The sequence below is a fragment of the Streptomyces sp. NPDC059247 genome (assembly GCF_042754005.1).
In the GTDB taxonomy this organism is placed as follows: domain Bacteria; phylum Actinomycetota; class Actinomycetes; order Streptomycetales; family Streptomycetaceae; genus Streptomyces.
Map to the genome: position 1 here is coordinate 137,478 of NZ_JBHYZW010000012.1, position 57,671 is coordinate 195,148.

At 73.4% G+C, this 57,671-nt stretch carries 45 protein-coding genes and 1 pseudogene (1 of these 46 only partly in view); 29 read left to right on the top strand and 17 right to left on the bottom strand.

Features of this window, described 5'->3' with window-relative positions; all coding sequences use genetic code 11:
- Positions 1–181 precede the first annotated feature (181 nt).
- A complete protein-coding gene (locus ACFXGN_RS22055) occupies positions 182–1,906 on the top strand; it encodes an FG-GAP repeat domain-containing protein (protein ID WP_384861725.1) in 1,725 nt (574 codons plus the stop codon).
- A 100-nt stretch (positions 1,907–2,006) separates the two neighbouring features.
- A complete protein-coding gene (locus tag ACFXGN_RS22060; protein ID WP_384861728.1) occupies positions 2,007–2,780 on the top strand; it encodes a phosphatase in 774 nt (257 codons plus the stop codon).
- 60 nt (positions 2,781–2,840) lie between these two features.
- On the opposite strand, the gene ACFXGN_RS22065 is transcribed toward ACFXGN_RS22060, so the two are convergent.
- From ACFXGN_RS22065 to ACFXGN_RS22080, 4 genes are all read right to left on the bottom strand, one after another.
- Positions 2,841–3,788 (bottom strand): cation diffusion facilitator family transporter, encoded by a 948-nt coding sequence (locus ACFXGN_RS22065; protein ID WP_384861731.1) that lies wholly within the window; start codon positions 3,786–3,788, stop codon positions 2,841–2,843.
- 20 nt (positions 3,789–3,808) lie between these two features.
- Positions 3,809–4,681, bottom strand: coding sequence for an acyl-CoA thioesterase (locus tag ACFXGN_RS22070; RefSeq protein ID WP_384861733.1), 873 nt, complete (start codon positions 4,679–4,681; stop codon positions 3,809–3,811).
- The gene (locus ACFXGN_RS22075) at positions 4,682–5,839 is read right to left on the bottom strand and encodes an acyl-CoA dehydrogenase family protein (protein WP_351782470.1); all 1,158 of its coding nucleotides are present in this window, start codon (positions 5,837–5,839) and stop codon (positions 4,682–4,684) included.
- 89 nt (positions 5,840–5,928) lie between these two features.
- The gene (locus tag ACFXGN_RS22080; RefSeq protein WP_384861737.1) at positions 5,929–7,674 is read right to left on the bottom strand and encodes a helix-turn-helix domain-containing protein; all 1,746 of its coding nucleotides are present in this window, start codon (positions 7,672–7,674) and stop codon (positions 5,929–5,931) included.
- Positions 7,675–7,854: 180 nt separating this feature from the next.
- On the opposite strand from ACFXGN_RS22080, the gene ACFXGN_RS22085 reads away from it, so the two are divergent.
- Positions 7,855–8,535 (top strand): hypothetical protein, encoded by a 681-nt coding sequence (locus tag ACFXGN_RS22085; RefSeq protein WP_384861739.1) that lies wholly within the window; start codon positions 7,855–7,857, stop codon positions 8,533–8,535.
- Between the two features lie 15 nt (positions 8,536–8,550).
- Here the strand turns inward: ACFXGN_RS22085 and ACFXGN_RS22090 are convergent, their stop codons facing one another.
- Complete coding sequence (locus tag ACFXGN_RS22090) at positions 8,551–10,248, bottom strand: PucR family transcriptional regulator (protein ID WP_384861742.1); 1,698 nt, start codon at positions 10,246–10,248, stop codon at positions 8,551–8,553.
- 211 nt (positions 10,249–10,459) lie between these two features.
- On the opposite strand from ACFXGN_RS22090, the gene ACFXGN_RS22095 reads away from it, so the two are divergent.
- The 3 genes from ACFXGN_RS22095 (at position 10,460) to ACFXGN_RS22105 (ending at position 14,880) form a co-directional block, all read left to right on the top strand.
- Complete coding sequence (locus ACFXGN_RS22095) at positions 10,460–11,938, top strand: sodium:solute symporter (protein WP_384861744.1); 1,479 nt, start codon at positions 10,460–10,462, stop codon at positions 11,936–11,938.
- A 68-nt stretch (positions 11,939–12,006) separates the two neighbouring features.
- Complete coding sequence (speB, locus tag ACFXGN_RS22100; RefSeq protein ID WP_384861747.1) at positions 12,007–12,978, top strand: agmatinase; 972 nt, start codon at positions 12,007–12,009, stop codon at positions 12,976–12,978.
- A gap of 219 nt (positions 12,979–13,197) precedes the next feature.
- Positions 13,198–14,880 carry a thiamine pyrophosphate-binding protein gene (locus tag ACFXGN_RS22105; RefSeq protein ID WP_384861750.1) on the top strand — a complete coding sequence of 561 codons (1,683 nt, stop codon included), beginning with the start codon at positions 13,198–13,200 and terminating at the stop codon, positions 14,878–14,880.
- A 207-nt stretch (positions 14,881–15,087) separates the two neighbouring features.
- Here the strand turns inward: ACFXGN_RS22105 and ACFXGN_RS22110 are convergent, their stop codons facing one another.
- Entirely contained in the window at positions 15,088–15,462 is a 375-nt protein-coding gene (locus ACFXGN_RS22110; RefSeq protein WP_384861753.1) for a hypothetical protein, read from the bottom strand.
- Positions 15,463–15,777: 315 nt separating this feature from the next.
- On the opposite strand from ACFXGN_RS22110, the gene ACFXGN_RS22115 reads away from it, so the two are divergent.
- Positions 15,778–19,548 carry an ABC transporter ATP-binding protein gene (locus tag ACFXGN_RS22115; protein ID WP_384861756.1) on the top strand — a complete coding sequence of 1,257 codons (3,771 nt, stop codon included), beginning with the start codon at positions 15,778–15,780 and terminating at the stop codon, positions 19,546–19,548.
- A 139-nt stretch (positions 19,549–19,687) separates the two neighbouring features.
- Here ACFXGN_RS22115 and ACFXGN_RS22120 read toward each other — a convergent pair whose 3' ends face one another.
- The gene (locus tag ACFXGN_RS22120) at positions 19,688–20,239 is read right to left on the bottom strand and encodes an RICIN domain-containing protein (protein ID WP_384861759.1); all 552 of its coding nucleotides are present in this window, start codon (positions 20,237–20,239) and stop codon (positions 19,688–19,690) included.
- Between the two features lie 146 nt (positions 20,240–20,385).
- Here ACFXGN_RS22120 and ACFXGN_RS22125 point away from each other — a divergent pair, with 146 nt between their 5' ends.
- Both ACFXGN_RS22125 and ACFXGN_RS22130 read left to right on the top strand, forming a co-directional pair.
- Positions 20,386–20,805, top strand: coding sequence for a hypothetical protein (locus tag ACFXGN_RS22125; protein WP_384861762.1), 420 nt, complete (start codon positions 20,386–20,388; stop codon positions 20,803–20,805).
- Positions 20,806–20,904: 99 nt separating this feature from the next.
- Entirely contained in the window at positions 20,905–22,350 is a 1,446-nt protein-coding gene (locus ACFXGN_RS22130; protein ID WP_384861765.1) for a S28 family serine protease, read from the top strand.
- 217 nt (positions 22,351–22,567) lie between these two features.
- On the opposite strand, the gene ACFXGN_RS22135 is transcribed toward ACFXGN_RS22130, so the two are convergent.
- Positions 22,568–24,409: a glycoside hydrolase family 3 protein gene (locus ACFXGN_RS22135; RefSeq protein ID WP_384861768.1), complete on the bottom strand. Its 1,842-nt coding sequence runs from the start codon at positions 24,407–24,409 to the stop codon at positions 22,568–22,570.
- 99 nt (positions 24,410–24,508) lie between these two features.
- On the bottom strand, positions 24,509–25,438 hold the full coding sequence (locus tag ACFXGN_RS22140; protein WP_384861771.1) for a LysR family transcriptional regulator: 930 nt from the start codon (positions 25,436–25,438) through the stop codon (positions 24,509–24,511).
- A 109-nt stretch (positions 25,439–25,547) separates the two neighbouring features.
- Here ACFXGN_RS22140 and ACFXGN_RS22145 point away from each other — a divergent pair, with 109 nt between their 5' ends.
- The gene (locus tag ACFXGN_RS22145) at positions 25,548–26,504 is read left to right on the top strand and encodes an EamA family transporter (protein ID WP_384861774.1); all 957 of its coding nucleotides are present in this window, start codon (positions 25,548–25,550) and stop codon (positions 26,502–26,504) included.
- Entirely contained in the window at positions 26,501–27,058 is a 558-nt protein-coding gene (locus tag ACFXGN_RS22150; protein ID WP_384861777.1) for an AAA family ATPase, read from the top strand. The genes ACFXGN_RS22145 and ACFXGN_RS22150 overlap by 4 nt, the downstream gene beginning before the upstream one ends.
- A gap of 357 nt (positions 27,059–27,415) precedes the next feature.
- Here the strand turns inward: ACFXGN_RS22150 and ACFXGN_RS22155 are convergent, their stop codons facing one another.
- A complete protein-coding gene (locus tag ACFXGN_RS22155) occupies positions 27,416–28,462 on the bottom strand; it encodes a LacI family DNA-binding transcriptional regulator (RefSeq protein WP_384861779.1) in 1,047 nt (348 codons plus the stop codon).
- A gap of 110 nt (positions 28,463–28,572) precedes the next feature.
- Between ACFXGN_RS22155 and ACFXGN_RS22160 the strand changes: the two genes are divergently transcribed.
- From ACFXGN_RS22160 to ACFXGN_RS22170, 3 genes are read left to right on the top strand one after another with little or no spacing between them, the layout of a single operon-like run.
- A complete protein-coding gene (locus ACFXGN_RS22160; protein WP_384861782.1) occupies positions 28,573–29,724 on the top strand; it encodes a Gfo/Idh/MocA family protein in 1,152 nt (383 codons plus the stop codon).
- Positions 29,721–30,872, top strand: a complete 1,152-nt coding sequence (locus tag ACFXGN_RS22165; protein ID WP_384861785.1) for a dihydrodipicolinate synthase family protein — start codon at positions 29,721–29,723, stop codon at positions 30,870–30,872. Before ACFXGN_RS22160 ends, ACFXGN_RS22165 begins: the two co-directional genes overlap by 4 nt.
- Before the next feature lie 26 nt (positions 30,873–30,898).
- Complete coding sequence (locus ACFXGN_RS22170; protein ID WP_384861885.1) at positions 30,899–31,672, top strand: sugar phosphate isomerase/epimerase family protein; 774 nt, start codon at positions 30,899–30,901, stop codon at positions 31,670–31,672.
- Between the two features lie 57 nt (positions 31,673–31,729).
- On the opposite strand, the gene ACFXGN_RS22175 is transcribed toward ACFXGN_RS22170, so the two are convergent.
- A complete protein-coding gene (locus ACFXGN_RS22175; protein ID WP_384861788.1) occupies positions 31,730–32,185 on the bottom strand; it encodes a DUF937 domain-containing protein in 456 nt (151 codons plus the stop codon).
- A 192-nt stretch (positions 32,186–32,377) separates the two neighbouring features.
- Between ACFXGN_RS22175 and ACFXGN_RS22180 the strand changes: the two are divergent.
- The 5 genes and pseudogenes from ACFXGN_RS22180 to ACFXGN_RS22200 all read left to right on the top strand — a co-directional run.
- Positions 32,378–32,497 (top strand): annotated as a pseudogene (locus ACFXGN_RS22180) (AAA family ATPase); the annotation flags it as partial.
- Between the two features lie 913 nt (positions 32,498–33,410).
- Positions 33,411–33,875, top strand: a complete 465-nt coding sequence (locus tag ACFXGN_RS22185; RefSeq protein WP_384861791.1) for an AAA family ATPase — start codon at positions 33,411–33,413, stop codon at positions 33,873–33,875.
- A complete protein-coding gene (locus ACFXGN_RS22190) occupies positions 33,872–34,654 on the top strand; it encodes an HNH endonuclease signature motif containing protein (protein WP_384861794.1) in 783 nt (260 codons plus the stop codon). The genes ACFXGN_RS22185 and ACFXGN_RS22190 overlap by 4 nt, the downstream gene beginning before the upstream one ends.
- A gap of 54 nt (positions 34,655–34,708) precedes the next feature.
- Positions 34,709–36,940 carry an ATP-dependent RecD-like DNA helicase gene (locus ACFXGN_RS22195; protein ID WP_384861797.1) on the top strand — a complete coding sequence of 744 codons (2,232 nt, stop codon included), beginning with the start codon at positions 34,709–34,711 and terminating at the stop codon, positions 36,938–36,940.
- A 178-nt stretch (positions 36,941–37,118) separates the two neighbouring features.
- Entirely contained in the window at positions 37,119–38,408 is a 1,290-nt protein-coding gene (locus tag ACFXGN_RS22200) for a citrate synthase (RefSeq protein ID WP_384861888.1), read from the top strand.
- A 560-nt stretch (positions 38,409–38,968) separates the two neighbouring features.
- Here the strand turns inward: ACFXGN_RS22200 and ACFXGN_RS22205 are convergent.
- From ACFXGN_RS22205 to ACFXGN_RS22215, 3 genes are all read right to left on the bottom strand, one after another.
- Positions 38,969–41,176, bottom strand: coding sequence for a heavy metal translocating P-type ATPase (locus ACFXGN_RS22205; protein WP_384861799.1), 2,208 nt, complete (start codon positions 41,174–41,176; stop codon positions 38,969–38,971).
- 73 nt (positions 41,177–41,249) lie between these two features.
- Entirely contained in the window at positions 41,250–41,474 is a 225-nt protein-coding gene (locus ACFXGN_RS22210) for a heavy metal-associated domain-containing protein (RefSeq protein ID WP_366441165.1), read from the bottom strand.
- Between the two features lie 47 nt (positions 41,475–41,521).
- Complete coding sequence (locus ACFXGN_RS22215) at positions 41,522–42,475, bottom strand: PrsW family intramembrane metalloprotease (protein WP_384861802.1); 954 nt, start codon at positions 42,473–42,475, stop codon at positions 41,522–41,524.
- Positions 42,476–42,539: 64 nt separating this feature from the next.
- Between ACFXGN_RS22215 and ACFXGN_RS22220 the strand changes: the two genes are divergently transcribed.
- On the top strand, positions 42,540–43,754 hold the full coding sequence (locus ACFXGN_RS22220) for a cation:proton antiporter (protein WP_384861805.1): 1,215 nt from the start codon (positions 42,540–42,542) through the stop codon (positions 43,752–43,754).
- A gap of 207 nt (positions 43,755–43,961) precedes the next feature.
- Here ACFXGN_RS22220 and ACFXGN_RS22225 read toward each other — a convergent pair whose 3' ends face one another.
- Positions 43,962–44,627, bottom strand: coding sequence for a TetR/AcrR family transcriptional regulator (locus ACFXGN_RS22225; protein ID WP_384861808.1), 666 nt, complete (start codon positions 44,625–44,627; stop codon positions 43,962–43,964).
- A 163-nt stretch (positions 44,628–44,790) separates the two neighbouring features.
- Here ACFXGN_RS22225 and ACFXGN_RS22230 point away from each other — a divergent pair, with 163 nt between their 5' ends.
- A complete protein-coding gene (locus ACFXGN_RS22230) occupies positions 44,791–47,052 on the top strand; it encodes an MMPL family transporter (protein ID WP_384861811.1) in 2,262 nt (753 codons plus the stop codon).
- Positions 47,053–47,073: 21 nt separating this feature from the next.
- Positions 47,074–48,414 (top strand): hypothetical protein, encoded by a 1,341-nt coding sequence (locus ACFXGN_RS22235; RefSeq protein ID WP_384861814.1) that lies wholly within the window; start codon positions 47,074–47,076, stop codon positions 48,412–48,414.
- 87 nt (positions 48,415–48,501) lie between these two features.
- Here the strand turns inward: ACFXGN_RS22235 and ACFXGN_RS22240 are convergent, their stop codons facing one another.
- Together ACFXGN_RS22240 and ACFXGN_RS22245 are read right to left on the bottom strand one after the other, a co-directional pair.
- Complete coding sequence (locus ACFXGN_RS22240; protein ID WP_351782377.1) at positions 48,502–48,699, bottom strand: MarR family transcriptional regulator; 198 nt, start codon at positions 48,697–48,699, stop codon at positions 48,502–48,504.
- 413 nt (positions 48,700–49,112) lie between these two features.
- Positions 49,113–50,036, bottom strand: a complete 924-nt coding sequence (locus ACFXGN_RS22245) for a sugar phosphate isomerase/epimerase family protein (RefSeq protein ID WP_384861817.1) — start codon at positions 50,034–50,036, stop codon at positions 49,113–49,115.
- Between the two features lie 208 nt (positions 50,037–50,244).
- On the opposite strand from ACFXGN_RS22245, the gene iolC reads away from it, so the two are divergent.
- From iolC to ACFXGN_RS22280, 7 genes are all read left to right on the top strand, one after another.
- Complete coding sequence (iolC, locus tag ACFXGN_RS22250; protein ID WP_384861891.1) at positions 50,245–51,486, top strand: 5-dehydro-2-deoxygluconokinase; 1,242 nt, start codon at positions 50,245–50,247, stop codon at positions 51,484–51,486.
- Between the two features lie 327 nt (positions 51,487–51,813).
- Positions 51,814–52,608: a 5-deoxy-glucuronate isomerase gene (gene iolB, locus ACFXGN_RS22255; RefSeq protein ID WP_384861893.1), complete on the top strand. Its 795-nt coding sequence runs from the start codon at positions 51,814–51,816 to the stop codon at positions 52,606–52,608.
- Complete coding sequence (gene iolD, locus ACFXGN_RS22260) at positions 52,605–54,464, top strand: 3D-(3,5/4)-trihydroxycyclohexane-1,2-dione acylhydrolase (decyclizing) (RefSeq protein ID WP_384861819.1); 1,860 nt, start codon at positions 52,605–52,607, stop codon at positions 54,462–54,464. The genes iolB and iolD overlap by 4 nt, the downstream gene beginning before the upstream one ends.
- Positions 54,465–54,478: 14 nt before the next feature.
- On the top strand, positions 54,479–55,990 hold the full coding sequence (locus ACFXGN_RS22265; RefSeq protein WP_384861822.1) for a CoA-acylating methylmalonate-semialdehyde dehydrogenase: 1,512 nt from the start codon (positions 54,479–54,481) through the stop codon (positions 55,988–55,990).
- A 185-nt stretch (positions 55,991–56,175) separates the two neighbouring features.
- The gene (locus ACFXGN_RS22270) at positions 56,176–56,382 is read left to right on the top strand and encodes a hypothetical protein (protein WP_384861825.1); all 207 of its coding nucleotides are present in this window, start codon (positions 56,176–56,178) and stop codon (positions 56,380–56,382) included.
- Complete coding sequence (locus ACFXGN_RS22275) at positions 56,366–56,890, top strand: DUF6879 family protein (RefSeq protein WP_384861828.1); 525 nt, start codon at positions 56,366–56,368, stop codon at positions 56,888–56,890. Before ACFXGN_RS22270 ends, ACFXGN_RS22275 begins: the two co-directional genes overlap by 17 nt.
- Positions 56,880–57,671, top strand: partial view of a helix-turn-helix domain-containing protein gene (locus ACFXGN_RS22280; RefSeq protein WP_384861831.1) — the 5' portion only. Its footprint extends 51 nt past the window's final position; the window shows 792 of its 843 coding nt (coding positions 1–792); the start codon lies at positions 56,880–56,882; its stop codon lies off the right edge, out of view. The genes ACFXGN_RS22275 and ACFXGN_RS22280 overlap by 11 nt, the downstream gene beginning before the upstream one ends.

Consider the following 57,671-nt stretch of genomic DNA (forward strand, 5'->3'; position numbering starts at 1 on the left):
CGGTTGGGCCCCCCGCAATCCCGGCATTTTTCTCGGCGCCCGCCCGCCCGTTGACGGGCGGGCCGGGGGGGGGGGCGCCGGGGGGGGGGGGGCCCACGCCCGGTCGTAGGCCCACCACACCACCGACACCCGGCCCGGACCTCCCGGCCGGGTGTCGCCCGCACGATCCAGCGAAGGACCCATGAGACACCTCAACCGCCGTACCGCCACGCTCAGCGCGGTCGCGGGACTCCTGACCACGGCCGCCCTCCTTCCCGCGCACCCCGCGGCCGCCGCCGACCCGGTGCGGCTTTCGGGGTACGACGTGGTCGCGGCACCCGGGGCGATGCCGCGCTTCTACCCGCTCGTCGAATCCGGGACCCTCGCCTGGGACAGGCTGGTCATCACGGTCGGCACGCAGCCGATGACGGACCCGGAGGGCGCGGGCGCGGGATTCCCGAAGGGGTACGTCCCCAACCCGTACTACTGCGCGCAGCCCGCCGGGTACACCGGTGTCTTCGTCTGCGACGGCCCCGTCAATCAGCAGCCGGACGTCAAGATTCCCCATGACGCGACCGACACCACCCTCCACTGGGGCTTCGCCCGGCTCCCGCGCGGCGGAGACCTGGCCGAGGCCGTGAAGGAGGCCCGCAGCGCGGGCTCCCTCCCCGCCGACGCCGGTCGTGGCACGGGCAAGGTCACGGTGAAGTCCCGCGCCCACGCGCTCCTCAACACGGTCGGCTTCGACCTGCCCGCCGTCCCCGAGGGCGGCAAGGTCCGTCAGCAGCTGCGCGTCCACGCGAACGACGCGGGCCGTCTGACGCTGCGCATATCCGACATCGAGGGGCAGCTCTCGGCCAATACGCCGCCCCTGCGCATCGGTGGCGTCACCACGACCTCCGGCGCCGTCTGCGAGGTCCGCCTGGCGACGCTGCCCGACTACCTGCCCAACATCGCCTGCGAGCTGAAGGAGGGCGACCACGTCATCGGCTACGAGCTGACCAGCTCGCCCGGCCGGTACGCGCAGAAGCTCCAGGCGTTCACCCGCTACGACATCTACGACCTGGGTTTCTGGGACGAGTCCGACGTCAAGCACGTCAGCGCGCCCTTCGCGGCGCAGGGCCGTACCGTCCGCCCGTTCCACGGGCTGCACGCCCGCGACGCGGCCGGGAAGCTGTGGGAGTACACCAGCAGCCGCAGGGCTGCCGCTCCGTTCGGCCCGCGCGTCGCCATGGGCACCGGCTGGGGGACGTACTCGACGGTGACCTCCCTCTCGCCGTACACCCAGGGTCCGTTCACCTGGGACGGGGTCGGTCCCACGGCCGCGACCCGGGGGCTCGGCGACGTCGTGGGCCGGGACAAGAGCGGTGTGCTCTGGTACTACGACCGGCGCACGGGCGTGCGGGGCGGCACCTACGCGACCCGGGTGCGCGTCGGCGCCGGGTGGAACGCCTACGACCGGATCGTCGGCGCCGGTGACCTGAACGGCGACAAGCTGATGGACCTGGTGGCCCGGGACAAGGCGGGCGTCCTCTGGTTCTACGCGGGCACCGGCAGCCAGACCACCGCGAACCGCTTCAAGGCCCGGGTGCGCGTCGGCGGCGGCTGGGGGGCGTTCGACCGGCTCGCGGGCGGCACCGACCTGACCGGCGATGGCCGCGCGGACCTGCTGGCCCGTGACAAGGCCGGGGTCCTGTGGACGTACCCCGGTACGGGACGGGCGACCGCGCCCTTCGGGAAGCCGGTCCGGGTCGGCGGCGGCTGGGGCGCGTACGACCAGTTGGTGGTCACCGGAGACGTGACCGACGACGGCAAGGCCGACTTCGTCGCCCGCGACCGGTCCGGAGTCCTCTGGCTCTACCAGGGCACGTCCTCCTCCCGGCAGCGGATCGGCAGCGGCTGGAACACCTACGACCTGCTGTTCTGACCCGTCCCGCCACGGGACCCGCCCATCCGGCGGGCCCCGTGGCCGACCGCACTTCGAACACCCGCGACGGCCCGTGGGTCCTTCGCGCAGAATGAGGGTCATGCCGATACTCAGCCGTGACGCCCTCGTCGAGCACCTCGTCCGTACCCGGATCGCGGGAGACGTCGCCACTCCGCGCGACAACAACCTCTCCCACTACCGCAAGCTCGCCAACGGCGACCGGCACTACTGGCTCGGGCTCGAGCTCGGTGACCGGTGGGCCGACGAGCAGGACGTGCTCGCGGTGATGGCCGAGCGGTGCGGGGTCGTCGACGACCCGGCCCACCGGGCCGGTCAGGACACCATCGACCCGCAGCTGACCGTGGACGGTCTCGACCGGCTGGCCGCCCGGCTCCGCAAGGCCGCCGCCGGACGGGAACGCGTCCTCTTCGCGACCGGTCACCCCGGCGCCCTCATCGACGTGCACAGCCGGGTCGCCGCCGCCCTGCGCGCCCGGGGCTGCGACATCGTCCGCATCCCCGGCGGGCTCGTCGCCGACGAGGGGTACGTCGTGCAGTTCGCGGACGTCGCCGTGTTCGAGCGCGGCGCCACCCTCTGGCACACCCACTCCCCGGAGCCGATGAACGCGATCCTCGACGCGCTCGGCGACGAGGGCCGCCCCGATCTGGTGGTCGCCGACCACGGCTGGGCCGGGCGCGCGGGCCAGCGCGGCGTCGACTCCGTCGGCTACGCGGACTGCAACGACCCCGCCCTCTTCATCGGCGAGGCCGAAGGCACCCTCCAGGTCACGATCCCGCTCGACGACCACGTCCTCGACCCGCGCTTCTACGAGCCGATGACCGCGTACACGCTGGACGCGGCCGGTCTCCTCTGACCGGCCCGGCCGTCCCCCCTCCGACAGGTCCGGCCTGTCCCTCTCCGACAGGTCCGGCCGTCACGTCGGGCCGGTGGTGTCCCGTCGCTGTCCCAGTCCCGGCGTCGGGTCCAGGTACACCCGGCGGATCTCCGGGAAGCGTTCCCTGAGCTGCTGTTCCGCGTCCTCGCAGGCCCATTCGACCTGGGCCGCCGAGGAGACGTCCCGGAAGTCGATCTTCGCCGCGACCAGGGCTTCCCCGGGTCCCTGGACGAGGGTGGTCAGTTCGAGCACGTCCACCACGTGCGGGACGGAGAGCAGCTCCTCGCGGATCTGTCCGCGCACCGCGCGGGGCAGCGGGCGGCCGACGAGCAGTTCGGCGTTGGAGCGGCCCAGCACCCAGGCCACGTACACGAGCAGCAGGCCGATGAGGACCGAGGCGACGCCGTCCCAGACGCCGGAGCCGGTGAGCTGTCCGCCGAGCAGGCCGCCCGCCGCCAGCATCAGTCCGGCGAGGGCGGCGGAGTCCTCCATCACCACCGCCTTGACGGTGGTGTCGGGCATGAACCGCAGATAGCGGCCGAACGGGGTCCGGGTCCGCGCCGCCTCCGCCCTCACCTGGCGGACGCCGGTCCGCAGCGAGTAGCCCTCCAGGAGGAAGGCGAAGCCGAGGACCACGTACGAGACGAGCGGGTCGCCCGGTTCCTCGCCGTGGGTGAGGGTGTGGACGCCGTCGTAGACGGAGAAGACCGCGCCGCCGACGAAGGTGGCGACGGCCGCGAGCATCGCCCACACGTACCGCTCGCCCGCGTACCCGAGGGGATGGTCCTCGTCGGCGGGCTTCTCGCTCCGCTTCAGCGCGGTGAGCAGCATGACCTCGGTGACGGTGTCGGCGACCGAGTGCGCGGCCTCCGACAGCATCGCGCTCGATCCGCTGATCACACCCGCGAAGGCCTTGGCCACGGCGATGCCGAGGTTGGCCGCCGCCGCCACGACCACGGTGAAGGTGCTCTCGCCGTTGTCCGCCATGGACCGGACGTTATGTCCGGTCAGTCGCGCGGGACGCGCACGACACCCTCCTGGACGACCGAGATCGCCAGCTTCCCGTCCCGGGTCCAGATCCTGGCCTGGCCGAGGCCCCGCCCGCCCGACGCGGACGGCGACTCCTGGTCGTAGAGGAGCCATTCGTCGGCGCGGAACGGCCGGTGGAACCACATCGCGTGGTCGAGGGAGGCGCCGACCACGTCCCCGACGGCCCAGCCGCCGCGCCCGTGGGCGAGCAGGACGGAGTCGAGGAGCGTCATGTCGGAGACGTACGTCGCCAGACAGACGTGCAGCAGCGGGTCGTCGGCCAGTTTGCCGTTGGTGCGGAACCACACCTGGGAGCGCGGTGCGCGCGGTTCGCCGACCGACCCCCACGGCGGGGTGTCGGCATACCGCAGGTCGACCGCCGCGCGGGCCTCCACGAGCCGGTCCGCGATCTCGGCGGGCAGGTGCAGGGGGAGCGTCTCGGCGGCCGTCGGCAGCGACTCCGGGTCCGGCGCGGCGGGCATGTCCGCCTGGTGCTCCAGACCTTCCTCGTACGTCTGGAAGGAGGCCGACAGATGGAAGACCGGCTGCCCGTGCTGGACGGCGACGACCCGTCGGGTGGTGAAGGAGCGGCCGTCGCGGATGCGGTCGACGGTGTAGACGATCGGCACGCAGGGGTCGCCGGGGCGCAGGAAGTACGCGTGCAGCGAGTGGGCGTGCCGGTCCCCGGGCACGGTCCGGCCCGCCGCCACCAGCGCCTGGGCGGCCACCTGGCCGCCGAAGACGCGGGGGACGAGCGCGGACCGGGACTCCCCGCGGAAGATGTCCCGCTCGATCCGCTCCAGGTCGAGCAGATCGAGCAGGGCGTCCAGGGGTCCGTGCTCGTCGGGCACTTACAGGCCCATCGACTTGGCGATGATCGACTTCATGATCTCGCTGGTGCCGCCGTAGATGCGGTTGACGCGGTTGTCGGCGTACAGGCGGGCAATCGGGTACTCGTTCATGTAGCCGTAGCCGCCGTGCAGCTGGAGGCAGCGGTCGATGACGCGGTGGGCGACCTCGGTGCAGAAGAGCTTGGCGCTGGCGGCCTCGGCCGGGGTCAGCTCGCCCGCGTCCAGGGCCTCCAGGGCGCGGTCGGCGACGGCCTCGGCGGCGTCGGTCTCGGCCTGGCAGGCGGCCAGCTCGAACTTGGTGTTCTGGAAGGAGGCGACGGTCTTGCCGAAGACGGTGCGCTCCTGCACGTACTGCTGCGCGAAGCGGATGGCGGCCTTGGCCTGGGCGTAGGCGCCGAAGGCGATGCCCCAGCGCTCGGAGGCCAGGTTGTGGCCGAGGTAGGAGAAGCCCTTGCCCTCCTCGCCGAGGAGGTCCTCGACGGGCACCTTCACGTCGACGAAGGCCAGTTCGGCCGTGTCGGAGGTGCGCAGGCCCAGCTTGTCGAGCTTGCGGCCGATCGAGTAGCCCTCGGACGTGGTGTCCACGGCGAAGAGGGAGATGCCGAAGCGGCGGTCCTCGGCGCTGGGGGCGGAGGTGCGGGCGCAGACGATGACGCGGTCGGCGTGGACACCGCCGGTGATGAAGGTCTTGGAGCCGTTGAGGACGTAGTGCGTGCCGTCCTCGGAGAGCTTGGCGGTGGTCTTCATGCCCGCGACGTCGGAGCCGGTGCCCGGCTCGGTCATGGCGAGGGCCCACATCTCCTCGCCGGAGACGAACTTCGGCAGGTAGCGCTTCTTCTGGTCGCCGGTGGCGAGCATCTTGATGTAGGGCAGGGCGAGCAGCACATGGACGCCGGAGCCGCCGAACTGGACGCCCGCGCGGGAGGTCTCCTCGTACAGGACGGCCTCGAACTTGTGGGTGTCGAGACCCGCGCCGCCGAACTCCTCGGGCACGTTGATGCCGAAGATGCCCAGCTCGCCGAGCTTGTAGTAGAAGTCGCGCGGAGCCTGGCCCGCGGCGAACCACTCGTCGTAGACGGGGACGACCTCGGCCTCGATGAAGGCCCGGATGGTCTCCCGGAACGCCTCGTGGTCCTCGTTGAATACGGTACGGCGCACGAGCCGTCCTCCTTCGTCTCCGGTCCTGTCCGGCCCCAGCACTTGTCTAAGCGCTTGCTCAGCCTGTCGTCTCCGAAGTTACCCAGCGGTCACCCGCTCTGTCCAGACTCCCCGTCTGTGATCCAGCGCCCTCCGGGGGAGTCGTACCCGAACACCGGCCGTCCCACCGTCCCGCTGGTGCGGAACGGGCGTCCGTCCTCGTCCGTGATCCTCAGCGTGCCCGTCCGCCCGCCGGAGCTCCACTCCAGTTCGAGGTACCAGCGGCAGTCGCACCCCTCCGTCCGGGCGGAGACGAGCAGCTCCTCCGGCTCGGCGGCGGTCACGGCGTAGGGGAACGCGACGGCGGGGATGTCCCGCCCCTCCCCGGTGGCGTCGTACCCCGCGACCGGCTTCGCGAGCGGGCGCGGCCGGTCGAGGTCCACGGCGAAGGAGCGGGGGGTGAGGGCGCCCCCGCAGCCGTCGTCCATCCGGTACGCCGTCCAGGGGAGGGGCGCGGCCCGGCCGACGATCCGCACGTGCAGCGCCTGGACGACGACGGCGGTCGAGGACCGCCCCTGGAGCGAGATCCGGACCAGGGTCTCGCCGCCGTGCACGGCCCGGTGCGCCCCCGCCCAGCCGCGCGCCCGGCCCGGCGGCGGCGGGGCGTCGACGGCGGCGGGGGCGCGGTCGACGAGGTAGGTGTGCCCGCAGCCGTTCCGCCAGACGTGCGAGGCGACGGCCCAGGTGAACGGCACGGGGGCCTCGGCGGGGCCTCTGGCGTGCTCTCCGGAGTGCTCTCCGGCGGAAGCGGAAGCGGAAGCGGAAGCGGTGACGGGGGTGGGGGCTGCGGGGGCGGCGTCCGCGCCGCCCCGGCCGCCGGGCCCGGGATCCCCCAGCAGGAGTACGGCTCCGAGTGCGGCCGTCACGGCTCCGAGGGCGGCTCCGGGGACCAGGCCCGCACGGGCCCGCGTGCGCCGGGCCCCGCCACGGACGCGTCCGCCGGGCGCGGGTCCGGTCCCGCCGTCGTGGTGGTCCGCCGGGGCCGGTCGCGCGGTGGGCGGGTCTTCCGGACCGGCGGCCGGGTGGAGCGGGTGCGCGGGGGCCGACCGCGCGGGGCGGCCCGGTGGGGGAACGTTTCCGCCGGCCGACGGGAGCCGGGTTCCGTTCGTGGACGGGGAGATGGACGGGGGAGCGGAGGGGGAGGTGGGCGAGGCGGGCGAGGGGGCGGCGGGGGCCGGGGCCGTGCGGTCGGGCCGGGCGGGAGCCGCCGGTGCGGGGGAGGCCGTCGCAGGGTGGTTCGCACCGGCCGGTGCCGGAACGGCCGTCGTCGGGGCCGGGGGGAGCGGGGCCGGGAGGGCCGGACACGCCGGGCCGGGCGGGGCCGCGAGGGCCGGGGGCGCCGGTGCGGGCGGTGCGGGCGGTGCGGGCGGGGCGGGTGAGGGCGGGAGGTCCGGAGCGGTCACCGCCGGAGGGGCCACCGCCGGAAGGGCCATCGCAGGGGCGGCCATCGGAGGAGCGGCCGGGGGCCGGGTGTCCGTCGTCGGGGTCCGGGCGGGGCGGGTGGTCCGGGCGGGCGCGCGCGGGGCCGTCGTCTGGCGGCGGCGGGACGCGTCCGCCCGGCGCCAGGACTCCTCCAGGGCGCGGCGTTCCTCCTCGTCGGCCCCGCACAGCCGGGCCAGCCGGTCCACGACCGCGAAGTCCTCCGGCACGGTCGTACCGGTGCAGTAGCGGTGCAGGGTGGACGCGGCGACGTTCAGCCGCCGTCCCAGCGCCTCGTAACTGCGCCCGCCGCGCTCCTTCACCGCCCGCACCCGCGCCGCGAACTCCTCGGCCGCCGCGTCTCCCGCCTTCGCCATGAGCGCGGTCCCCCTCCCCGTGATGTCCCGTCCCACCCACGTCTTCCCACGTCAACGGGGGTGGAATGGTTCCGGGACGGGAAGGGCGCCCGGGGCCGTTGTCCCGGCCCCGGAGCGGCCCGGAGGCTGAGGGAGTCCGAACGCACGCTCGACCACCGAACCACCGGGGGATAACCAGCCATGACTCCGTCCCGCACCGCCGCACAGCCCCGCACCGCCGCCCGGCTCCGTGCCGCGCTCGCCGTCACCACCGCGGCCCTCGGCCTCACGGCCCTGGCCACCGCCCCGTCCGCCGCAGTCCCGTCCGCCGCCGCCCCGGCGGTGCCCGCCCGTACCGCCGTGGCCGCGCAGCCCGCCTTCCTGTCGGCCGCCCAGCTGCCGCCGTCGCTGACGTCCTGGACGGCGGGCCGGATCGTCCAGGGGCTGCCGGAGTACGGCGTCCTCTGCGCGCCCGGCGTCCTCCCGGCGGCGGGCACCCGCCACCGGGAGTTCCGCACGGAACTCGACACCGGCGGCCTCCAGGTCACCACGGTCGCCCCGACCGAGGCGGAGGCCGTCCGGCTCGTCGGCGCCGTGCGCACCGCGCTCGCGGGCTGCGGGAAGCGCCTCGAACAGCAGGAGCCGGGCGTGGAGGCGGTCAGCCGCGCCCACGGCACGGTCGCGGTCGAGGAGGGCGCGTACGTCTACAGCCTGGACACCGTCGACCGGCAGGTCGGCAGCACCGACATCCACCTCTTCTCGGTGGGCCGCGACGGCCGGACCGTCACCTACGTCCGGTGGGGCCAGCTCGGCGACCTGCCGGACGCCCCGCTGACCGCCTTCCGGGACACCACCCGCACGGCCGTGGCCAAGCTCTGGTGACGGGCCCGCCGGGGGTCACCGGACGCCGAGCGCGAACCACAGCTCCATCCGCACGTCCGGATCGTCCGGGTCCAGGCCGAGGAGCGCCGCGCAGCGGGTGATCCGCTGGCGGACGGTGTTGCGGTGGACGCCGAGGGCCACCGCCGTCCGGTCCCAGCTCCCGTGCAGCGAGAGCCAGACGCGCAGGGTCTCCCGGAGCGGTTCGCCCAGCGGGGCGAGGAGGGCGTGGGCGTGGGCGGCGGCTTCGCCGGGGTCCACGAGCGCGGCCAGGCCACCCGGACGGTGCCGGACGAGCGCCGCCCGGGTCGCCTTCGCCCGGCGGAGCGCCCGGGACGCCTGCGCGTCGGCGGCGGCCAGCTCGTCCGCCCCGGCCGGTGCGGACACCCCGAGGGTCCAGCCCGGCTGGGCCGTCGCCGGGGAGGAAGCGGGCAGCAGGAGGCGTACGGGGGCGGGACCGGTGGGGACGGGACCGGATGCCGGACCGGCGACGGGGGCCGGTCCGCCACCCGGTCCCGGTCCCGGTCCGGGTCCTGGTCCGCCACCGGGTCCGGGGCCCGGTCCCGTGCGAGGGTCGGCTTCCGTGGCCGGATCCGTACGAGGACCCGGCTCCGGACCGGTGCGCGGACCCGGCTCCGTGCCCGTGCGCGGGCCCGCGCTTCGGTGCGCGCCCGTCTCCGCAGGGGTCCCCGCGTCCACCAGGGGTGTTCCCAGCGCCGCCGCCAGTTCCGCCGTCGCGAAGGGGGTGCCGTCGCCGCCCGAGGCGTGGACCACCGTCCACGGGCCGGGGCCCAGCGCGTCGGCCACCTCCGCCGGGGGCGCGCCGAGGAGCAGCCGGACCAGGGCCCCGTCCCGTACCGTCACGTCCGCGCCCCGGTGCGGGGCCGTCAGCAGGGACAGCAGGACGACCGCCACGCCCGCCACCGTGCGGTCCCCGGGGACGCGCCGCTCGGTCGCCACACCGAGGGTCAGCCCCTCGCCGCCGCCCAGCGCGTACGCGGCGAGCCGCAGTCCGCCGCCCTCGCCGCTGGCCGAGGCGGGGCCGCCGGGCCGGGGGCCCAGTACCCCGGCCAGTTCGCGCAGTGCCCGCGCCGCTTCCTCCGGCACGTCCCGGCCCGCCGCCGCCGACTCGGTGCCGTCCGCCGTGAAGAGCACCGCCCGCCCGGCGAGGCGCGAGGCCAGCGCGAAGAGGACGGCGGGCACCGGCGCCGGGCGGGCGGCAGCCGCCGCCAGGGACTGCTGGGCCTCTGTCACCCGGCGCAGTTCGTGCAGCCGGGCCTCGGCCATCAGCCGCCACACCGCCCGCGCCACCGCCGTGAACGGGGTCCTCGGCGGCACCTCGACCAGCGGCAGCCCGTGCCGGGCGCAGGCCTCGGCGAGCCCGTCGGGGACGGTGTCGTACACGGGGGTGACGCCGAAGGCGAGCGCCGCCGCCCCGGCCGCCGCCACCCGCTCCACGTACCGGGCCGGATCGGTGAGCTGCACGCCCGCCGTCATCAGCAGCTCGCCGCCGAGGAGGTACGGGTACGGGTCGGCCATCTCCGAGGTGTGCACCCAGTGCAGGGGGACGTCCCCGGGCCCCGCGAGCAGCCGCAGCCCCAGGTCCCGGCGGGCGAGCAGCGCGGCGAGGGAGACGGGCGGGGCGGGCGGTACGGAACCGGGAGGTACGGAACCGGGAGGTGCGGAACCGGGAGGTGCGGGTTCCGGAGAGGTCATCGGCATGGATCCTTCGTACATTCCCCGCGCGGACAGTGGAGGAAACGTACACTTCTGCGTTGCTTTCCGGCCACCTACTGTCATGGCATCCAGAGGCCGCGGGTACGGGCGGATGTCCCCGCGATCCGTCTCCGGAGTTCTTCCCGCCGGGCCCGGCCCTTCGGGATTTCCCCCGCACGACACGCCACCGAGGTGCGCGAAGGAGGGCCCCATGGCCGTCGACTACACAGTGATCGTCCTGTATCTGGCCGGAATGCTCGCGATGGGCTGGTGGGGTATGCGCCGCGCCAAGTCCAAGAGCGAGTTCCTGGTCGCGGGGCGCCGCCTCGGGCCCTGGATGTACTCCGGGACGATGGCCGCCATCGTCCTCGGCGGCGCGTCCACCATCGGCGGCGTGGGCCTCGGCTACAAGTACGGCCTCTCCGGCGCCTGGATGGTCTTCGCCATCGGCCTCGGGCTGCTCGCCCTCAGCGTCTTCTTCTCCGCCCGCATCGCCCGGCTGAAGGTCTACACCGTCTCCGAGATGCTGGACCTGCGCTACGGCGGCCGGGCGGGCATGATCTCCGGCATCGTCATGTGGGCCTACACCCTGATGCTCGCGGTCACCTCGACCATCGCGTACGCCACGATCTTCGACGTCCTCTTCGACCTGCCCCGGACGGTCGCGATCGTCCTCGGCGGCGCCATCGTCGTCGCCTACTCGACCCTCGGCGGCATGTGGTCGATCACCATCACCGACATGGTGCAGTTCGTGGTGAAGACCATCGGCGTGCTGCTCCTGCTGCTGCCGATCGCCGTGGTCAAGGCCGGCGGCTTCGCCGAGATGAAGGCGGCGCTGCCCACCGCGTACTTCGAGCCCTTCGGCATCGGCGGCGAGACGATCTTCACCTATGTGCTGATCTACACCTTCGGGATGCTCATCGGCCAGGACATCTGGCAGCGGGTCTTCACCGCCCGCACCGACAAGGTCGCCAAGTGGGGCGGCACCGTCGCGGGCACCTACTGCCTGGCCTACGCCCTCGCCGGAGCCGTCATCGGCACCGCGGCCAAGGTGATGTACCCGAACCTGCCCAGCGCCGACGACGCCTTCGCCACCATCGTCAAGGACGAACTGCCGATGGGCGTCCGGGGCCTGGTCCTGGCCGCAGCCCTCGCCGCCGTCATGTCCACCTCCTCGGGCGCGCTGATCGCCTGCGCCACCGTCGCCAACAACGACATCTGGTCGCGGCTGCGGGGCGCCACCGGCACGGGCGGCGGTGACGACCACGACGAGGTCAGGGGCAACCGCCTCTTCATCCTGATCATGGGCGTCGCCGTCATCGGCATCGCCATCGCGCTCAACGACGTCGTCCAGGCCCTCACCGTCGCCTACAACCTGCTGGTCGGCGGGCTGCTCGTGCCGATCCTCGGCGGGCTGCTCTGGCGCCGCGGCACCGTGCAGGGCGCGCTCGCCGCCGTCACCGTCGGCGGCCTGTCCGTCATCGGCCTGATGTGGACTTTCGGAATCCTGGCAAATGAGCCTGTTTACTGTGGTTTGTTGGCATCGCTCCTCGCCTATGTGATCGTTTCCTTGGCGACCCCTCGGACGGACGCCGCCGTGCTCGCCCACTGGCGCGCCCGCCTCGCGGGACGGGAGACGCCCGACGACTCCCCGGCCGAGGTCCCGGCCACCCCGGTGACCACCGGCTGAACCACCCGAAGCACCGGACGGGACCCGTCCGGACACCCCGCACCCACCCCACCAGGAGGACCCCGGCCATGAGCGACCAGAACACCCCGCGCGGCCCGATCGACTCGTCCCGCGTCCCGCGGTACGCCGGTCCCGCGACGTTCGCCCGGCTGCCGCGGCTCGACGAGGTCGGCACCACCGACATCGCCGTGGTCGGCGTCCCCTTCGACAGCGGCGTCTCCTACCGCCCCGGCGCCCGCTTCGGCGGCAACGCCATCCGCGAGGCCTCCCGTCTGCTCCGCCCGTACAACCCGGCGCAGGACGCCTCCCCGTTCGCCCTCGCCCAGGTCGCGGACGCCGGGGACATCGCCGCCAACCCGTTCCACATCAACGAGGCCGTCGAGACGATCGAGGCCGCCGCCGACGAGCTGCTCGGCACCGGCGCCCGCCTGATGACCCTCGGCGGCGACCACACCATCGCCCTGCCGCTGCTCCGCTCCGTCGCCAAGAAGCACGGCCCGGTCGCCCTGCTCCACTTCGACGCCCACCTCGACACCTGGGACACCTACTTCGGCGCCGAGTACACCCACGGCACCCCGTTCCGCCGGGCCGTCGAGGAGGGCATCCTCGACACCGAGGCCCTCTCCCACGTCGGCACCCGCGGCCCCCTCTACGGCAAGCGGGACCTCACCGACGACGAGAAGATGGGCTTCGGCATCGTCACCTCCGCCGACATCTACCGCCGGGGCGCCGACGAGGTCGCCGACCAGCTCCGCCAGCGCATCGGCGACCGCCCGCTGTACATCTCCATCGACATCGACTGCCTGGACCCGGCCCACGCGCCCGGCACCGGCACCCCCGAGGCGGGCGGCATGACCTCCCGCGAACTCCTGGAGATCCTCCGCGGCCTCTCCTCCTGCAACCTGGTCTCCGCCGACGTCGTCGAGGTCGCCCCCGCCTACGACCACGCCGAGATCACCGCCGTCGCCGCCTCGCACACCGCGTACGAACTGACGACGATCATGTCCCGGCAGATCGCCGCGGCACGCGACGCCCAGTAGGCGGCGGCGGGGCCGGGCCCACCACGCCCGGCCCCGCGCCCGCCGCCCCCGGGCCGTGCCCCCCGGCCCCGCGCCGCCCCCGGGCCGTGCTCACCCGCCCCCCGGGCCGTGCCCACCCGTCCCCCGGGTCGTGCCCGCCCGTCCCCGGGCGGGACAGTGGAGGGCACGACCCGGCCGCCGGGCCGCAACCGACAGACCACCCCACGCCCCGAGGGACCCATGACCCACGATCACGACCTCGTCCTGCGCCCCACCGCCGCGCAGACCGCCGCGGCCCTGAACCCGCCCGCCGGGCGCACCGGCGGCGACCTGGTCGTCGAGACCCTCACCGGCCTCGGCGCCACCACCGTCTTCGGCCTCCCCGGCCAGCACGCGCTCGGCATGTTCGACGCGCTCCGCCGCTCCGCCCTCCGGTACGTCGGCCTCCGCGTCGAGAACAACGCGGGCTTCGCCGCCGACGCCTACGGCCGGATCACCGGTGAGGCCGCCCCGCTGCTGCTCTCCACCGGCCCCGGCGCCCTGATGTCGCTCGCCGCGCTCCAGGAGGCCGCCGCCGCCTCCGCGCCCGTCCTCGCCATCGGCAGCCAGATCCCCGCCGCCGGGCTCGGCGGCGGACGCCACGGCTATCTGCACGAGCTGCGCGACCAGCGGGCCTCCTTCCGGGACGTCGTCAAGTCCGTCCACACCGTCCGTACGCAGTCCCAGATCCCCTCCGCCCTCGCGGCGGCCTGGGAATCGGCGCTCACCGCCCCGCACGGGCCGGTCTGGGTCGAGATCCCGCAGGACGTGCTCCTCGCGGAGACCACCCTGCCGGTCGTCACGGCCATGGACGCCACCCCCGAGGACGTCGTCCCGCGCCCCGAGCTGACGGCGCTCGCCGCACACCTCCTCGCGGGGGCCGAGCGCCCCGCGATCATCGCGGGCGGCGGCGTGGTCCGCTCGGACGCCTCCGGCAAGCTCCTCGCGCTCGCCGAACGCCTGGACATCCCCGTCGTCACCACCTTCGGCGGCAAGGGCGCCTTCCCCTGGGAGCACCCCCTCTCGCTCCGGTCCTGGCTGGAGGACCGGCACACCACCGACTTCCTGGAGGACGCCGACGTCCTCCTCGTCATCGGCTCCGGTCTCGGCGAGCTGTCCTCGAACTACCACACCTTCGCCCCGCGCGGCCGGGTGATCCAGATCGAGGCCGACGCCGGGAAGCTGGAGTCCAACCACCCGGCGCTCGGCATCCACGCCGACGCCCGCCTCGCCCTCCAGGCCCTCCTGGAGACCGTCCCCGAGCGGCGGGACCCCACCGCCCCCGAGCGGGTCGCGGCCGTCCTCGGCAAGGTCCGGGAGCGGATCGAGGCCCAGGACCTCGGCCTGGAGCAGCGGCTCGTCGCGGCCGTCCGGGAGGCGCTCCCGGACCGCTCCCCGAGCTTCTGGGACATGACGATCCTGGCCTACTGGGCCTGGTCGGCCTTCGACGCCCGGCACCCGAACACGATGCACTCCGCCCAGGGCGCGGGCGGCCTCGGCTACGGCTTCCCCGCCGCCCTCGGCGCCGCCGCCGCGGACCCCGGCACCCCGGTCCTCGCGGTCTCCGGCGACGGCGGCGCGATGTACTCGATCGCGGAGCTGGCGACGGCACGGCAGTACGGCCTGGACGTGACCTGGCTGATCGTCGACGACGGCGGCTATGGCATCCTGCGCGAGTACATGACCGACGCCTTCGGCGAGGCCACCGGCACCGAGCTGGCCCGCCCGGACTTCGTCGCCCTGGCGGAGTCCTTCGGGGTCCCCGCCACCCTGACGAGCCCGGAGACCCTGACGGAGGACCTCACCAAGTCCCTCGCCACCCCGGGCCCCTCGGTCGTCGTCCTCCCGGCCCTCCTCAGGATGTTCGCCCCGACCCACCTCTGACCCGGGAATCCGCCCACCGGAGGTGCGGGAGGAACTGGTCCGTCTGCGCCCGCCGGAGGGCGGGAGGGTCCGGGCCGTCCCCGCCCGCCGGAGGTGCGGGAAGGGTCCGGGTCGTCCCCGCCCACCGGAGGGCGGGAAGGATCCGGCCCATCTCCGCCCGCCGGAGGTGCGGGAGGAGACGACCCGCCGGGCCCGGGACCGGGGCCCTCACCCCACCAGCGCCTCCCACTCCTTCCGGTAGGCGGTGATCCGCTCCTCGTACCCCAGCCGGAACCCGGCGGCCTCGGCGGGCCCCAGCCCGCCCCAGGCCATCCGCTCCGGCGGTATGAACCGGGCCACGTCGGCGGCGGCCGTCGCCGTGGCCCCGGCGACCGCCCCGCCCTTCTGCCGGGCGGCCAGGATCTGGAGCCCGAAGTGCGGGAGCAGCGCCTCGAACTCGCCCAGCGGCCTGCCCGCCGCGGCCTTCAGCCGCGCCTCCGGCACCGGCTCGATCCGGCCGCCCTCCGCCAGCCCCTTCACGGCGAGCAGCGCCGCGTACACCTGCCCCCACCGGTACGGCTTCCCGTCCTCGACCCGCCCCACGGCGCTCCTTCCACAGCGTCACCAGCGTCACTGTCCGTCACCCCTCCTCCTACCCACGAGAACGCCGGACCCGCACGTCTGGCGGACACTCGCCACACCGTTCCCCGTCCGTCCCACGGACCCCGCGAACGCGCGGCGCAAGCGCCGGGGGAGGCGCGGGGAGAGGCGCCGGGAACGTCCCCGCGGCGCGCCCGCGGCGCCCCCGGCGCGCCCCGCGTGCGCCCGAAACGTTCCGCCGAATTGTTACAGCGGGATGAAATCGCACGTCGGGGGTGTTGGCGCAGGCGATACAGCGGGACGGACGGGAGGACCTTCGTGGCGGCGGTCGGGGAAGAACAAGGCGGAGAACAGGGGGCGGAGACGCGGGGCTGGGCGCGCAGGCTCGCCGGATACGCGTGGCGGTACCGGACCAACACCCTGCTCGCGCTCGGTTCCTCGCTGCTCGGCATGGCCGTGCTCGCGATGGTGCCGCTCGTCACCAAGGTGATCATCGACGACGTCATCGGGACGAAGACCCGGAGCCTCGGCGTCTGGACCGGCCTCCTCATCGCCGCCGCCGTCCTCGTCTACGCCCTCACCTACGTCCGCCGCTACTACGGCGGACGCCTCGCGCTCGACGTCCAGCACGATCTGCGCACCGACATGTACGCGACGATCTCGCGGCTCGACGGGCGACGGCAGGACGAACTGTCCACCGGGCAGGTCATCGGCCGGGCCACCAGCGACCTCCAGCTGATCCAGGGCCTGCTCTTCATGCTCCCGATGACCCTCGGGAACGTCCTGCTCTTCCTCATATCCCTGGCCGTCATGGCCTGGCTGTCCCTGCCGCTCACCCTCGTCGCCCTCGCCGTGGCGCCCGCCCTCTGGTACATCGCCCGGCGGAGCCGTACCCGGCTCCATCCCGCCACCTGGTACGCGCAGCAGCAGGCGGCCACCGTCGCCGGGGTCGTCGACGGCGCCGTGACCGGCGTCCGGGTCGTCAAGGGCTTCGGCCAGGAGGACCAGGAGACCGGCAAGATCCGCGAGGCCGGGCGGAAGCTCTACGCGGGCCGCCTCCGCACGATCCGGCTGAACTCCCGGTACACCCCGGCGCTCCAGGCCGTCCCCTCCCTCGGCCAGGTCGCCGTCCTCGCGCTCGGCGGCTGGCTCGCCTACCGGGGCCAGATCACCCTCGGCACCTTCGTCGCCTTCTCCGCGTACCTGGCGTCCCTCGTCGGCCCGGTCCGGATGCTCGCCATGGTCCTCACCGTCGGCCAGCAGGCCCGCGCGGGCGTCGACCGCGTCCTCGACCTCATCGACACCGAGCCGCTCGTCGAGGACGGCACGAAGGAACTCCCGGCCGACGCCCCCGCCAGCGTCGAGTTCGACGACGTGAGCTTCTCCTACCGGGACGGCCACCCGGTCCTCGACGGCTTCTCCCTGGAGATCCGGCCCGGCGAGACCGTCGCCGTCGTCGGCGCCTCCGGCTCCGGCAAGTCCACCGTCTCCCTGCTCCTGTCCCGCTTCTACGACGTCTCGCGCGGCGCCGTCCTCGTCGGCGGCCACGACGTCCGCGAGCTCACCCTGGACTCGCTGCGCGCCGCCGTCGGACTCGTCCCCGAGGACTCGTTCCTCTTCTCCGACACCGTCGGCGCGAACATCGCCTACGGCCGCCCCGACGCCACCCGGGAGGAGATCGAGGGCGCCGCCCGCGCCGCCCGCGCGGACCGGTTCATCGCCGAACTGCCCGAGGGCTACGACACCAAGGTCGGCGAGCACGGCCTCACCCTCTCCGGCGGCCAGCGCCAGCGGGTCGCGCTCGCCCGCGCGATCCTCACCGACCCCCGGCTGCTGCTCCTCGACGACGCCACCTCCGCCGTCGACGCCAAGGTCGAGCACGAGATCCACGAGGCCCTGCGGTCGGTCATGGCGGGCCGGACCACCCTCCTCATCGCCCACCGCCGCTCCACCCTCGGCCTCGCCGACCGCATCGCCGTCCTGGAGGACGGGCGCCTCGCCGACATCGGCACCCACGCCGAGCTGGAGGCCCGCTCCCCGCTCTTCCGCCGCCTCCTCACCGACCCCGAGGAGCTGGGCGCGGTCTCGCCCGGCCACCCCGCCGCCGCCGTACCGCCCGAGGACCACACCCTGCGGGCCGAGCTGGACGCGGAGTTCGACGCCGAGCGGGGCATCACCCCGGCCCTGTGGATACGGGAGGAGGAGCACGGCCGGGAGAGCGCGGCGCCCGGCGCCACCCCCGAGCTGCTCGCCGCCGTCGCGGCCCTGCCGCCCGCCGACGACACCCCGGACGTCGACGAGACCCGGGCCGTCGAGCCCGAGGAGTCCTACGGGCTCCGCAGGCTGCTGCGCGGCTTCGGGGTGCCGCTCCTCATCAGCCTGGGCCTGGTCGCCATGGACGCGGGCGCGGGCCTGCTCCTTCCGGTCCTGATCCGGCACGGCATCGACGAGGGGGTGAACCGGCTCGCGATCGGCGCCGTCTGGGCGGCCTCCGCGCTGGCCCTGGTGACGGTCCTCGTGCAGTGGGTGGCGCAGACCGCCGAGACCCGGATGACCGGCCGCACCGGCGAGCGGGTCCTCTACGCGCTGCGGCTGAAGATCTTCGCCCAGCTCCAGCGGCTCGGCCTCGACTACTACGAGCGCGAGCTGACCGGCCGGATCATGACCCGGATGACCACCGACGTGGACGCCATGTCCTCGTTCCTGCAGACGGGCCTGGTCACCGCCTTCGTCTCGGTGGTCACCTTCTTCGGGATCATGGTGGCGCTGCTCGTCCTCGACCCGCAGCTCGCCCTGGTGGTCTTCGCCACCCTGCCGGTCCTCGCCGTCGCCACGTACTACTTCCGCCGGTCCAGCGTGCGGGCGTACGAGCTGGCGCGCGACCGGATCAGCGTGGTCAACGCCGACCTCCAGGAGTCGGTCTCGGGGCTCCGGATCGTGCAGGCGTTCCGCCGCGAGCGGTCCGGCGCGGCCCGGTTCGCCGAGCGCAGCGACGCGTACCGCGAGGCCCGCGTCCGGGGCCAGTGGCTGATATCGGTCTACTTCCCGTTCGTGACCCTGCTGTCCTCGGCCGCCGCCGCGGCCGTCATGATCGTCGGCGCGAACCGGATCGAGGGGGGCACGCTCACCACCGGCGCGCTCGTCGCCTACCTCCTCTACATCGACCTGTTCTTCGCCCCCGTGCAGCAGCTCTCCCAGGTCTTCGACGGCTACCAGCAGGCCGCCGTCTCGCTGAAGCGGATGCAGGAGCTCCTCAGGGAGCCGACGTCCACCGGCGCCCCCGGCGCCCCGCTCGACGTGCCGTCGCTGCGCGGCGAGATCGCCTTCGAGGACGTCTCCTTCGCGTACGGGGGCGAGGACGGCGCCCCGAAGGACGAGACCGCGCTGTCCGGCATAGACCTGCGGATACCGGCGGGCCAGACCGTCGCGTTCGTCGGCGAGACCGGCGCGGGCAAGTCCACCCTGGTCAAGCTGGTCGCCCGGTTCTACGACCCGACGGGCGGCCGGGTCACCGCCGACGGCACCGACTTGCGGGACCTGGACCTCACGGCGTACCGGCACCGGCTCGGCGTCGTCCCGCAGGAGGCGTACCTCTTCGCGGGGACGATCCGTGACGCCATCGCGTACGGGCGTCCCGGGGCGAGCGACGCGGAGGTGGAGGCGGCGGCCCGCGCGGTCGGCGCCCACGACATGATCGCCACCCTCGACGGCGGCTATCTGCACGAGGTCGCCGAGCGGGGCCGTGACCTGTCCGCCGGGCAGCGCCAGCTCGTCGCCCTGGCCCGCGCCGAGCTGGTCGACCCGGACGTGCTGCTCCTCGACGAGGCCACGGCCGCCCTGGACCTGGCCACCGAGGCGCAGGTCAACCAGGCCACCGAGCGTCTCGCGGGCCGCCGGACGACGCTGGTCGTGGCCCACCGGCTGACCACGGCGGCCCGCGCCGACCGGGTCGTCGTCATGGACCGCGGCCGGATCGTGGAGGACGGCACCCACCGGGAACTCCTGGCGCTCGGCGGCCGGTACGCGTCGCTGTGGAGCGCGTTCGTCGGCGAGGAGACCGTGGCGGAGGAGGAGCCGGAGCGGGTCTGACCGGGGGCGGCGGGACCGGCCCGGCCCCCCGCGACCCGGGAGGCGGTCGGGGGCGGCCGGGCGGGCGCGCACAGGTGCGCTCGGATGCGACCCGGTGCGGCCGGGGCCCGGTCCTCGGCGCCCCCGCCGCGCGGGACCGTCAGAAGTAGCCGAAGAACCGCCAGCGCTGGTTGGCGTTCCCCGACTCCCACACCTTGTTGTTCCACTGGACGACCGGCGCCCCGTAGGCGGTGCTGTCGCCCGAGACGTCGGCGACGAGACCGCTGTGGTCGTTCCGGAGCGCGGTGCTGTCCGTGTACGGGATGTCGGTCCACCACTGGCTCGCGCCCGCGTGGCAGTCCCAGACCCGCAGCGGTGCGCCCGGGTCGGTGCGCCAGTCGGCGACCTCCAGGCACTTGCCGCGCGCCTGGGCGTTCTCGTACCGCACCGAGACCGAGCCGTCCGCGTTCCTGCGTTCGTGGTGGATCCAGCGCTGGTTGAGGCCCCCGTTGCAGCCCCACTGCTGGGCCGGGGCGCCGTTGTGGGTCTGGCCGCCCGGTATCTCCAGGCACTGCCCGCTGTTGACGTTCCGGATGTCGTACCACCAGGCGGGCTCGTCGGCGCTCGCCCGTCCGGGCAGCAGGGCGAGCGCCGCTCCCAGGGCGACCGCGCCGGTCACCGTCGTCCTCGCCGGGTTCTTCATGATCCCCATGTCCGGGCTCCTCGGCCTTCGGAAGGTCCTGAAACGATCTTGTCGCCGAGCTTAGGGGCGCCGTGCCCCCGGGCGCCCCGGAAGCAACCGTTCCGCCTCGGGGCGCGTCGTACGCCCGTACGCGGATCTTCTCGGGGAGGGGTCACATGGGCAGGGACACGGCGGCCGTCCGGCCGGGGCGGTGGGCGGTCCGGGTCCTCGTGACCGGGCTCGCCGCCGTCATGCTGCTCGTCCTGCCCGGTGCCGGACCGTTCTCCGGGGCCGACGCCGCCGACGCCGCGAGCGTCTGCCGGGGGCGGCCCGCCAAGACCGTCTCCTTCGCCACCGGCGAGCTGCGGCTCTACCGGACCCGCCACTACGCCTGCGCCGTCACCGTCGCCAAACGGCCCGGCGTCCACCGCGCGATGTCCGTCTCCCTCCAGCCGCGTGGCGCAAGGCCCGCCGTCCAATCCGGACGGTTCGACCGGCAGGCCGGGCCCGTCACCGTCCACTCCCTCAACCGCTGTGTCCGCGCGGCCGGTTCGGTCGCCGGACGGGGCACCGCCACGGGCTGGATCCTGTGCTGATGCGAAGGAAAGTCCAAGGGTAAGGACCAACTGGGTCTGGCGGTCCACACGTCACCCCCGCTAGGTTCACGGCACCGTTGTGAATCAAGGGGAGGACGAATGCGCAAGTCGCTGAGATGGGCCGCGGCTCTTTCGCTGCTCATAGGCACCGTCGGCTCGACCGGTGTGGCCACCGCCGCGGACACGGACACCACCCGCAAGGCCGTCGCGGACTCGCGGAGCACGGACATCAAGGACCGCATCCTGGCGATCCCCGGGATGAGCCTGATCGAGGAGAAGCCGGTCGCCGGCTACCGCTTCTTCGTCCTCAACTACAAGCAGCCGATCGACCACCGCCGCCCCTGGGCCGGTACGTTCGACCAGCGGATCTCCGTCCTCCACAAGGACACGGCCCGCCCCACGGTCTTCCGCACCAGCGGCTACTCGCTCAGCACCGCCCCGAGCCGGGCCGAACCGACCCGGATCATCGACGGCAACCAGGTCTCCATGGAGTACCGCTTCTTCACGCCGTCGCGTCCGCAGCCCGCCGACTGGTCGAAGCTCGACATCTGGCAGGCGGCCAGCGACCAGCACCGGATCTTCACCGCCCTGAAGAAGATCTACGACCAGAAGTGGCTCTCCACCGGCGCCTCCAAGGGAGGCATGACCGCCACCTACTTCGAGCGCTTCTACCCGCGTGACATGGACGGCGTCGTCGCCTACGTCGCCCCGAACGACGTGGTCGACAAGGAGGACTCGGCCTACGACCGCTTCTTCGCGACCGTCGGCACCAAGGAGTGCCGCGACCGCCTCAACGACATGCAGCGCGAGGCCCTCGTCCGCCGCGCCCCGCTCCAGGCCAAGTACAAGGCGTGGGCCGAGGCGGAGGGCGCCACCTTCCGGACGATCGGCACCGTCGACAAGGCGTACGAGGCCGTCGTCCTCGACTTCGTGTGGGGCTTCTGGCAGTACTACGGCCAGGACGTCTGCGACCAGATCCCGGACGCGAGGACCGCGAGCGACGACACCGTCTACGAGACGATCGACGCCTACTCCGGCTGGTCCGCCTACACCGACCAGGGCCTGGAGCCGTACACGCCGTACTACTACCAGGCGGCCACCCAGCTCGGCTCGCCCAGCATCAAGCAGCCGCACCTCAAGGGCCTCAGCCGTTACGGCTACCAGCCCGCCCGCAACTTCGTGCCGCGCGAGATCCCGATGAAGTTCCAGCCGCACGCCATGCGGGACGTCGACAACTGGGTCCGCAACAACGCGGACCGGATGCTCTTCGTCTACGGCGGCAACGACCCGTGGGGCTCGGAGAAGTTCCGCCTCGGCAAGAAGGCGCGCGACAGCTACGTGTACACGGCGCCGGGCGCCAACCACGGGGCGAACGTGGCCGGTCTGGTCGACGCCGAGCGCGAGAAGGCCACCGCCCGCATCCTCGCCTGGGCCGGAGTCCCCGCCCCTGCGGTCGCGGCGGCGCAGCCCCTCGCCCGCTTCGACGCCCGCATCGACAAGCCGGTCGACGAGGACGCGACGAAGGAGCACGGCCTGCGGCCGTGACACCCGGCTGACCCCGGTCACCGGCGGTACCGGCCCGGCTCACCGGCGGTGCTGATCCCGGTCACCGGCGGTACCGGCCACGGTCACCGGTGGCGGGGCGCGTCCGGCGGCGCGCCCCACCACCGGTGCCGTGTCCGGTGTCCCGCCCGGCCGGGCGGGACACCGGCGGCGCCGCGAGCCCGTACCGGCCCCTGCCGGCCGTCCGGGCGGAGCGCCGTCAGCGGTACGACAGCCCGTACCCGACCGGGTAGAGCACCCTCGTCGGGTCGTCCGCGCTCTGGACCGGGACCGGGAGCCGTCCCACCGGCCGGGCCCGGCCCGCCAGCACCCTTACGGCCGCGCGGAGTTCGACGTCGGTCCACGCGTACGTGGCCAGCGTCGCCCGCTGCCCGGACAGCCGGGCCACGTCGTACGGGTTGCGGATCGCCAGCGTCACCACCGGCACCCCGGTCGCGGCGAGCCGCGCGACCAGCGTCCGCTGCGCACTGGCCCCGGTGACGTTGTACGTCCCCACCAGGACGACGTCCTTCCCCGCCGCCGCGGCCACCGCCTCCTCGATCCGCGCCGCCGTCGGAGCGGTCCCGGTGGGCAGCGCCGTCGCGGTGAACCCCAGCTCGCGCAGGGCCGTCGCCAGGGTCGCCGTCGGCGGGCCCGTGGTCCCGGACGGGGACGCCGGATCGGCGCCGACGACCAGGACCGAGCCGTGCCGCGCCGGGCTCAGCGGCAGGAAGCCGCCCTCGTTGACCAGGAGCGTCGTGGTGGCCTCCGCGATCCGGTCGGCCTGGGCCAGGTGCGCGGCGTTCCCCACCACCCGGGCGACGCCCGCCCGGGTCACGTACGGATTCCGGAGGAGGCCCAGCCCCGCCTTCAGGCGCAGCACGCGCAGGATCGATTCATCGAGGCGCCGTTCCGTCAGCTCGCCGTTCTCGACCGCCCTCAGGACCGCGTTCCAGGCCACGTCCAGCTTCGGCGGGTTGAGGAGCTGGTCCACGCCCGCCTTCAGGGCGAGCACCGGGACGCGCTCGTCGCCGTACTTGGTGCGCACCCCCTCCATGCCGAGGGCGTCGGTCACCACCACCCCGTCGTAGCCGAGGCGTTCGCGCAGGACCCCGGTGAGGATCGGCCGGGACAGGGTCGCCGGGTCCTCGCTCGGGTCCAGCGCCGGGACCACGATGTGCGCGGTCATGATGGAGTCGATGCCCGCCGCGACGGCCGCCCGGAACGGCGGGGCGTCCAGCTCCTCCCACTCCTCCCGGGTGTGGGTGATCGTCGGCAGCCCGTAGTGGCTGTCCACGGCGGTGTCCCCGTGCCCGGGGAAGTGCTTCGAGGTCGCCGCCACCCCGGCCAGCCGGTAGCCCTGGACCTGCGCGGTGACCAGCCCGGCGACCGCCGCCGGGTCGGAGCCGAAGGACCGGACCCCGATCACCGGGTTGGCCGGGTTCACGTTGACGTCCGCGACCGGGGCGTAGTTCTGGCGGATGCCGATCGCTGCCAGTTCGGCGCCCGCGATCCGCGCCGCCCGGCGGGCGTCCGCGCGCGAACCCCCGGCGCCCAGGGCCATCGCCCCGGGCAGCAGGGTCGCGGGCTCGCCCACCCGGCAGACGATGCCGTGCTCCTGGTCGGTCGAGATCAGCACCGGGACCCGGGAGCCCCGGGCGAGCGCCGCCCGCTGGATGCCGTTGGACAGCTCGGCGATCTGGAACGGGTCCCGGGTGTTGTGGGCCCAGGTGAAGTAGATGATCCCGCCGACGTGGTAGCGCTCGACCAGCTCGGCGGCGGTCCGTACGCCGATCTCCTTGAGGTTGGCGTCCACGTCCGCCTGGTCGGGGGCGGTCGCGGAATGGCCGTACACCCGCATCACGAAGAGCTGGCCGACCTTCTCCGCCAGGGACATCCGGTCGATGATCCGCCGGAGCTTCCGGTCGTCGGGCCGTTCGCGCGCGGTGCGGGCGGTGGCGGTGCCCGCTCCGGTGGCGGTCGCCGCGACGGCGGCGGCGGTCACCGTGAGGAGGGCGCGTCTGGAGGGGGTGGGGGTGGAGACGGGGGCGCGGTGGTGCACTGATGCTCCTTCCGGCCGTGCGAGGGGAGGGCTCGTGCGGAGGCGTCCGGTGAAGGAAACTTCCACGGAGTCACGGATAACCCGAAAATAACTTCCAGGTCAAGGACCCGTGCGGGAATCACCCACGGCGGCGATCCCGGGCCAGAGTTCCTGGAGCGTACGGACCGTCTCCCTGATCGCCGGGCGCCGCGCCGCCCCGGTCCGCCACATGGCGTGCAGCCGACGCGTCGGCATCGGGTCGAGCCGCACCGCCACCACCTCGGGCGGCAGCGCCCCACGGCCCAGCCGGGGCACGAGGGCGATCCCCAGACCGGCCGCCACCAGCGCCACCTGCGTGTGGTTCTCCTCCGCCTGATGGGCGATCAGCGGCTCGAACCCCGTCGTCCGCAGCGTCCGCGTCAGCCAGTCGTGGCACACCGTCCCCGGCGGCTGCGAGATCCACCGCTCCGCCGCCAGCTCCTCCCGCCGCACCGACGCCCGCCCCGCCAGCGGATGCTCCCGGTGCACCAGGAGATCGCACCGGTCGTCCCCGATCACCGCCTGCTCGACCCCCGGCGGCGCGGGCAGCGGCGCGATGTCCCAGTCGTGCGCCACCGCCAGATCCACCACGCCCCGCGCCACCAGATCGACCGAGAGGTGCGGGTCCACCTCCGAGAGGCGCGCGTCCAGGTCCGGGTGCAGCCGGGTCAGCTCCGCGAGCGCCCGGGGCATCAGACCGCGCGCCGCACTCGCGAAACAGGCGATCGAGAGCCGCCCCGAAGGCAGCCCGCGCCGCTCCTCCAGCCGCACCTCCGCCTCCTCCACGAGCGCGAGCAACCGCTGTGCCGTCCCCGCGAGCTGGTGCGCCTCGTCGGTGAGCCGGACGCCCCGCCCGCTGCGTTCCAGGAGGGTCGTACGGGTCTCCCGCTCCAGCTTCCCGATCTGCTGGGAGACCGCCGACGGCGTGTAGCCGAGCGCGGCGGCGGCGGCGCCGACGCTGCCGTGGACGGCGACGGCGTGCAGGGCGCGGAGACGGCCGAGGTCCAGCACGGAACCCTCCTGGGGTGTAGCGGTCCTCCGTGGATGTAGTACCGCTACATCCCACCATGAAGGAACCCGTGCTGGTGCTACACGGTCGGCGGCGGCCATGCTCGACGCCATGCGCCCCGCCCACCTTGCCCTCGCCGCCCTCGTCGCCGCCGTCTGGGGAGTGAACTTCGTCGTCATCGAGATCGGCCTCGACCACTTCCCGCCGCTGCTCTTCTCCGCCCTCCGCTTCCTCGCCGCCGCCCTCCCCGCCGTCTTCTTCGTGGGCCGCCCCACCGTGGCCTGGAAGTGGATCGTGGGCGTCGGACTCGCGCTGGGCGTCGCCAAGTTCGGGCTGCTCTTCACCGGCATGGACCTCGGCGCGCCCGCCGGACTGTCCTCCCTCGTCCTCCAGGTCCAGGCCGTCTTCACCGCCCTCTTCGCCTTCGCCGCCCTCGGCGAACGGCCCCGCCCCCGCCAACTGGCCGGCATGGGCGTCGCCCTCGCGGGCATCGGCGTCGCCGCCGCCTCCGAGGCCGGAGGGGGCGCCGCCGGATCGTTCCTCGGCTTCGGCCTGGTGATCGCGGCGGCGGCCTGCTGGGGCGTCTCCAACGTCCTGACCCGCAAGGCGGCCCCGCCCGACGCGCTCAACTTCATGGTCTGGGTCAGCACCGTGCCCGTCCTGCCGCTGCTCGCCCTCTCCCTCCTCCTGGAAGGGCCCGAGCGGGACCTCGCCGCCCTGCGCGCGCTCGACCCGGCCGGTGCCGGGGTCATCGTCTACGTCGCCTGGATCACCACCGTCTTCGGCTTCGGTGCCTGGGGCTGGCTCCTGCGCCGGTATCCCGCCTCCTCCGTCGCCCCCTTCTCCCTCCTGGTGCCCGTCTTCGGCATGTCCTCGGCGGCGTTCTTCCTCGGCGAGGGGGTGGGCCCGGCCCGCTGGTGCGCGGCGGCGCTGCTCGTCGGCGGGGTGGCCCTCACCTCCTTCGCCCCCGGCCGGAAGCGGCGGCCGGAGCCCGGGAAACCCGTGGCGGAGGAGGCGCCCGTCCTCGTAGCCTCCTCGGGTCCCTGCCGCGAGGAAAGGCCCGCATGACCTTCGATCACCTCACCGTCGACGCCCCCGTGCCCGTGCCCGGAGCGGTCCTCCTCGCGGGCATCCCTGGCAGCGGCAAGTCGACCGTCGCGGCGGCCCTCGCGGCCCGTTTCGCGCGCGCCGCGCACATCGAGGTGGACGCCCTCCAGTCCCTCGTCGTGAGCGGCTGCCGGTGGCCCACGCCCGAAGGCGACCCGGAGGCGGACCGCCAGATCCTGCTGCGCGCCCGCAACGCGACCCTCCTCGCGGGCAGCTTCGCCGCCGCCGGTTTCCTCCCGGTCCTCGACGACGTGGTGGTACGCCGCTCCCACCTGGACTTCTACCGGGCGCACAGCGGGCGGACCCCGCTCCACGTGGTGATCCTGGCCCCGGGCCCGGAGAAGGCCTGGGAGCGCAACAACGCCCGCGACAAGCGCCTGACGACGAACTGGGCGTTCCTGGACGAGGCGATGCGCGCGGAACTCGCGGACGAGGGCGTCTGGCTCGACAACGCGGACCTGACGGTGGAGGAGACGGTGGACGCGGTCCTGACGGCCACGGGTCTACGGCCCTGAGCCCGGGGGCCCGCCCCCGCCCACTCCATCCACCCTGGCCCGGCTCGCGACCGCCTGTCCCGCTTCGGCCCCCGGCCTGTCCGGGCCGGTCCCGCCCCACCGCCCGGCCCGCCCACCGGGAAGCCGTACCCGGGAAGTTTCACCGGGAAGGCCCGGTGTCCCACCGCCTCCCGCGCCGGGCCGGGCGTTGGCCGCTCCACCCGTGCGCCGGTCCGGAGGCCGGGCGCCGGGTCCGTACCGGGCCGAGTCCGTACGCGTACGCCGTACCGGCCGCCGTCCCCGCGCCGGACGGACGGCCACCGACGCCAGGGGTACACCCGTCCGGCCATCAAAAAGCGGCTCCGGCCACCGGGCCCCTCACCCCCGTGGCGCCCCCGTCGACCCCCGTACGACCAGCTCCGCCGGGACCGTCTCCGGGCCGTCCTCCGGCGGGGGCTCCGTGCCCATGGCCAGGCGGCCCGCCCGTACGCCCGTCTCGTACAGCGGGAGGCGGACCGTCGTCAGGGACGGCACCGCGTCGATCGAGAACGGCAGGTCGTCGAAGCCCGCGACGGACACGTCGCCGGGGACGGACAGGCCCCGCTCCCGCAGCGCCGCGCAGACGCCCAGCGCCACCGTGTCGTTGGCGGCGACCACCGCCGTGAGCCCGGGGTCACGGGCGAGCAGCCCGGCCGTGGCGTCGTACCCGGCCCGACGGCCGTACGCCCCGTGGACCGTCGGCCCCTCCGGGACCCCCGCCGCCGCGAGCGCCTCCCGGTGCCCTTCGAGCCGGTGCCGGGTCGTCGTGCGGTCGACCGGGCCCGCCGCGTACCCGATGCGCCGGTGGCCGAGGCCGAGCAGGTGCTCGGTGAGGCGCCGCGCGCCGGTCCGGTTGTCGAAGGCGAGCGCGGCGGTGGGCGCGTCGCCGGGCGCGGGCGGGCGCCCGCACAGCACGACCCTGGTCCCGGCCTCCGCGAGCTTCGTGAGCTTCACCGTGGTGGCGGCCAGGTGCTCGGGGTCCTCCAGGGAGCCGCCCATCAGGATGACGGCGGCGGCCCGCTGCCGCTGGAGCAGGGTGAGGTAGGTCAGTTCGCGGGCGGCGGACCCGCCGGTGTTGCAGACCACGGCGAGCTTCTCGCCGCCGCCGCGCCCGGACCCGGTCTCGCCTATGGCGCTCTGCGCGGCCCCGGCCATGATCCCGAAGAAGGGGTCGGCGATGTCGTTGACGAGGACGCCGACGAGGTCGGAGGTGGCGGCGGCCAGCGAGCTGGCGGGTCCGTTGAGGACGTAGTCCAGCTCGTCGACGGCCTGCAGGACCCGGTCGCGGGTGGTCGCGGCGACCGGGTAGTTGCCGTTGAGGACGCGGGAGACGGTGGCGGGGGAGACCCGTGCGCGGGCGGCCACGTCCGCCAGGGTGACGGTCATCGTGTGCGTACCTCCGGGGCCTTGTCGACGGCGATGTCGGCAGGCTAGCGTCATCGGCGATGGAAAGCGCTTTCTATCGGGGCGCGGAACACCGGGGAGAGGAACCTTTCGTGACACGCAGGACAGTCCGCATCGCCATGAACGGCGTCACCGGACGCATGGGGCACCGCCAGCACCTCGTCCGCTCGATCCTCGCCCTCCGCGAACAGGGCGGTCTGGACCTCGGGAACGGCGAGACCCTCTGGCCCGAGCCCGTCCTCGTCGGCCGCCGCGAACCCGCCCTGCGCGCCCTCGCCGAGCGCCACGGCCTCACCGAGTGGTCCACCGACCTCGACGCCGTCCTCGCCGACGACACCGTCGACATCTACTTCGACGCCCAGGTCACCTCCGCCCGCGCCGACGCCCTCACCAGGGCCATCCGGGCCGGGAAGCACGTCTACACCGAGAAGCCCACCGCCACCGGCCTCGCGGGCGCCCTCGAACTCGCCCGCCTCGCCCGGGCCGGGGGCGTCCGCCACGGCGTCGTCCAGGACAAGCTCTTCCTGCCCGGACTCCGCAAGCTGAAGCGCCTCGTCGACGGCGGCTTCTTCGGCGAGATCCTCTCCGTGCGCGGCGAGTTCGGCTACTGGGTCTTCGAGGGCGACTGGCAGGACGCCCAGCGCCCCAGCTGGAACTACCGCTCGGAGGACGGCGGCGGCATCGTCGTCGACATGTTCCCGCACTGGGAGTACGTGCTCCACGAGCTGTTCGGCCGCGTCACCTCCGTCAGCGCCCATGTCTCCACCCACGTCCCGCGCCGCTGGGACGAGGACGGCAAGCCGTACGAGGCGACCGCCGACGACGCCGCCTACGGCGTCTTCGAGCTGGAGGGCGGCGCCGTCGCCCAGATCAACTCCTCCTGGGCCGTCCGCGTCCACCGCGACGAACTCGTCGAGTTCCAGGTCGACGGCACCCACGGCTCCGCCGTCGCCGGACTGCGCGGCTGCCGCGTCCAGCACCGCTCGGCCACCCCCAAGCCCGTCTGGAACCCCGACATCCCGGCCACCGAGTCCTTCCGCGACCAGTGGCAGGAGGTCCCCGACAACGCCGAGTTCGACAACGGCTTCAAGGCCCAGTGGGAGCTGTTCCTGCGGCACGTCGTCCTCGGCGAGCCGTACCACTGGGACCTCCTCGCGGGCGCCCGGGGCGTGCAGCTCGCCGAACTCGGCCTGCGCTCCGCCGCCGAGGGCCGCCGCCTCGACGTCCCCGAGGTGACCCTGTGATCCGGCTCCCCGGACCCGGTGGCGGGACCCGGGAGTACGAGCCCCGCGCCGCGCCCCTCGCCCTCGCCCCGGCCGGTCCCCCGGCCTCCCGCACGGTCTTCGCCGCCGCCCACGTCGTCGCCGACCCCTTCGCCGACACCGCCCCCGACGCCCCGGCGGCCGTCGACTGGGACGCCACCCTCGCCTTCCGCCGCCACCTCTGGTCCCATGGCCTCGGGGTCGCCGAGGCCATGGACACCGCCCAGCGCGGCATGGGCCTCGACTGGGCGGGCGCGGCCGAACTCATCCGCCGCTCGGCCGCCGAGGCGAAGGCCGTCGGCGGCCGGATCGCCTGCGGAGTCGGCACCGACCAGCTCACCGGCCCCGCCGACCTGCCGACCGTCCGCGAGGCGTACGAGGAGCAGCTCGCGCTCGTCGAGGAGACCGGCTCCCGGGCCGTCCTGATGGCCTCCCGCGCGCTCGCCGCCGCCGCGCAGGGCCCCGACGACTACCTCGACCTCTACGGCCACCTCCTGCGCCAGTCGGCCGAGCCGGTGGTCCTGCACTGGCTCGGCCCGATGTTCGACCCGGCGCTCGACGGCTACTGGGGCTCGACCGGCCTGGACGCGGCGACGGAGACCTTCCTGGAGGTCGTCGCCGCCCACCCCGACAAGGTCGACGGCATCAAGGTCTCCCTCCTCGACGCCCGGCGCGAGGTCGAACTGCGCCGTCGCCTCCCGGAGGGCGTCCGCTGCTACACCGGCGACGACTTCCACTACCCCGAGCTGATCGCGGGCGACGACCGGGGCTTCAGCCACGCCCTGCTGGGCGTCTTCGACCCGCTGGGACCGCTGGCGGCGCACGCGGTGCGGACCCTGGACACCGGTGACACGGAGGGCTTCCGGGCGCTCCTCGACCCCACGGTGGAGCTGTCCCGCCACCTCTTCGAGGCCCCGACCCGCTTCTACAAGACGGGCGTCGTCCTCCTCGCCTGGCTGGCCGGGCACCAGGAGCACTTCACGATGGTCGGCGGCCTCCAGTCCGCCCGCTCCCTGCCGCACCTCGCGCGCGCCTACGAACTCGCCGACCGGCTCGGCCTGTTCCCCGACCCGGATCTCGCGGAGGACCGCATGAGGTCGCTGCTCGCCGTCCACGGAGGCATCCGGTGAACCTCGGCCGTCTCAGCGTCAACCAGATGACGGTCAAGCAGCTCGCCCTGCCGGAGCTGGTGTCCCACTGCGTCCGCCTCGGGATCGGCTCCGTCGGCCTGTGGCGCGAACCGGTCCGGGAGTACGGGGTGGCGGCGGCGGCCGAACTGGTGCGGGACGCGGGCCTCACCGTCACCACCCTGTGCCGGGGCGGCTTCTTCACCTCGGACGGCTGGCTCGCGGAGAACCGGGCGGCGATCGACGAGGCCGTGGCGCTCGGCACCGACACCCTCGTCCTGGTCTCCGGCGGCCTCACTCCCGGCCACCCGGACCTGCCCTCGGCGCGCGCCCGCGTCACCGAGGCCCTCGGCGAACTCGCCCCGTACGCGGGGGAGCGCGGGGTCCGCCTCGCGGTGGAGCCCCTCCACCCGATGTACGCGGCCGACCGGTGCGCGGTCTCCACCCTGGACCAGGCCCTGGACATCGCGGAGCGCTTCCCGGCCGAGCAGGTGGGCGTGGTGGTCGACACGTACCACCTGTGGTGGGACGACCGGGCCCCGGCGGCGGTGGAACGCGCGGGCCGGACGGGCCGCCTCCACTCCTTCCAGCTCGCCGACTGGACGACCCCGCTCCCGGCGGGCGTCCTCACCGGCAGGGGCCAGTTGGGCACGGGCGCGATCGACCTCCGCGCCTGGTGCGACCTGGCGGGGCGGGCGGGCTGGACGGGCCCGGTGGAGGTGGAGATCTTCAACGACGACCTGTGGGCGAGGGACGGCGCGGAGGTCCTGGAGGAGACGCTGGAGGCGTTCCTGAAGATCTGACCCGGGGGGCGCGGGCGGGAGCGGCCGGAGTCACCGCGCGGGGGGCCGTGCGCCGGGCTACTTCTTCGGTCCGCCCAGCAGGTCCCCCAGGCCGCCCTTCTTCCCGGCCGCGCGTTTGGTGAGGACCGCCAGGACGACCGGGACGAGCAGGTCGACCGCGCGTCCGGCGGTGGCCGGGGGGATGCCGGTGCGCTTGGCGACGGCGTTCGCCACCGGTCTGGCCAGCCGGGCGAGGAGCCCGGCCATCAGCCCGCCGCCCACCAGCCCGCCGAACGCGGCGACGCCCCGCAGCGGGGGCTCGGACGAGGTGACCTCGTCGACGGCGGCGCGGACCTCGTCCGCTTCGCCCGGTTCGGAGGCGGCCAGGCGCAGCTCGCCGGACAGCTCGGCGACCGAACTGCCCACGACCTCCCGGGCCCCGGCGGTGTCCGTGCCGAGCACCCCGGCGATCTCCTGGAGCCGATCGTCGCCCAGTTCGTTCAGGACGTCGTCCTGGAAGGATCCGTCGCTCATGCGGACCACGCTATGACGGGGGCCGCACGTCGGCACGTCGAGCACCCGAGCGGCTCCGGGACCGGGACCGTCCCGACGCGACCGCACGGGTCGGGGCGGCCGTACCGCCGTCCGTAGAATCGGCCGTCCGGGTCGGCAGGTCGTCTCCTGCCCTGGTTCCGCCCTCAGGACCGAGCGAACGGACACGACTCCATGTACGTCAGCAGGATCCACATCGAGAACATCAAGTCGTTCCACGGGCCCCGCACGGTCGACCTGGAGCTGACCCGGCCCGACGGCAGCCACGCCGGGTGGACGGTGCTCGCGGGCCGCAACGGATCGGGCAAGACGACCCTGCTGCGTGCCCTGGCCCTGGCCCTGAGCGGCCCGGTGGCGGCGCGCGGACTCGTCCAGGACTTCGAGAACTGGATCGCGCGGGGGACGGGGGTCGGCCTGGCCGAGGCCGAGGTCGTGAGGGACGGGAGCTTCGACAGGTTCAGCGTCGGGGGGAGGACCGTGGACGAGTTCTGGGCGGGGGTCAAGTGGACCGCGCCGGACGAGGCGGGCGGCAGCCGTCGGCACGCGCGGCCCGCGCTGGAGGAGGTCCGGTACGCGAAGGCGCGGGCGACCAGGGCCACCCCGGCCCGGCGCGGCCCGTGGGCCGACAACCCGGCGGGCTGGTTCTGCGCCGCGTACGGGCCGTTCCGGCGGATGGCGGGCGGCTCCGGGGACGTGCAGCGGCTGATGCTGGCCTCCGGCCCGGTCGCCCGCCAGGCCAGCCTGTTCCACGAGGACGCCTCTCTCGCCGAGGGGGTCGTCTGGCTGATCGAGCAGCACCTGCGCGCGCTGGAGGGCAAGGAAGGCGCCGAAGCCCTGAAGGAGGCGGCCCTGTCCATCCTGGGGGACGGACTCCTGCCGGACGGATACCGGGTGGACGACGTGGACTCCGAGGGGCTCTGGGTCACCCGCGGCGGACAGCGTTTCCCCCTGCGCGAGATGAGCGACGGCTTCCGTACGGTCGCCTCCCTCGTCGTGGGGGGGGGGCAGCCACAACACCACCCCCACCCCGGGGCGGGGGGGCCCCCCCGGGGGGTCCTGGGTATCCCCGCGGGGGTGTTCGGCCCCGGGTCCGCCCCGGGCCCCCCCCGTGTGCGTCTTTCCCCCCACCCCCCCCCACGACGCCTTCGGCGGGGCGGCGTTCCCCGGGGACGGCGAGGGCCTCCGGGCGGTCCGCGTTCCCGGAGTCGTGATCATCGACGAGATCGACGCCCACCTCCACGTCACCTGGCAGCGCCGCATCGGGCCGTGGCTGACCTCGCGCTTCCCCCTCATCCAGTTCATCGTCACCACGCACAGCCCGTACATCTGCCAGGCGGCCGACCCCGGCGGTCTGATCCGGCTCCCCGGAGTGGACGAGGAGGCCGCGCCGGAAGTGGTGTCGCGGGACCTGTACGAGCGGGTGGTCTTCGGCAGCGGGGACGACGCGGTCCTCTCCGAGCTGTTCGGCCTGGACACCCCGTACTCCGAACGGGCCGAGCGGCTGCGCGCCGAGTTCGTGGAGCTGGAGGCGCGCGTCTACGACGGTGACACCTCGGTGGAGACCCTCTCCCGCTACGAGGAGCTGAAGGGCCTGCTCACCAGTTCACCGACGGCCCGCCTGGACGAGATGTCCGCCCGTCTCCAGCGGCTCTCCCGGGAGATCGCGGAGTGATCCGGCTCCGGCGTACCGCGCTGCCGCCGGAGACGGTGGCGCGACTGGGGGAGTACACCGGGAAGATCGCGGCGGAGGCCACGGACAAGGCCCGGAAGGAGAGGGCCAGGAAGCTCTGGGCCGCCCGGCGGAGCGTACGTCCCGCGCTCCTCGGCGCGCTCACGGAGATGGCGCCCGGCCACGCGCGGTGCATGTACTGCGGTGACGGCCAGGGCACGGACATCGACCACTTCGACCCGAAGAGCCGTACCCCGCTGCGGACCTTCGACTGGCTCAACCACCTGCTGGCCTGCTCGTACTGCAACAGCAACCAGAAGAGGAACCTGTTCCCGACCGACGGGGACGGCGTCCCGCTCCTGCTCGACCCCACCTCGGGGGACCCGCTGGACCATCTGCGTCTGGTGCTCCCCCTCGGCGAGTACCGGGCGAGGACGCCCCGGGGGCAGGCGTGCATCGACGTGTTCGGACTGAACAGCAGACCGGTCCTGGTCAAGGGACGCGTGGACGCCTACGCGTTGTCCCGGCAGGCTCTGGAACTGTGGCGGATCGTCACGGACGAGGGACGGCACGACAGGGCGAGGGAGATCGTCCGGGTCTCCTGGAACCGCCCGCTCGCCGACGTGCTCGTCGCGATGTTCCACCAGTCCGGGCACCCCGCGGCCGAGGCGCTCTTCGCGGGCGAGGACGACGTACTGGCCCTTCTGCGCGATCCCCGGCTCCGCGAGGCCTTCCTGGACCGGACGGCCGGGGAGCACGGCCCGTACGGCCGGGAGCGCTGACGATCCGGACAGGCGGGCCGTCGCGCTGTCCGAGCCCTTCGCTACCGTCGGGGCATGTCCAATGAGGGTCGTGGTCCGGGGCCGGCGGTGCTCGAAGGGGTGCTGGAGCGCATCACCTACGCCAACGAGGAGAACGGGTACACGGTCGCCCGTGTCGACACCGGGCGCGGGGCCGGGGACCTGCTCACCGTGGTCGGTTCGCTGCTCGGCGCGCAGCCGGGGGAGTCGCTGCGGATGGAGGGCCGCTGGGGCTCCCATCCGCAGTACGGCAAGCAGTTCACCGTCGACAACTACACGACGGTGCTGCCCGCCACCATCCAGGGCATCCGCCGCTATCTCGGCTCCGGCCTGGTCAAGGGCATCGGGCCGGTCTTCGCCGACCGCATCACCCAGCACTTCGGGCTGGACACCCTGGACGTCCTCGAGGAGGCCCCGGCCCGGCTGATCGAGGTGCCGGGCCTCGGCCCCAAGCGGACGAAGAACATCACCGCCGCCTGGGAGGAGCAGAAGGCCATCAAGGAGGTCATGGTCTTCCTCCAGGGCGTGGGGGTGTCCACGTCCATCGCGGTCCGCATCTACAAGAAGTACGGGGACGCCTCCATCTCCGTCGTGCGGAACCAGCCCTACCGGCTCGCCGCCGACGTGTGGGGCATCGGCTTCCTCACCGCCGACAAGATCGCCCAGGCCGTCGGCATCCCCCACGACAGCCCCGACCGGGTCAAGGCCGGGCTCCAGTACGCCCTGTCGCAGTCCAGCGACCAGGGCCACTGCTTCCTGCCCGAGGAGCGGCTGATCGCCGACGCCGTGAAGCTCCTCCAGGTGGACACCGGGCTCGTCATCGAGTGCCTCGCCGAGCTGGCCGAAGACCCCGAGGGGGTCGTACGGGAGACCGTGCCGGGCCCGGAGGGGACGCCCGTCACCGCCGTGTACCTGATCCCCTTCCACCGGGCCGAGCTGTCCCTCGCCGGGCAGCTGCGGCGGCTGCTGCGGGCCGAGGAGGACCGGATGCCCGCCTTCCGGGACGTGGCCTGGGACAAGGCCCTCGCCTGGCTCGCCGACCGCACCGGGGCCTCCCTGGCGCCCGAGCAGGAGGACGCCGTACGGCTCGCCCTGACCAGGAAGGTCGCCGTCCTCACCGGCGGGCCCGGCTGCGGCAAGTCCTTCACGGTCCGGTCCGTGGTGGAACTGGCCCGCGCCAGGAAGGCCAAGGTGGTCCTCGCCGCGCCCACTGGCCGGGCGGCCAAGCGGCTCGCCGAGCTGACCGGCGCCGAGGCGTCCACCGTCCACCGGCTCCTGGAGCTGAAGCCGGGCGGGGACGCGGCCTACGACCGGGACCGGCCGCTCGACGCCGATCTGGTGGTGGTCGACGAGGCCTCCATGCTCGACCTGCTCCTGGCGAACAAGCTGGCCAAGGCGGTGGCACCGGGTGCCCATCTGCTGCTCGTGGGGGACGTGGACCAGCTCCCCTCGGTCGGCGCGGGGGAGGTCCTGGGGGATCTGCTCGCCCCGGGGAGCCCCGTACCCGCGGTGCGGCTGACCCGGATCTTCCGGCAGGCCCAGGAGTCCGGGGTGGTGCTCAACGCGCACCGGATCAACGCGGGCACCCCGCCGCGGACGACCGGCCTGCCGGACTTCTTCCTCTTCGCGGAGGAGGAGACGGAGGACGCCGCCCGGGTCGCCGTGGAGGTCGCGGCCCGGCGCATTCCGGCCAAGTTCGGCCTCGACCCGCGCCGGGACATCCAGGTCCTGGCCCCCATGCACCGGGGCCCGGCGGGCGCGGGCGCGCTCAACGGGCTGCTCCAGCAGGCGATCACCCCGGCGCGTCCCGGTCTTCCGGAGAAGCGCTTCGGCGGCCGGGTCTTCCGGGTCGGCGACAAGGTCACCCAGATTCGCAACAACTATGAGAAGGGGGCCAACGGGGTCTTCAACGGTACGGTCGGCGTCGTCACGGCGCTGGACGCCGACGAGCAGCGGCTGACCGTGCGCACGGACGAGGACGAGGAGGTGCCGTACGACTTCGACGAGCTGGACGAACTCGCCCACGCGTACGCGGTCACCATCCACCGCTCGCAGGGCAGCGAGTATCCGGCGGTGGTCATTCCGGTCACCATGAGCGCCTGGATGATGCTCCAGCGGAACCTGCTCTACACGGCCGTGACCCGGGCCCGGAAGCTCGTGGTCCTCGTCGGGTCGCGCCGGGCCATCGCCCAGGCGGTCCGTACGGTCTCGGCGGGGCGGCGCTTTACCGCACTGTCCCATCGGCTCACAGGGGGCGCCCTCGTGTGAAAGATCACGGAGGGCTTCCGGAACCGGGGCGAACGGGGCAGGATGTGAAGGTTGGCGGCACTGAGTGCCGCCGATTGGCCCAATGGTCGACCCCGAGTGCACTCTCCTGAGCCAAATGGGGGATGGTAGAGACAGTCAGGGCACCTCGAAAAGAGGCACTACGTCGGTGAGGGATGACGTGAGCGACAACTCTGTAGTACTGCGGTACGCGGACGGTGAATACACCTACCCGGTGGTCGAGAGCACCGTCGGCGACAAGGGCTTCGACATCGGGAAACTCCGAGCCCAGACCGGTCTGGTCACCCTGGACAGCGGATACGGCAACACCGCCGCCTATAAATCCGCGATCACCTATCTCGACGGAGAGCAGGGGATCCTCCGGTACCGCGGCTACCCGATCGAGCAGCTGGCCGAGCGCTCCACCTTCCTTGAGGTGGCGTACCTGCTGATCAACGGCGATCTGCCGAAGGTCGACGAGCAGGCGACCTTCAAGAACGAGATCACGCAGCACACCCTGGTCCACGAGGACGTCAAGAACTTCTTCCGTGGTTTCCCCCGGGACGCCCACCCGATGGCGATGCTGTCCTCGGTGGTCTCCGCGCTGTCCACCTTCTACCAGGACAGCCACAACCCGTTCGACGAGGAGCAGCGCCACCTCTCCACGATCCGGCTGCTCGCGAAGCTGCCGACGATCGCCGCGTACGCGTACAAGAAGTCGATCGGTCACCCGTTCGTCTACCCGCGCAACGACCTCGGCTACGTCGAGAACTTCCTGCGGATGACCTTCTCGGTTCCGGCGCAGGAGTACGACCTGGACCCGGTCGTCGTCGCCGCCCTCGACAAGCTCCTCATCCTGCACGCGGACCACGAGCAGAACTGCTCGACGTCCACCGTGCGTCTGGTCGGCTCCTCGCAGGCGAACATGTTCGCCTCGATCTCCGCGGGCATCTCGGCCCTCTGGGGTCCCCTGCACGGCGGCGCCAACCAGTCGGTCCTGGAGATGCTGGAAGGCATCCAGGCCAACGGCGGCGATGTCGACTCCTTCATCCGCAAGGTGAAGAACAAGGAGGACGGCGTCCGCCTGATGGGCTTCGGCCACCGGGTGTACAAGTCCTTCGACCCCCGCGCCAAGATCATCAAGGCGGCGGCGCACGATGTCCTGTCGGCCCTCGGCAAGTCCGACGAGCTGCTGGACATCGCGCTGAAGCTGGAGGAGCACGCGCTCTCCGACGAGTACTTCGTCTCGCGCAACCTCTACCCGAACGTGGACTTCTACACGGGTCTGATCTACCGCGCGATGGGCTTCCCGACGGAGATGTTCACCGTGCTGTTCGCGCTCGGCCGTCTGCCGGGCTGGATCGCCCAGTGGCACGAGATGATCAAGGAGCCGGGTTCCCGCATCGGCCGCCCGCGCCAGATCTACACCGGCGAGGTCCTTCGTGACTTCGTCCCGGTCGAGGCCCGCTGAACGGCACCTCCCCCCTGAGACGAGCGACGCGCCCCACGGCCGAGAGGCCGGAGGGGCGCGTTTCGCGTCCGGCCCGCGGCGGGTGGCGGGAAGGGCGCGTCGGCGCCGGGCGGGCGAAGCGCCCCGGAGCCGGGCCGAGCCCGGTGAGGACCGGAGCCGGGCCGAGCCGAAAGCCGAGCCGAAAAGCCGAGCCGAAAAAGAGAAGCGCCCCGCGCCGTCGATCCCCCCACGGGTCGACGAGCGGGGCGCTTCCCATGTCCCGGAGCGGATTCCCCCCACGGGATCCGGGCCGGGCGTCTGCGTGTCAGCAGAGGCTACGCGGGTCGGGCGCGACGCGGTCTGCCGGGGTACGTACGGGAGGGCCGCTCAAAGCTCCCCGGTGCACGTGCCCCGGCCAACAGCTTGCCTGTGGGACATCCCCCAAGACGTCTCACCGAACGTCCCCCAAGACGTTCTTCGGCATCGCCCACTTAGACTCGCGAACAGCCCAGATGGTTACCCCCCAATATCTGTGATCTAGGTCTCGTTGTGAAGGTCCTGTGCGTCACACGTAGGTGAAATCACATGAACCTGCGCAGCCGCAGGCTGTTGGAGACGACGAAGACGGACGAAAAGGCCATGGCGAGGCCCGCGATCATCGGGTTGAGCAGTCCGGCCGCGGCGAGCGGCAGCGCCGCCACGTTGTAGCCGAAGGCCCATCCGAGGTTGCCCTTGATGGTGGCGAGGGTCCGGCGGGAGAGCCTGATCGCGTCGGCCGCGACCCGCAGGTCCCCCCGTACCAGGGTCAGGTCACCGGCCTCGATGGCCGCGTCGGTGCCGGTCCCCATGGCCAGGCCCAGATCGGCGGTGGCGAGTGCCGCCGCGTCGTTGACCCCGTCGCCGACCATGGCGACGGTCCGGCCCTCCTCCTGGAGCCGCCGGACCACCCCGGCCTTCTCCTCGGGCAGGACCTCCGCGATCACCTCGTCGATGCCGACCTCGGCGGCCACGGCCTCGGCCGCCGCCCGGTGGTCGCCGGTGAGCAGCACCGGGCGCAGTCCGAGCGCGCGCAGCCGGGTGACGGCCTCGGCGCTGGTGTCCTTGACGGTGTCGGCGACGGTCAGGGTGCCCCGGGCGATCCCGTCCCAGGCGACGTGGACGGTGCCGGGGCCGGTCTCCGCCGGGACCTCGACGCCCTCGGCGGTGAGCAGGGCGGCGCGTCCGACGAGGACGAGGCGGCCGTCGACGGAGCCCCGGACGCCGAGCCCGGGGACGTTCTCGAAGGTCTTGGGGGTGGGCAGGGGGCCGAGGCGTTCGGCGGCTCCGGCGGCGACGGCGCGGGCCACCGGGTGCTCCGAGGCGTGTTCGAGGGCCCCGGCGAGCCGCAGGAGGGTGTCCGCGTCGGTGCCCGCGTCCTCGTACACGTGGAGGTCCGTCAGGGACATCCGGCCGGTGGTGACGGTGCCGGTCTTGTCGAGGACGATCGTGTCGATCCGGCGGGTGGACTCCAGGACTTCGGGGCCCTTGATGAGGATGCCGAGCTGGGCGCCCCGGCCGGTGCCCACGAGGAGGGCGGTGGGGGTGGCGAGGCCGAGGGCGCAGGGGCAGGCGATGATCAGGACGGCGACGGCGGCGGTGAAGGCGGCCGTGGGGTCGTCGGTGACGAGCAGCCAGGTGACGAGGGTGCCGAGGGCGATGAGCAGGACGACGGGGACGAAGACGGCGGAGATCCGGTCGGCGAGCCGCTGGACCTCGGCCTTGCCGTTCTGGGCGTCCTCGACGAGTTTCGCCATCCGGGCGAGCCGGGTGTCGGCGCCGACGCGGGTGGCGCGGACGACGAGCCGGCCGGAGACGTTGACGCAGCCGCCGGTGACGGTGTCGCCCTCGGTGACGTCGAGGGGCAGGGACTCGCCGGTGAGGAGGGAGGTGTCGACGGCGGAGGCGCCCCCGGTGACGGTGCCGTCGGCGGCGATCTTCTCCCCGGGGCGTACGACGAAGAGGTCGCCGGTCCGCAGTCCGGTGACCGGTACGCGTACCTCGGTGCCGTCGCGGAGGACGGCGACGTCCTTGGCGCCGAGTTCCATCAGGGCCCGCAGCGCCGCGCCCGCCTTGCGCTTGGCGCGGGCCTCCAGATAGCGGCCGAGCAGGATGAAGGTGACGACGCCCGCCGCGACCTCCAGATAGATCGCGGAGGAGCCGGTGGAGTGGTCGACGGTGAGGTCGAAGCCGTGCCGCATCCCGGGTTCGCCCGCGTCGCCGAGGAAGAGGGCCCAGAGGGACCAGCCGAAGGCGGCGAGGGTGCCGATGGAGACCAGGGTGTCCATCGTGGCGGCGCCGTGCCGGAGGTTGGTCCAGGCGGCCCGGTGGAAGGGCAGGCCGCCCCAGACGACGACGGGGGCGGCGAGGGTCAGGGAGAGCCACTGCCAGTTGTCGAACTGGAGCGCGGGGACCATGGCGAGCAGGACGACGGGGGCGGCGAGGAGCGCGGAGACGACGAGGCGCTGCCGGAGGGCGGCCGGCTCGGGGTCCTGCCCGTCCGCGTCGGCGGACCCGGCGGTGGGCGCGGGCTCCGGCGGCGCGGGTTCCTCGGCGGTGTAGCCGGTCTTCTCGACGGTGGCGATCAGCTCGTCGACCCCGATGTCCGGCGGGTGTTCGACGCGGGCCTTCTCGGTGGCGTAGTTGACCGTGGCGGTCACCCCGTCGATCCGGTTCAGCTTCTTCTCGACGCGGGCGGCGCAGGAGGCACAGGTCATGCCGCCGATCGTCAGCTCGGTGATCGTGGACGTCATGAGCGATTCCCAACGGGAGCGGGGCCGTACCCGGTGACGGTACGGCCCCGGGGGGCGGCGGTGGCGCGCGGGGTCAGACCAGCTCGTACCCGGCCTCGTCGACGGCGGCGCGGACGGCCTCCACGTCGAGCGGGGCGACGGACACGACGGTGACCTCGCCGGTGGCGGCGACGGCGGTGACGGAGGAGACGCCCGGCAGCGCGGAGATCTCGCCGGTGACGGCGCCTTCGCAGTGGCCGCAGGTCATGCCCTTGACCTGGTAGGCGGTGGTCAGCTCGGTCTGCGTCTCTGCGGACATCGGGTTCTCCTCGTGGGTTCAGGTCCGTACATCACCAGATTATACCCCTAGGGGGTATAAATTCCACCAGGGTCCCGTTCGGACCGCGCCAGCGATCTCAGCCAGAGGAGTCCGGCCAGGGTCACCAGGACCAGCCCGCCCACCGAGAACAGGGTGAAGAGGTGCTCCTGCTGGGCCGTGGGCCGGGGGATGTACCCCTGCGCGAAGAGCGAGCGGTCCAGGCTGGTGGTGGTCAGCTGGAGCACCAGCCAGAGCGCGATGCCGTGCATCGAGTCCCAGAGCGCGTGCAGCGCCGCCACGCCGAGGTACGTGCCGACGACCGGGCCCGTGAAGCGGAAGCGGCCGTCGGGGCGGCGGTAGGCCAGCAGGACCCCGCCCGCGATGGCCGTCCACAGGCCGTGCCCGAAGGGGGCGAGCAGCCCGCGCAGGATCTCCGTCTCCAGGAGCGAGCGCAGGTCGATGCCGTCCATGGTGACGGCGGCGTTGAACGCGTACCCGGCGCTCTCGAAGGCGGCGAAGCCGAAGCCGACCGCGCCGCCGAGCACGAGCCCGGCGCGGACGCCCCGCAGCCCGGGGCGGTGGCGCAGCACGAACATCAGCGCCGCCAGCTTCACGGCCTCCTCGATCAGGCCCACCCCGACGAACATCCACAGGGACGGGTGGAGCAGGTAGTACTCCATGACCGAGGCGCCGAGCACCCCGAGGACGCCGCCGGTGACGCAGCACCCCAGGATCACCGGCACCCCGAGGTCCCGGCCGTGCCGCTCGTACGCCCAGAGCACGAAGACCGCCGGGACGAGGAAACTGCCGAGCAGGATGAGGGTGGGGAGAAGGGTGGTGTTCTCGGTGACGTAGGTGACGACCGCCGTCAGCACCCAGAGCGCCAGACCGCCCCAGAGGCAGCGCTTCCACAGGCCGGGGCGCGGTGGCGGGACGGGTGGCGCCGCCGGGGGCGGCGGCGCGGGTGCCGGTGTGCGGGTGCCGGGCGGGTACTCGTGCACAGGAAATCCTCCAAGTTCCTCCGCCTGTGGTCCGTATGGCCGGAGCTTATGGTAAACACCCGATATGTCGCATTCGGGGATCACGCTCGTCCTGATCATGACGATCGCCGTCCTGGCGCCGCTGCTCGCCTACGGGGTCAGCGGCAGGCTCCCCGTCCCCCTCGTCATCTTCGAGATCCTGCTCGGCATCCTCGTCGGCCCCGCCGTCCTCGACTGGGCCCGCCCGAGCGCACTCGTCGACGGCCTCTCGGAACTCGGCCTCACCATGCTGATCTTCCTCGCGGGGTACGAGATCGAGTTCGACAAGGTGCGGGGCGACACCCTCCGGCGCGCCCTCTGGGCCTGGGCCGCCGCCCTCGTCCTCGGGCTCGCCACCGGCATCCTGCTCGGCGGCGGCTGGACCAAGGGCGTCTTCATCGGGGTCGCCCTCACCAGCACCGCGCTCGGCACCGTCCTGCCCGTGCTCCGGGACGCGGGCGACCTCCACGGGCGGTTCGGCACCGTCGTCATGGCCTTCGGCGCGGTCGGCGAGTTCGGCCCGATCATCGCGATGGCGCTGCTGCTCAGCGGGCGCGGCGCGGGCGAGTCGACCGCGCTCCTCGCGGTCTTCGCCGCGCTCACCGCGGGGGCCGTGCTGTGGGCGCTGCGGCCCCGCCCGCCGTGGTTCTCCCGGGTGATCTCCAGGACCCTGCACAGCAGCGGCCAGTTCGCGGTGCGGTTCGTCTTCCTGCTGCTCGCGCTGATGCTGGGCGCCTCGGAGGCCCTCGGCCTCGACGTGCTGCTCGGCGCCTTCGCGGCGGGGCTGGTCACCCGGCTCGTGCTGGCCGGGGCGGCGCCCGCGTACGGGCCGCAGATCCTGGAGAAGGTGGAGGCGGTCGGCTTCGGCTTCCTCGTGCCCGTCTTCTTCGTCGTCACCGGGATCGAGTTCGATCTGGACTCGCTGCTCGACGGCGGCCGGAGCCTGCTCCTGCTGCCGGTCTTCCTGCTGCTGTTCCTCGTGGTGCGCGGCGGGCCGATCTGGTTCCTGGCCCCGCGCGACCTCGGCCGGAAGGACCGCGGCGGGCTCGTCCTGTACGGCTCCACCGCGCTGCCGCTCGTCGTCGCCATCACCACCATCGGCGTGGACGACGGGGCGATGACGGCGGGCGAGGCGGCGGCGCTGGTCGGGGCGGGGATGCTCTCGGTGCTCCTCTTCCCGCTGCTCGCCCTGAAGGCGCGGGCGGAGGCGGGGAAGAAGGCGCTGCCCGCCGAGCGGGGCGGGGGCTCGGAGGCGTGGTGAGGCGGTCCGCGCCGTCCGCGCCGACGCGGGGCGGGTGTCGGGCGGGGCCGCTTCCTGTGGGCGCGGGCGTCTTTGCCGGGCCGGGCCGGGCGGTGCGTCGGCCGGTGCGTCGGGCTTTCCCCGCCGGTTCGGGCCGGACCGGTGCGCGCCACCGTCTCCGCCGGGCCGGTTCGGGCCGGACCGGCGCGAACCGCCGTCCCCGCCGGGTCAGGGTGTGGGCGAACCCTCGGCCACCGGGGCCAGATAGCGCAGGAGGACCTTCTTCAGCTCGGCGACCGTGGCGTCCCGCTCGGGGCCCTCGGGGGAGGCGAGGACCAGCGCCAGGCCGCCCTTGACCACGGAGAAGGACATGGCGGCGATCCGGGTCTGCTCGTCCACGGGCAGGCGGGGGGCCTTGTGGGCGATGAACTCGCGGGCGCGGGAGAGCAGCGAGTCGTGCAGCTCGTCGTGCTCCTCGGCGATGCGGCCGGGGACCTCGGAGCCGTGCATCAGGGCGAGGAAGGCCGGGTTGGCGCAGTTGAACTCGACCATGGGGTCGATCACCGCGTCGATCAGCGCGGGCAGCGGCAGGTCGAGGTTCTCCGGGGTGAACGCCTGGCCGTGGGCCTCGCGCATCCGGTGCAGGAGGACCCCGCCGAGCTCGATCGCGATGGCCTCCTTGTTCGGGAAGTACTGGTAGAGCGTGCCGGGCGAGACCCGGGCCTCGCGGGCGATCGCGTTGGTGCTGGTCGCCGTGTAGCCGTTGGCGCAGAAGGCGTTCGCGGCGGCCTGGAGCAACTGGGCGATGCGGCGCTCGCCGCGTGCCTGGCGGCGGCGCGGGCGCGGTTCTCCGGAGCTGTCCCCGGACAGGTCGTCGGGCACGTCCTCGGACATGGCTGTCCCCAGCTTTCCTCAACGCGATTGACAAACACGAGTGGTCGCTCGCATTCTTGTGGAACGCGAGCGGTCGCTCGTGTTTGCCAGTCTATGGCAACGGGTGACCTGTGTGACCTGCCCGGAAGCGAGCACACGGGTCAGGTGAAGGGGACACCTCGTCATGGCCGAAGTCAAGAAAACAGCGCCCGGGGGCGGGCCGCGGCAGGGCCCGGAGGCCGGGGGATGGACGAGGTTCGTCACCGTGCGCCCACGGCTCACGCTCCTGGTGGCCCTCGTCCTGACGGCCCTCGCCGTCCTCGCGGGCAGCGGCGTCGCCGACCGGATGGGCAGCGGGGGCTGGGAGGACCCGGCCGCCGAATCCACCTACGCGACCGGGGTCCTGGAGCACCGCTTCCCCGGCTCCCAGCCCAATCTGCTGCTCCTCGTGGACGCCGGACCCGGCGGCGTCGACGCCCCGGCCGCCGCCACCGAGGCCCGTCGGCTCGCCGCCCGGCTCGACGCCGAGCCGGGCGTCGAAGGCGTCGGCTCCTACTGGTCCACCGGCTCGCCCGCCCTCCGCTCCGAGGACGGCCGGAAGGCCGTGATCGCCGCCAGGATCGGCGGCGAGGAGAAGGCCGCCGCCGCCGTGCTCGACCGGATCGCCCCCTCCTACCGGGGCACCCACGGGCCGGTCGAGGTCTCCCTCGGCGGCGGACTCGCGGTCCGCCATGAGATGCAGAAGACCATCGGGGAGGACCTGCTGCGGGCCGAGCTGATCGCCCTGCCGCTCACCCTCGTCCTGCTCGTCATGGTCTTCGGCAGCGCCGTCGCCGCCCTCCTCCCGCTCGGCGTCGGCATCGTCGCCATCCTGGGGGCCAACGCCGTCCTGCGCGGCATCACCGAGTTCACCGACGTCTCCGTCTTCGCGCAGAACCTGACGACCGCCCTCGGCCTCGGACTCGCCATCGACTACGCCCTGTTCATCGTCCGCCGCCACCGCGAGGAACTGGCCGCGGGCGCCGACCCGCGCACCGCCGTCCGCACCACCCTGCGCACAGCGGGCCGGACCGTCCTCTTCTCCGCCCTGACCGTCGCCGCCTCGCTCTCCGCGATGCTCGTCTTCCCGCAGTACTTCCTGCGCTCCTTCGCGTACGCGGGGATCGCGGTCGTCCTGCTCGCGGCGGTCGCGGCGCTCGCCCTGCTCCCGGCGGCCCTGGTGCTGCTCGGCGACCGGGTGAACGCGCTGGACCTGCGGCGGCTGCTGCGCCGGGGCCGCCCGGACGCCCCGGAGCGGAGCCCGGAGGGCGCGGGCTGGGCGCGGGCCGCCGCGCTCGTGATGCGCAGGGCGCCGGTCTTCGCCGTCCTCACCACCGCGGGACTCGTCCTCCTCGGACTGCCCTTTTTTGGCGTGAAGTTCGGCACCGCCGACGACCGACAGCTCCCCACCACCGCCTCCTCCCGGATCGTCCAGGACGAACTGCGGCACGGCTTCCCGGGGAACCCGGGCGGCGGACTCACCGTCCTCGCCGAGGGCCCGGCCACCCCCGCGCAGTACACCGCCTACCGTGACCGGATCGCCGCCCTCGACGGGGTCGCGCGAGCCGAGGGACCCGTGACGGCGGGCCCGGGACACGCCTTCTTCACCGTCGTGCCCGAAGGGGAGGGCGTCGGGGCCGGGGCCCAGCGGACCGTGACCGAACTGCGCGCCACACCGGCCCCGTTCGACACCTCGGTGACCGGACAGGCCGCCGCCCTCGTCGACTCCAAGGACGCCCTCGCCGAGCGGCTGCCCTGGGCGGCGGGCATCATCGTGGTCGTCACCCTGCTGCTGGTCTTCCTGCTCACCGGCAGCGTCCTCGTCCCGGTCCAGGCCGTCGTCCTCAACGCGCTCAGCCTCACCGCGATGTTCGGCGCGGTCGTCTGGGTCTTCCAGGACGGACACCTCGCCGGACTCCTCGGCTTCACCCCGACCGGCGACATAGAGACCACCCTGCCCGTCCTCATGTTCTGCGTCGCCTTCGGACTCTCCATGGACTACGGGGTGTTCCTGCTCTCCCGCGTCAAGGAGGAGTACGACGCCACCGGGGACCACGAGCACTCCATCCGCTTCGGCCTGAGCCGCACCGGCGGGCTCATCACCGCCGCCGCCGTCATCCTCGCCGTCGTCATGGTCGCGATAGGGACCTCCCGGGTCACCAACACCAAGATGCTCGGCCTCGGCGTGGCCCTCGCCGTCCTCATGGACGCCACGGTGGTCCGCGGCCTCCTGGTCCCCTCCGTCATGAAGCTCACCGGCCGCCTCACCTGGTGGGCCCCCGGCCCGCTGCGCCGCTTCCACGACCGCTTCGGCATCAGTGAGTCGGACGGGCGCAACCATTCCCCGGCCCCGGATGTCCAAGAGGTGTCCGAGGAGCGGCGGGAAGCCGCTTCGCTGCGAGCTTGAGAAGAGAATTCAGGGGGAATCGTGGAGCGCACACGAACAGCCTTGGTCCTGGCGACGGCACTCGTCGTCGGCCTGACCTCGCCGATATGGGGAGGGGTGGCCGCCGCCGCGGCCCCGGCGGCCCGCACGGCACCGACGGCCGGGCCGGGAACGGCGGCCGAAGTGGGCACGGTCGTCCAGGAGGGGGGACGCCTCAGGATCCCGACGGGCCTCGAAGGCCCGGTCACCCTGCGGCTCAAGGTCACGCTGCCGGCGGGGGTCACCGGCCCGGTGAAGGCCGACATCGGCCTGCCCGTGCGGTCCTTCCCGCCGGCCGGCCCCAATCCGGGACGGCTGGCGGCGGCCCTGCTCTCCACCTGCGCGGTCAACGGCGGGACGTTCTCGACCTGCGCATGGGACCCGGCGGCGTGGGACGACGAGAGCTACCCGTACCCGGTACGGCTGAAGCTGCCGGACACGGAGGCCGCGCCGACCCTCACCTACCAGGTCACCATCGACACCTCCTCGGACCAGGCGTGGGTCGGCTCCCTGGACGCCCCGGTGCAGCTGAAGGACTCCACCGGCGCCGTGGTGGCGAAGGGCACCGCGGGCCTCGACTTCGTCCTCGGCACCCCGGAAGGGCGGTACATCGGGGCCCTGCACGCCCGCGACAAGAACGGCGTGCTCTGGCGGTACGACGGCACGGCCCGCACCGACCGGCCCTTCTTCCCCCGTAAGAAGGTCGGCGGCGGCTGGAACATCTACACGGCGGTCGTCCCGATCGTCAATCCCCGGGGGGACGGCACCGGGGAGCTGGTGGCCCGGGACAAGGCGGGTGTCCTCTGGTACTACAGGGGCACGAACAACCCCGAAGCCCCCTTCGCGCCGAGGGTCCGCGTCGGTGCCGGGTGGGACATCTACACCTCGCTGGTCGGCCGGGGCAACGGCACCCTGGTCGCCCGGGACAAGAGCGGCGTCCTGTGGAACTACGAGAGGGACTCCCGCGGCAGGGTCCTGTTCCAGCCCCGCAAGAAGGTCGGCGGCGGCTGGAACATCTACAACAGCGTGATCGGCTACGGGGGCGGGCCGCTGGCGCGGGACAAGGCGGGTGTCCTCTGGAAGTACGGCGAGACCTACGGGTCGGGCCCCGAGGGCTACCCCTTCCGGCGGCCCGTCAAGGTCGGGGCCGGCTGGAACACCTACACGGCCCTCGCGGGCACGGCCGACCTCGGACAGCGTGACTACCTCGACGATGTCGTCGCCCGGGACCGGACCGGCAAGCTCTGGCTCTACCAGGGCGTCCAGAAGAACGGAGCCGTCGTGCCGGGATCGGTCCGCACCCCGGTCGGCGGCGGCTGGAACATCTACGACCTGATGTTCTGAGGCGTCCGGGACGGGGCGCTCCCCGTCCCCCCGCGCGGTGGCGCGGGGCCCGGGAGGAACTCCGGGCCCGGCGCCGTCGGCACGGGCTCAGTCGCGGCGGCCCCGGTTGCCGGGGCGGCTGGCGACCCAGGAGCGGATCGTGTCCGCGTACCAGTAGGGCTTGCCCGACTCGACGAGGTCGGGAGCGGGAAGGAGTCCGTGCTTCCGGTAGGAGCGGACCGTGTCCGGCTGCACCCGGATGTGTGCGGCGATGTCCTTGTACGACCAGAGCCTTCTGTCCGTCATGCCTGGTACCTCCCTGCGCGCCGCGCAGCGGCGGCGGGGGTGCCGTTCGGAGGCGCTGCGGGCGTGCGTTGGCGATCACTGAGCCTGTGCCCCCTGCAACGGTTCCTCCGGCAGGAGGGGCCCGGCTGTTGAGCGTCTGTGACGGAAGACCCGTGTAATGGAGACATGTGTGACGAAGACCGGACGCGCGTGACGGAAAAGGAGCAACCGGACCCCGGCGTGTCCGCGTGCCCGGCCGGGCGCCGGGAGGTAGGGGACCCGGACGGTCCGCCACGCGGGCGAAGGTCTCCCGCCCGGCGGGGCGTGCCGGGCCGGATCGTCCGCCGGGCGGGGTGAAGGCCGGGCCCGGTGGGCCGTCGGATGCCGTGGGGCGGAACCCGGTCGGGTGTGACACCCCGCAGGAGCGCCGGGTGTCACACCCCGCAGGAGCGGAGGAAGTCCCGGGTGCGCAGGGCGATCGGATAGGGAGCGTCGGGTGCACAGGGGTACATGTCCTGTTCGACGATCGCGAACAGGTCGACGTCCAGGGCGGCGGCGGCGGCGAGCACCGGTTCCAGGGCGGGCACCCCGGACGGTGGCTCGCACATCACGCCCCGGGCCACCGCGGGACCGAACGGCACCCCCTCGGCCACCACCCCGGCCAGGATCTCCGGATCCACCTGCTTGAGGTGCAGATAGCCGATCCGCTCGCCGTAGGTCTCGATCAGCTTGACGCTGTCGCCGCCCGCGTAGGCGTAGTGCCCGGTGTCCAGGCAGAGCGCGACCGCGTCCGGGTCGGTGGCGTCGAGGAACCGGCTCACGCTCTCCTCGCCGTCGAGATGGGTGTCGGCGTGCGGATGGACCACGATCCGCAGCCCGTACCGCTCGCGGACCTCCCGGCCCAGCCGCTCCGTGAGCCGGGTCAGGTCCCGCCACTGGCCCGCCGTGAGCGTCCGGTCCTCCAGGACCTCGCCGGTGCGGTCGTCCCGCCAGAACGACGGGATGACCACCAGATGGCCCGCGCCGACTGCCTGCGCGAGGGCGGCGTTCTCGGCGACGTGCGCCCACGTCCGCTCCCAGACGTCCGGCCCGTGGTGGAGCCCGGTGAAGACCGTTCCCGCCGAGACCCGCAGACCGCGCCGCGCGGTCTCCTCGGCCAGGACGGCCGGATCGGTCGGCAGATAGCCGTACGGGCCCAGTTCGATCCACCCGTACCCCGCGCCGGACACCTCGTCGAGGAAACGCTGCCAGGGCACCTGGCGGGGATCGTCGGAGAACCACACCCCCCAGGAGTCCGGGGCGGATCCGATCCGGATGCGCGACGGCGACGGCGACGGCTGCGGGGACGGCTTCGTCATGCCCGCCACCTTGACCGGGGCCCCTGAGCACCGTCAAGGAGGCGGACCCGGTCCGTCACGTCGTCCGAATGTCCGGACATATCGTTGACACGGCTCCCGGCGGACGGCTAGACCTGGGACGACTGGACCCGGTACGGCCGGGCCCGGGACGGGAAGCCGGACGCGAGAGGTGGCGCGGGTGGAGTCGGAGCCGTACGACCTGATCACCATGGGCCGCCTCGGCGTGGACCTCTACCCGCTCCAGACGGGGGTGGGCCTCGACCGGGCCGAGACCTTCGCCAAGTTCCTCGGCGGTTCCCCGGCCAACGTGGCCGTCGCCGCCGCCCGGCTCGGCCGCCGCACCGCCCTCGTCTCCCGTACCGGGGCCGACCCCTTCGGCGTCTATCTCCACCGGGCGCTGCGGGAGTTCGGGGTGGACGACCGCTGGGTGACCGAGGTCGCGGAGTACCCGACGCCCGTCACCTTCTGCGAGCTCTTCCCGCCCGACGACTTCCCGCTGTACTTCTACCGGCGCCCCAAGGCCCCCGATCTGGAGATCCGCGCGGAGGCGCTGGACCTCGACGCGATCCGCGCCGCCCGGGTCTTCTGGGCCACCGGCACCGGCCTGTGCGCCGAGCCGAGCCGGACCGCGACCCTCGCGGCGCTGCGGGCCAGATCCGGCCGCGAGGCGACCGTCCTCGACCTGGACTGGCGGCCGATGTTCTGGGCGGACCCGGCGGAGGCCCGGCCCCACTACGCCGAGGCGCTGCGGCACGCCACCGTCGCCGTCGGCAACCTCGACGAGTGCGAGGTGGCGACCGGGGAGCGCGACCCCCGGGCGGCGGCCCGCGCGCTGTTCGACGCGGCGGGCGGCTCGCTGCGGCTGGCCGTGGTGAAACAGGGCCCCGGGGGAGTCCTCGCGCTCGCCGCCGACGGGACCGGCGCGGAGGTCCCGCCGCTGCCGGTGGAAGCCGTCAACGGGCTCGGCGCGGGCGACGCGTTCGGCGGGGCGCTCGTGGACGGGCTGCTGGCCGGTCTGGACGTCGAGACCGTCCTGCGCCGGGCCAACGCCGCCGGAGCGATCGTCGCGGGCCGTCTCGCCTGCTCGTCGGCGATGCCGTACGCCCCCGAGATCACCGAGGCACTGACGGCGGGCACGGGCACGCTCCGACGGGACCGGGACCGGGATTTGGACCGGGACCGGGGCTCGGACTCGGACCGGGGCTCGGACTCGGCCCCGGACCGGGACCCGGACTGGGACCCGGACCCTCGCGCGGTCGCTGATCCCGCCACCGCCACCGCCACCGCCCCGGGCCCGTTCCCCGGGCGTCCGGTCGCCGACCGTACGGACCCAGCCACGGCTCCGACGAGCGGGGGAACCCGTACGCGCGCGACATCGGGGACCGGCGCGGAGTCCGGAGCGGAGACGGGCGCGGAGTCCGGCGCGGGGACGATCGCGGGGAAGGGGTAAGGATCCGCCATGCTTCCCGAGCCGAATCCCGAGCCGAGCCCTGAGCCGAATCCCGGTCCGAGCCCCGAACCAGGCCCCGAACCAGGTCCCGGTCCGAGCCCCGGCGCGAGCGCCGGTCCGAGCCGTGCCGCAGGCCCCGGCCCCACCTCCCGGCAGGGCCCCGGTCCCGGTCCCGGCGCCGCCCCGAGACCTGGTTCGAACCCCGCCCACGCCGCAGGTCCCGGCCCTGATCCGAGCGCCGCGTCCGCCCCGGCCCCCGCCCCCGGTCCGAGCGCCGTCCCGGCCCCCGACCCCGTACCGGCTCACGGGGCGTTCCCCTCGCTCCATCTGCCCGCCGGGACCGCCGCCCGGGGGCCGTACGCCGTCGACATCGACCCCGCGCGGGCCGGATGGGAGTACTCCGCCCTGCGCGTCCTCACCCTCGGGCCTGGCGGGATCCACTCGTTCGAGAGCGGGGATTGCGAATGGGCCGTGCTTCCCCTCTCCGGTGCCTGTAGCGTGCGCGTCGACGGAGAGATCTTCGAACTCCAGGGCCGCACCGGCGTGTTCGACGGAGTGACCGACTTCGTCTACGTACCGCGCGACGCCCACGCCCAGATCGCCTCCGGCGCGGGAGGCCGCTTCGCTTTGGCAGGAGCGAAGTGCGAGCGACGACTCCCCGCCCGCTACGGCCCCGCGCCGGAGGTTCCCGTCGAGACCCGGGGCAGCGGCAACCGCGCCCGCGAGGTGCGGAACTTCGGCTCCGCCGACGCCTTCGCCTGCGACCGGCTCATCGCCGTCGAGGTCGTCACCCCCGGCGGCAACTGGTCCTCCTACCCGCCGCACAAGCACGACGAGCACCGCCCCGGCACCGAATCCGTCCTCGAAGAGATCTACTACTACGAGATCGAGGGCCCCCACGGCCTCGCCTACCAGCGGATCTCGCCCTCCCGGCCCGGCGGCGCCGACCTCCTCGCCGAAGTCGCCGACGGCGACGTCGTCCTGGTCCCCGACGGCTGGCACGGCCCCTCCGTCGCCCAGCCCGGCCACGCCCTGTACTACCTCAACGTCATGGCGGGCCCCGGCACCGAGCGCGCCTGGCGGATCAGCTTCCACCCGGACCACACCGAGGGATACGCATGACCATCCGGCTGACCGTCGCCCAGGCGCTGATCCGCTTCCTCGCCGCCCAGCACACCGAACGCGACGGCGTCCGGCAGCGTCTGATCACCGCCACCTGGGGCATCTTCGGCCACGGGAACGTCGCCGGGATCGGCCAGGCGCTCGTCGAGGACCCCCGGCTCATGCCCTTCCACCAGGGCCGCAACGAACAGGCCATGGTGCACGCCGCCGTCGGCTACGCCCGCCAGTCGAACCGGCTCTCCGCGCACGCCGTCACCACCTCCATCGGCCCCGGCGCCACCAACCTCGTCACCGGCGCCGCCCTCGCCACCGTCAACCACCTCCCCGTGCTGCTGCTGCCCGGCGACACCTTCGCGGGCCGCCCCGCCGACCCGGTGCTCCAGCAGCTCGAAGTCCCGTACGCGGGAGACGTCTCGGTCAACGACTGCCTCCGCCCCGTCTCGAAGTACTTCGACCGGGTCGGCCGCCCCGAGGCCCTGATCCCCGCCGCCCTCGCCGCCGTCCGGGTCCTCAGCGACCCCGTGGAGACCGGCGCGGTGACGCTCGCGCTGCCCCAGGACGTCCAGGCGGAGGCGTACGACTGGCCGGAGGAGTTCTTCGCCGAACGGATCTGGTACGTCCGCCGCCCCCGCCCCGACACGGCCGAACTCGACGCCGCCGTACGGGCGATCAGGGCCGCCCGGCGTCCGCTGGTCGTCGCCGGGGGAGGGGTGAAGCACAGCCGCGCCGAGGAGGCGCTACGGGTCCTCGCCGAGCGGGCCGACCTGCCCGTCGTCACCACCCAGGCGGGCAAGGGCGTCCTGCCGTACGACCACCGCTGCGAGGCGGGCGGCATCGGCCACACCGGCAGCGCCACCGGCGACGAACTGGCCGGCACCAGCGACCTGGTCATCGGCATCGGCACCCGCTACACCGACTTCACCACCGCGTCCGGCACCCTCTTCCGGGACGGCACCCGCTTCCTCAACCTCAACATCGCCTCCTTCGACGCCCACAAGCTCGGCGCCCGGCCGCTCGTCGCCGATGCCCGGGAGGGCCTCACCGCCCTCACCGAGGCGCTCGGCGACCACCGTCAGGACCTCGTCCGGTGGGCCTCCTCCAAGCGGCGCTGGCAGGAACGCGTCGACGCCGCCTACGCGGTCCCCGACGAGACCGCCCGCCCCACCCAGACCCAGGTCCTCGGCGTACTCGACACTCTGGTCGACGCCCGCGACATCCTGGTCAACGCCGCCGGATCGCTCCCCGGCGACCTCCACCGGCTGTGGCGGAGCCGCTCGTCCGACCAGTACCACGTCGAATACGGCTACTCCTGCATGGGCTACGAGATCCCCGCCGCCCTCGGCGTCCTGCTCGCCGCGCCCGACCGGCCCGTCTGGGCCCTCGTCGGCGACGGTACGTATCTGATGAACCCCACCGAAATCGTCACCGCCGTACAGGAACGCCTGCCGCTGCGGCTGATCGTCCTCCAGAACCACGGCTACGCCTCCATCGGCGGGCTCTCCGAGTCCGTCGGGGCCGAGCGGTACGGCACCGACTACCGCCACCGGGACGCCGACGGCGGCTTCACCGGCCCCCCGCTGCCCGTCGACCTCGGTGCCAACGCGGCCTCCCTCGGGATGCGGGTGCTCCGCCCCCGCACCGTGTGTGACCTGCGGGAAGCCCTCGCGGATGCGCGGGCGGCGACGGTTCCCACATGTGTCTACGTCGAGACCGAAACGCCCGACACTGTGTCGGGCCCGCCCCCGGCCCAGGCGTGGTGGGATGTGCCCGTGGCCGAGACCTCGACCCGCCCGTCGGCGGTCAAGGCCCGGGAGGAGTACGACCGGCACGTCACCGCCCGACGCCGCCATCTCTGAAGGAGCATTTCGTCATGACGAACACCGTCAAGACCGTCAACCACTGGATCGGTGGCAAGACCGTCGAGGGCACGTCGGGCAACTGGGGCCCGGTCACCGACCCGGCCACCGGCGCCGTGACCACCCGTGTCGCCCTCGCCTCCGTCGAGGAGGTGGACGCCGCCGTCGGCGCCGCCAAGGACGCCTTCGCGACCTGGGGCACCTCCTCGCTCGCCCAGCGCACCACGATCCTCTTCGCGTTCCGCGCGCTGCTCGACGCCAACCGGGACGCCATCGCCGAGCTGATCGTCGCCGAGCACGGCAAGGTCCACTCCGACGCCCTCGGCGAGGTCGCCCGCGGCCTGGAGATCGTCGACCTGGCCTGCGGCATCACCACCCAGCTCAAGGGCGAGCTGTCCACCCAGGTGTCGAACCGGGTGGACGTGGCGTCGATCCGCCAGCCCGTCGGCGTGGTCGCGGGCATCACGCCCTTCAACTTCCCGGCCATGGTGCCGATGTGGATGTTCCCGATCGCCATCGCGACCGGCAACACCTTCGTCCTCAAGCCGAGCGAGAAGGACCCGTCGCCCGCGCTGAAGATCGCCGAGCTGCTCGCCGAGGCGGGTCTCCCGGACGGCGTCTTCAACGTCCTGCACGGCGACAAGGTGGCCGTCGACCGTCTCCTGGAGCACCCGGACGTCGCCGCGATCTCCTTCGTCGGCTCGACCCCGATCGCCCGCCACATCCACACCACGGCCTCCGCCAACGGCAAGCGCGTCCAGGCGCTCGGCGGCGCGAAGAACCACATGCTGGTCCTCCCGGACGCCGACCTCGACGCGGCGGCCGACGCGGCCGTCTCGGCGGCGTACGGCTCCGCCGGTGAGCGCTGCATGGCGATCTCCGCGGTCGTCGCCGTCGGCTCCATCGGCGACGAGCTGGTGGGCAAGATCCGCGAGCGCGCCGAGAAGATCAAGATCGGCCCCGGCAACGACCCCACCTCCGAGATGGGCCCGCTCATCACGTCCGTCCACCGCGACAAGGTCGCCTCCTACGTCACCGGCGCCGCCGCCGAGGGCTGCGAGGTCGTCCTCGACGGCACGGGCTACACGGTCGAGGGCCACGAGAACGGGCACTGGATCGGCCTGTCCCTCCTGGACCACGTGCCGACCACGGCCAAGGCGTACCAGGACGAGATCTTCGGCCCGGTGCTCTGCGTGCTGCGCGCCGCCACCTACGAGGAGGGCCTCGCCCTCATCAACGCCTCGCGCTTCGGCAACGGCACCGCGATCTTCACCCGCGACGGCGGCGCCGCCCGCCGCTTCCAGCTGGAGGTCGAAGCGGGCATGGTCGGCGTCAACGTCCCGATCCCGGTCCCCGTCGGCTACCACTCCTTCGGCGGCTGGAAGGACTCGCTCTTCGGCGACCACCACATCTACGGCACCGACGGCGTGCACTTCTACACCCGCGGCAAGGTGGTCACCACCCGCTGGCCGGACCCCTCCGACGCCCCGTCGGGCGTCGACCTGGGCTTCCCCCGCAACCACTGAACCACTCCGAACAGCACCCCCGGCCACATCTCCACCGGCCGGGGGTTCCTGCTGCCCGGACGGTTCGGGAAGCGGCTTTATGCGACTACGCGAATATGAACGGCCCCGCATGGACGTCGCACCGCGCCCCCTCGTACGGTCATGGCCACCAGCCCGACCGGGCTGCCCGACAAGGGGGTTCCACCATGACCCGCGAGGAACTGACCAGACTCACCGGCAACGGGAACGGCACCTGCGGCAAAGACGACTGCCCCCACGTGTACGTCTCCCCGAGCGGCTCGATCATCGTCCAGGGGGACGTGTCCACGGCCTTCCAGCCCCCCGTGGGTGAGGGCCTCGTCGAGATCCCCGAGGCCGTACTGAGGGAGGCTTTCCGTGCTCTTGGATGGTGACGCCTGGCGTTCCAGGTTCGAGCGCTTCGCGGTCGAAGCGTGGCGTCTGGAGACCCTGCCCCAGTACCTCATGCCGCAGGAGGAGGAAGAGTTCCGGGCCTTCAGGGCCGGAGCGCGCATCGACCCCCACGTGGTCTCGAACGAGTACACCGACCGGCTGCGCCGCCAGGCTGCCGAAGGACGTCCCCAAGGCCGCGTACACGTTCTCACCCGACCGCTCTCCGACTATCTGCGGTTCGAGTTCTCCCAGTACTACGCGCCTCACGTCCTGGCCGGTGAACAGATCCGCATTCTTGACGTGACCGACCGGGACAACCCCCTTGAGAGCGTGCAGGACTTCTGGATGTTCGACCGCTCCGAAGTAGTCCTGATGAACTACCGGCCGGACGGGCGGCAGATCAGCCGTGAGGTCTACGAAGGAGACCTCACCCCGTTCATCGAGCACCAGCGCATCGCTGTCGCCGAGTCGATGCCCTTCGAGGAGTACGTGAAGGGCATTGACGTTTGACCCTCGGCAGCTAGGAGAATCGCGGGCCGACCTGGCGTACACGCTGAAGACGCTGCGCAGGCGAGCCGGGTGGACCCAGACCCGGCTCGCTCAGCGCTGCAACATGTCGCAGACGAAAATCAGCAACATCGAGAGCGGGAAGCTGACCCCCGCTCTCATGGACGTGGAACTGATCCTCCACGCGCTCGACACGCCCACCTCTCTCGTGACCGAGATCATGGCGCTGGCCCGGATGGCCAACACGGAATGGCAGGACACGTGGTCTTCCCAGCGCAGGGGTCTGGACAAGCGACAGAACGAGCTGGCCGGCTTCGAGAAGTCGGCCACGGAGTTCCGCTACTTCCTGCCCACGATGATCACAGGGCTCCTGGCCACGCCGGAGTATGTGCGAGCCAGCATCGCGGACGTTCCCGGAGACCAGAGCAAGACCGTCGCGAAGAAGCTTGAGCGCCAAGCCGTGCTGCACGACAGGTCGAAACAGTTCACCTTCGTCCTGACCGAGCAGGCCGTGCGCTGGCCGCTCGTCCCTCCCGAAGCGCTGGCCACGCAGATGGACCGGCTCGCCTCGTTGACCCGCTTGCCCAACGTCCGCATCGGGGTGATCCCGATCGGGCCCGGGGTGATGCCGGGCCCGCTCAACGTCTTCACCGTCTACGACGAGCGGATCGCCACAGTGGAGGCCTCCACTGGTCTGATGGTCTTCCGGGACCGTCGGGACGTATCCGCGTACCGCGAAGAATTCGCCACCTTCGAGCGGTACGCCTTGTTCGGTGAACATGCC

What these genes read in the sequence shown, in the direction of transcription:
- ACFXGN_RS22055 (WP_384861725.1), top strand. Translation starts at nt 182, where the DNA reads ATGAGACACCTCAACCGCCGTACCGCCACGCTCAGCGCGGTCGCGGGA.
- ACFXGN_RS22060 (WP_384861728.1), top strand. Translation starts at nt 2,007, where the DNA reads ATGCCGATACTCAGCCGTGACGCCCTCGTCGAGCACCTCGTCCGTACC.
- ACFXGN_RS22065 (WP_384861731.1), bottom strand. Translation starts at nt 3,788, where the DNA reads ATGGCGGACAACGGCGAGAGCACCTTCACCGTGGTCGTGGCGGCGGCG.
- ACFXGN_RS22080 (WP_384861737.1), bottom strand. Translation starts at nt 7,674, where the DNA reads ATGGCGAAGGCGGGAGACGCGGCGGCCGAGGAGTTCGCGGCGCGGGTG.
- ACFXGN_RS22085 (WP_384861739.1), top strand. Translation starts at nt 7,855, where the DNA reads ATGACTCCGTCCCGCACCGCCGCACAGCCCCGCACCGCCGCCCGGCTC.
- ACFXGN_RS22090 (WP_384861742.1), bottom strand. Translation starts at nt 10,248, where the DNA reads ATGACCTCTCCGGAACCCGCACCTCCCGGTTCCGCACCTCCCGGTTCC.
- ACFXGN_RS22095 (WP_384861744.1), top strand. Translation starts at nt 10,460, where the DNA reads ATGGCCGTCGACTACACAGTGATCGTCCTGTATCTGGCCGGAATGCTC.
- speB (WP_384861747.1), top strand. Translation starts at nt 12,007, where the DNA reads ATGAGCGACCAGAACACCCCGCGCGGCCCGATCGACTCGTCCCGCGTC.
- ACFXGN_RS22105 (WP_384861750.1), top strand. Translation starts at nt 13,198, where the DNA reads ATGACCCACGATCACGACCTCGTCCTGCGCCCCACCGCCGCGCAGACC.
- ACFXGN_RS22120 (WP_384861759.1), bottom strand. Translation starts at nt 20,239, where the DNA reads ATGGGGATCATGAAGAACCCGGCGAGGACGACGGTGACCGGCGCGGTC.
- ACFXGN_RS22125 (WP_384861762.1), top strand. Translation starts at nt 20,386, where the DNA reads ATGGGCAGGGACACGGCGGCCGTCCGGCCGGGGCGGTGGGCGGTCCGG.
- ACFXGN_RS22130 (WP_384861765.1), top strand. Translation starts at nt 20,905, where the DNA reads ATGCGCAAGTCGCTGAGATGGGCCGCGGCTCTTTCGCTGCTCATAGGC.
- ACFXGN_RS22145 (WP_384861774.1), top strand. Translation starts at nt 25,548, where the DNA reads ATGCGCCCCGCCCACCTTGCCCTCGCCGCCCTCGTCGCCGCCGTCTGG.
- ACFXGN_RS22150 (WP_384861777.1), top strand. Translation starts at nt 26,501, where the DNA reads ATGACCTTCGATCACCTCACCGTCGACGCCCCCGTGCCCGTGCCCGGA.
- ACFXGN_RS22155 (WP_384861779.1), bottom strand. Translation starts at nt 28,462, where the DNA reads ATGACCGTCACCCTGGCGGACGTGGCCGCCCGCGCACGGGTCTCCCCC.
- ACFXGN_RS22170 (WP_384861885.1), top strand. Translation starts at nt 30,899, where the DNA reads ATGACGGTCAAGCAGCTCGCCCTGCCGGAGCTGGTGTCCCACTGCGTC.
- ACFXGN_RS22175 (WP_384861788.1), bottom strand. Translation starts at nt 32,185, where the DNA reads ATGAGCGACGGATCCTTCCAGGACGACGTCCTGAACGAACTGGGCGAC.
- ACFXGN_RS22195 (WP_384861797.1), top strand. Translation starts at nt 34,709, where the DNA reads ATGTCCAATGAGGGTCGTGGTCCGGGGCCGGCGGTGCTCGAAGGGGTG.
- ACFXGN_RS22205 (WP_384861799.1), bottom strand. Translation starts at nt 41,176, where the DNA reads ATGACGTCCACGATCACCGAGCTGACGATCGGCGGCATGACCTGTGCC.
- ACFXGN_RS22210 (WP_366441165.1), bottom strand. Translation starts at nt 41,474, where the DNA reads ATGTCCGCAGAGACGCAGACCGAGCTGACCACCGCCTACCAGGTCAAG.
- ACFXGN_RS22220 (WP_384861805.1), top strand. Translation starts at nt 42,540, where the DNA reads ATGTCGCATTCGGGGATCACGCTCGTCCTGATCATGACGATCGCCGTC.
- ACFXGN_RS22225 (WP_384861808.1), bottom strand. Translation starts at nt 44,627, where the DNA reads ATGTCCGAGGACGTGCCCGACGACCTGTCCGGGGACAGCTCCGGAGAA.
- ACFXGN_RS22230 (WP_384861811.1), top strand. Translation starts at nt 44,791, where the DNA reads ATGGCCGAAGTCAAGAAAACAGCGCCCGGGGGCGGGCCGCGGCAGGGC.
- ACFXGN_RS22240 (WP_351782377.1), bottom strand. Translation starts at nt 48,699, where the DNA reads ATGACGGACAGAAGGCTCTGGTCGTACAAGGACATCGCCGCACACATC.
- ACFXGN_RS22245 (WP_384861817.1), bottom strand. Translation starts at nt 50,036, where the DNA reads ATGACGAAGCCGTCCCCGCAGCCGTCGCCGTCGCCGTCGCGCATCCGG.
- iolC (WP_384861891.1), top strand. Translation starts at nt 50,245, where the DNA reads ATGGGCCGCCTCGGCGTGGACCTCTACCCGCTCCAGACGGGGGTGGGC.
- iolD (WP_384861819.1), top strand. Translation starts at nt 52,605, where the DNA reads ATGACCATCCGGCTGACCGTCGCCCAGGCGCTGATCCGCTTCCTCGCC.
- ACFXGN_RS22265 (WP_384861822.1), top strand. Translation starts at nt 54,479, where the DNA reads ATGACGAACACCGTCAAGACCGTCAACCACTGGATCGGTGGCAAGACC.
- ACFXGN_RS22270 (WP_384861825.1), top strand. Translation starts at nt 56,176, where the DNA reads ATGACCCGCGAGGAACTGACCAGACTCACCGGCAACGGGAACGGCACC.